We start from the raw sequence: 57,264 nt of genomic DNA, 5'->3' as shown, positions 1-57,264 counted from the left end.
ATTTCGAGCAACCTCAACCCCAGCCCCAGCAACATCAGGCCTCCGACTCCCGAAAAATCGCCCAGATAGATCGGACCCTGGAGAAAGGAGAGAAGACCGGCCAGGGAAACCAGAGAACCCTGTACAACATATACCGCTCCGGCCGAGAGTAGTACGCCTCTGCCCATAGCAGCCGCGAGCATTATCGAAGAGATACCGTCCATCAACGACTTTATGAAGATGAGTTCATTTTCACCGCTCAAACCGGCTTTCAAAGAACCTATCACAGTCATGGGACCGGCAACGAAGAGCACGGAAGCAGTTATGAAGCCTTTCACGAAATTCTCATCGTCACTTTTCTTTCCCGTGAGTTTTCCAATCTTTTCCTCTATATCCAGAGCCTGGCCGATGGCTCCTCCGACTATGAGGCTTCCGAGGACCACCAATACGCTGCTGGTATCGAGAAACATCTCTATTCCCAGTGCCATGGTCAGCAACCCGATCACGTTGAAGAAAACCTTCCTGTAGCTTTCTTTGACAAGCTTTCCACCGAAGATTCCCAGGAGCGAACCAGCGATAACGGCCAGAGTGTTGACGATCACAGAGATGTTTAGCAATTCATTTCACCCCTCCAATAGGATAAAAGCTCCTCGTCACCGGGAAAGCGACCAAAATTGCGATAGTAATCGACCATCAACTTCCCTTTGAGTTCTAGATCTTCGGCACGGACCTTTTCAAGAATATACCCGTCTATTGTAACGAAATATTTCAACCTTCCCCTGTCTAGAGTCGCAACGTGGGTTGCAAGATCGAGAAAATCCATTAAATTGTGTGTTGCGATAAAGATTATTCTGCCGGCGGCACGCTCGGACACGACGATTTTTCGTACGTTTTCAATTCCAGGCTCGTCTAGCCCGGCGGCCGGTTCATCGAGAAGGAGGAGCTTCTTCGAAAGGCCGAGCATCGCCGCAAGTCCTACTCGCCGTTGTTCACCACCGGAAAGGCTGAGCGGAGAACGCGATGAATACTTCTCGTGATCTAGTCCGCAACTGCTCATGATATCTCTGTACCGGTCTTCAACGTCAGGATAGCAGCTCTCTTTGAAGGCGAAAATAATCTCCTCCCTGACGGTGGCATTGAAGAGTGACTCTTCGGGAGACTGGAAAACCATCGTTGCACGTCTTTCCACACTCTCGTCGTCGAGGGTTACTTCACCTGATTGCGCTTTCAGAAGACCGCAAAGAAGCTTCAGGAGAGTCGTTTTTCCCGAGCCGCTCGATCCTGTAAGAAGAACAAGCGAACCTTCATTTGCTTCGAAGGAGATATCCGATATGACCTCTACCAGCTCGGACCTTCTCGAGGGATAGGCAAAGGAAAGGTTTTTGATTTTCAACATGAGAGCTCCAGTTCGAATGGCACCGGCATGCCGGCCAGCGTGAAGATCTCACGATTCTTTTTAAGCAGCTCCCAGTTTCCGTAGAAGACCATCGAACCGTTTCCAAGTACGAGAAAGCGGTCAAAGACCGAGAGATCGGAGAACCTGTTGGTACTCAGCACTATTGAAGTACCTCTCTCCGTCAAAGTGTGCAGGATATCGAGCATATTCTTTATCTCGAGCCTGTCCAGCATCGAGAAAGGCTCGTCGATAAGCAAGAGGTCCGGTGAGATAACGGTAGCGGCCGCCAGAGCAACACGCTGGCGCTCTCCACCGGAGAGCGAAAGTATATCCCTCTTTCTCAACTCCACTATAGAGTATCTTTGAAGAGAGGTTTCGATCTTCGAAGAGATTATTTCTCCGTTATCTTCGCAACCGCTGAGCGAGAACAAAAGGTTTTCTTCTACGGTTGTACCGAAGAGCGATAGGCCCGGGTCCTGGAAAACCATCCCGATTCTGCCATCGACGCGGATCTCGCCCGAGACTTCCTCTAATATCCCGGCTATGGATCTGAGAAGAGATGTCTTCCCCGAACCGTTGAGGCCTATGATAGCGAGTGACTCACCCTGATGAAGAACAAGAGATACGTTTGAAATCACCCGATTACCACGGAAGGAGATGGATACTCCCCTCAGAGAGAGAATTTCACGCTTTTCTGGAGAGATAGACACGGATACCACCGGACTTCACCAGAGCGGTACAGTTGCCGAAGACTTGCCTCATTATCCCCTCGATGCGCGATCCGCCTTTGTTATGAAAGGCGACTACCTGCAGACTTCCACCCAGCGCGAGATATGTCGGTGCCTCCAGAACGATCTTCTCCCAAACCGATTTTCCGGCTGCCATGGGTGGATTGGAAAGGATTACATCGAATTCCATGTCTTTCCATGGTTCGTAAAGATCACCCTTTCTCACATCGGCCTGAACGTTGTTATCTCTGGCGTTGATCTTGCTGAAGGTGACCGCTCTGGTGTTTACGTCGCTCATGAAGAGAGATATATCCGGGTATTCGCGCTTCAAGGTAATTCCGACCATCCCGAAACCGCTACCTATATCCAGCACGCGGTCCTGGGCGGAAACAACGCAGTTTTCGACCAGTATCGTCGATGCCCGATCGACTTTGCCATAGGCAAACACGCCTTCGGGGCTCTTGAAGATGTACTGATGACCGTTTTTGAGATCGAACTTCACTGTCTTGATCGTTCTCGGCGGTTGTTTTTGATCAGTGTAATAGTGCTCAAAGCCTTCTTTCATCCCAGTCTTCCGAGTTTCCTTCCGCCGATAACGTGAAAGTGAAGATGCTCCACTTCCTGACCGGCATCGCTTCCTTGATTGACGATCACCCTGTAACCCGTCTCCTTGACACCTTTTTCGTCGGCGACGATATCTATAATATCGAGCAGATTCTTGAGCGCTTGACCGGAAAAGCCAGACAGCTCTTTGATACTTTTTATGTGCCTCTTCGGAACCACTAGAACATGGCAGGAAGCTACGGGATTTATATCGTCGAAGGCTACGAAATCTTCGTTTACGGAAACGAGGGCGCTCTTTATATGACCGCCAGCGATCTTACAGAACACACATTCCATAATCCACACTCCCTATCTATCTATGTAATGGGTTTTCATCATCTCTACCATCAGCCGGGCAGGTTTTCCGCAGAAAAGCGGAAAGTTCCTGTCGAAATCACTCTGTGTGTTTTCGTCGGCCATATCGAGAATGGTCTTTATCACAACGTAACTCTGGTTGTTCTCGTTAGCCATCTTGGCGAAGGCTGCCGAATCCATATCCAGAGCCAGTGCTCTGTGGGAGCTCGCTATCTTATCTCTCTCTTCGACGCTGTAAACTACGCCGTCGCCCGAGACGATCTTGCCGAACCTCCAGTCCTTGAAATAAATCTTCAAAAACCTCATAACCAGATTATCCGGTGCCTTTATGACCATTTTTCCGTGGCTAAGAGGGAAGACGGTGTCGTACTCTTCAAACTCCGTGCCTATCACCAGGTCGCCCGGCTTTAGAGACTGATCAAGAGCGGCCGCTCCGGAGAGAAGCATGACCAGCCTGGGTCGAAAATGGTCTATCAGCTTTTGGGTCATGAAGGCGGTTTCCACCTTTCCCACGAAGCCGCTGCAGGCAACGACTTCGTTGTTACCTATGACACCCCTGCTATAACTCCTTCCAAGAATCTCTCCTGATTCGATAATAAGCATCTGGTCTATAATAGGTTTCACTTCTGGTGCAAAGATACCCAGAGCGAGAATCATCGGATCACCCCCACAAGAGATTATAACAAAAAAGGGGACCCGGGGTCCCCTCTCTTATTCTTCCTCTTCTGTGTCGTCCGCCTGGGCGAGCATCTCTTCGACTATTTTGTTCCAGGCGACACTCACCTTCTCGAATTCTTCGTCTTCTACCGAATAAAGCACCGGATCGTCATCCTCACTGTACTCCGCTCTGAAAACAACGTATTCCGATTCGTTCTCATCCTCTATGGGTTCCCCATCTTCGCCTTCGAAGAACTCCTGGGTTATCCAGTAGAACTTGCCATCGTTTTCCAATTCGTAAATTATCTCGAAATGGTGTTCAATACCATCTTCATCAGTTACGGAGAATCTTTCGGGCTCAATTTCGTGGTTGCAGTCGCAGTCTCCGTCGCAGCAGTCTTCACAGTTGTGCAGTTCCAGTTCATCTCTTTCTTCCATCGTAAACCTCCATTATTTGCGATTCGGTTGATACTAACACAGTAAGTGGAAAGTCGCAACAAGCAAAGCGTAGTAGAATTGCTTAAGAAAACTTCGTCGAAGAGAGGTCGCAAAATGCTAGAGATTGAACGAAAGTTCCTTTACAGTGGAAGTATGAACGATTCAACTTTCGAGAAGGCGGAAGTCTGTCTCCTCATTATACAGTGGTATCTGAGTCCGCCCGACACCAGGAGACTCCGGCTTGCCGTTTCTCCCGAGAGCTCCAGAATGATCGAAACCGTGAAGACCGGGTTCGGAATGGTCAGAGAGGAGAGCGAACGGGAAATCTCCATAGAGATCCTTCATGAAATGGCCTATCGGTTGAAGTGCGAGAAGGCAGTGGTGAAAGCGAGGTACGTTTACCCGCGAAAGAGTTTCGAAGGGGTGATAGACAGATACTTCGTTCCCGATATAGGCTTTGTCGTCGAGATAGAGACATCTCAGATTCAAAACGTCATACCCGACCCCTGGGTGTTCTGGGACCTACCGGCCGGATATTTCATGGAAGTAACCGAAAATCCGATTTACACGGCTCGCTCACTGGCTGTCAAAATAAGCGACACAACCGGACTTCTTCCATCCAGCATCCCACTCGTTGAACCCTTCCAGAGACAGGAATTTGAACGATCTCTCTCTATCGTTTACGGCTGAACTTCCGAAGTTCTCGCCTCCGCTACCTTTTCAAAAGTCCCTTATCTATCTCTGGAGCGCTTGTGAGTAGCTCAATATAGCTTTTTTGGCTCTTAATGGTTCTGAGGGAGAGCTCCATAACAAAAACCCCGTGTACCGAGACCTGCCTGTCATGCCTGTCGGTGTAACCACTTCCGTCGTGTATCACGTAGAAGCGGCCGTCGCATCGCCCCAAATAGATCATAGTGTGTCCGGGCATATAAAGGGGATTTCCCGGTCTCAAAGAGGCTAGCTGCATTTCTCTGTCTTCCGCACTCCCAGTAAACTCGATTCGGGGAGAGGGTATCAACTTTTCCTGAATTCCGGAATCTCTGGGCAGTTCCAGGCCGAAACATTTATATATATCCTGGATGAACCGCGAGCAGTCGCGCCTGTTATAGGAGCCGCCCCATCCATATCTTTCGCCGAGCATCTTGAAGGCCTGTTTGAGTACGTTCTTGGTAGTCAATTTCATGAAACCCCTGCTAACGTCCTCACTCGCCCGGATGAGCCCGGTTCTAAATTCCAGAGTTCCCTTGCGATTACGAAATGGGATCTTCACCGCGTAACAGCCGTAAGGGCCCTGGGAATGGGGGTTTTCGACATCTTTAGGCTTCTCCAGGGGTAATCTGTCACCCATTTGAAGGAAGAGGTCCCATGTATCGGGAAGAAACGGGTCGGGTTCTATCTCTACCCTGCTCCCGCAGGCAAGCAAAAACTCTTCCCCGCTGCAGTAATAGATTACGTCGCTCCTGTTCTTGGCCACAGCAACGTGATCACCCTTGATCCAGCCTCTGTAGGTCCGTGTTTGTACGAAGAGCCAGGATTTATCGCGACTTCTGGCCAGAGCAACGAATGGACTGCCCAGGCTCACCGAAGTCAATTGCAGATCATCGTTGTCCAGAAACCCCTCGACCAGGATCAGGTCTGTCGGCATAGCCCTCAAATGTGTCCTGCGTGTTGTGAGGCCCATTTGAAGAACCATATCCTGATTCATAAGATTGGTAGCGTTTTCCAGAATATCGTCACGTATCTCCGCGGGTACCTCTTCCCCTTCGGGTGAAACCAGCGTTCTTGTGAAAAAGCCTTCCGGAATCGTCTCTCCTATCATGGCCCTTATCGAATCCAGCTCAACCCTGGTGGGAAACTCCTCCAGGTTACGATAGAACCTCTCCAGACCAGTTCTTTCGGCGTTAGTCAGCAGCTCTTCGTTGAAAGCGCTCAGCTCGGATTCTTTTAGCCATCGCTTACCCTGGCCCGTTATTCTCCGAGTCCAGAATTTGGGAGAAAGCATTTCGATCGAAGTGCCTTCCGGAACCATGAAATACTGTTTATGCATAAACATCACTCCCGGTTCATGTCTATTTGATCGCTCCCACGGTAATTCCTTTCAAGAAGTATTTCTGGAACGCGAGAAATACGATTATCATGGGAATGGCTGAATATGTGGCGCTGGCCATGAGATAAGAATACTGCATTGGCACCTGTTCCTGCAACAGCGAAAGACCAGCTTGCAGGGTTCTCATCTGTGTGGTGTTGGTTACGATCAAAGGCCATAGAAAACTGTTCCACTGGCCCATGAAAGTGAATATGCCAAGCACGGCCATCGCGGGTTTCGATATTGGCACGATTATCTCGATGAAAGTCCTGAATTCGCCGGCACCGTCGATTCTTGCCGCTTCGATTATCTCCGTTGGAACGGAAACCATGAACTGCCTCATCAGAAAGACTCCGAATGGAGCCGCGATCGCAGGCAGAATTAGAGCCTGGTAAGTATCTACCATCCCCATCTTGGATATGAGAATGTACAGAGGGACAAGCGTCACCTGAGTCGGTATCATCATAGAAGCGATATAGATGGAAAATAGCGCTTTGCTGCCTGGGAAACGCTTCTTCGCGAGAGAGTATCCAGCCATGGCGCAAACGAAGATCTGCGCTATTGTGACGGTACCGGCCACTATGAAGCTGTTCAAGGTCCATCTGAAGATAATGCTCCTCTCGAAGAGATCTTTGAAGTTCTGAAGCGTCGGGTTTTTGGGTATCACATCCGGAGGAAACTTCATTGTGAGCGACGGCCGTGTGAAAGCCGTTGCCACCATCCAGTAAAGTGGAATGAAGGCCAGCGAGGCGAGTATGGCCAGTATCAACAGCGAGATTGCCTTTTTTATATTCGTTTTAGTTTTCGCTTTCACGGACAATCACCTCAATACTCCACATTTGAACCCAGCCACTTGAACTGTATGACTCCCAGAACGACGAGTATCACGAACATCACCATAGACATCGCCGAGGCCAGTCCAAGGTTGTAATTCTCGAAAGCCGTTTCATAGATGAGGTACGCAATAGTTGTAGTTGAAAACTCGGGGCCCCCACTGGTCATGATGTAGATGTTGGAGAACGTCTGGAAGTTCGCAATGGTACCCATAACCAGCGCATAGAGGATTGTCGGCTTGAGTAGGGGAACCGTTATCTTTCTGAAAATTGCCCAGGAGCTCGCCCCTTCAAGCGTCGCGGCTTCGAAATAGTACTCGGGAATCGAGGCCATAGCCGCAGAAAGCAGCACTATGGTCGACCCGCCTCCCATAATCACCTGCATGATTATCAAAGAGGGCATGGCCGTGAGTGACCTGCCCAGCCATATGACAGGATCCAGCCCTAACAGAGTCATGAGATAGTTGAGAAGACCAAAGTTGGGATTAAACACCCAGAGCCAGATCATCGAAATTATGACGGAGGAGGTCACGTGGGGCAAATAAAAAGCCGCTTTGAAGAAAGTTCGTATCGATTTGCGGAATGGATAAATCAAAACGGTCACCAGCAAAGCTTTTCCCAACCACAAAGGCACTACTCCGAATGTATAAACGAAGGTGTTTTTTAAGGTCTTCAAAAAAAGCCAGTCGCTCAAGATTCTTTTATAATTGTCAAACCAAATGAATGTTTGTGAGAAAACATTGTGTCGGAACATACTTAGGTACATGCCCCAGCCCACGGGCACCAGAAAGAAAACCGCAAACAGAGCAAAATGTGGTAGAACGAAGAAATATCCCGATCGATTCTTCCATATTTCTTTTAGCACGTTCTTCTTCTTAAGCGATTTAGTCGGAATCTGCTTCAAAACTCATCACCCCATCAAACAGGAACAGCCCCAGACCCGACGGGGGCGGAGGCTGTTCCTTTGACTGATTGCTTTGGATTAATAGTAGTAAGCCAGAGCCCTGTTCGCTTCGGTAACGAAACCGTCGAGGGCTTCCTTCGGGGTTTTGGTCAATCCAAATGCACCCTGCATAGCACTTGTGAAGAATTTGGATATCTCCGACCACGGAAAACTCTGCGATCCAAAGAACTCCATGCCGGTTTCATCCATTATTCTCGCAAAGGTCTGCGTTTGATCGTTGAGGTATTCATCGCTCTTGAATAGTTGGGCATTTACCGACTTTCTTGCCGTCAGATACAAAAGGCTCTCGAGAAGCGCCGTGTTCTCTCTGTTGGTGAGGAACTTGGCAAATTCCATTACTTTTTCCTTCTTCACCGGGTCTTTTTGTTTGAAGACCACGAAGCCACTCGCAGAAGCGTAAGATGCCCCTTTCTTTCCTTCTACGTGAGGGAAGGGAGCAATGACCGGATAGAACTGTTCGGCAAGCTGGCCGGATAATACATATCTGGTGATCCTTCCGATTTCGTATGGACCTCCGAAACCGATACTGGTTCTGTGAGAGTGGAAGTTACCTATCACGTCGTAAACACCCATCGCTTCAACGCCCTTTGGAACCACGCCATGAACTTCAACCAGATCCACCAGGAACTTCAGGCCGTCGATCGCTTCCTGGGAGTTAAATACGACTTTCGTCTCGTCTTCTTTTATAAGTTCCGCGCCGAAGGCGTAGATGAAGCTCATAAGATTGTGGGTATCCTGGGCACCGAAGCTTATCGCGTAATGGTCGGTCTTGCCGTCACCGTCGGAATCCCATGTGAGCTTCTTGGCGATCTCGACGAACTCCTCCATAGTCCAGCCTTCCTCGACTATCTTCTTCCAGTCGATTCCCGCCTTCTCAAAATCGGGAGTGTACAGAAGCATCGATGTGCCCATTCCATTTGTGCCGAGATTCCACGGCCAGATGTAGTGCTTCCCGTCAACATATCCGCTTTCCAGTGCTAGCTCGTAGAAATCTTCGATGTCTTCCTGGCTGAGATAGTCGTCAATCGGCTCGAGAAGGCCTGCCCCTACCCACCTGTTATCCCAGACGGGTCCTTTGAAGATATCCGGCTGCGTTCCCGTCGCTATTGCGGCGGCCATCTTCTGCGCGTACTCGGTATTGCCTACAACGACGTACTTGATCTCCACATCCGGATTGAGCCTCATAAACTCCTCCGCGGCCCACTTCGGGAAGTCCTCTTCGGTTGCTGCCTTGTCGGCGGGGAATCCTGGGGGCGTTATTCTCCAGGGATTGATCCACCACGTTATGGTGGTTTTCGCCATCGCGCCGATAGGAATAACCAGCATCAACAAAACAAATAGAATTACAGTGAGTCTTTTCATTCTCTACACCCCTTTCGATTTTTACTCAAAGGAACTCTTTGAGCCTTTCTTCCAGAGCGGAAGGTTCTGTAAAATGAAATGATATAATACCCAGATTTCTCGCTGCCAGAACATTTTTCAATGTATCGTCGACGAAAAATGCCTCCTCCGGCGGGCAGTTTTCGGCACAAAGGATATGACGGTAAAACTCCGGATCGGGTTTGGCCAGTCCCATCAAGTGCGAGGCGTACACTTCGTCAAACAAGCCGTAATCGTTTCGGCTTTTATGAATCCTGTAGTGCGGATCTATGGTGTTTGTTCCGGCTATTACTCTGTACCTGGTCTTCAGCTTCTCGATCGTCTTTACCGTGCCTTCAATTGGCACGGGATTGAAGAAGATCGACCAGATATTGGCCGGTACTTCTTTGCCTGTCTTTTCAGAGAGGTGTATGGCAAAAGCCTCCTCGGTCATCTTTCCCATTTGAAGGGCCTGGATGCTTTCATGGCCTGCCAATTCGATGAACCTATCCTGAGGAATGTCCAGATAATCGCATATGCGGGGAACTACGCTGGTATTTTCGGCAACAACGCCGCCAACATCGAAGATGAAAAGTCTCAAATCAGCCTCCACAAATAATGTATTTACAAAAGTACATTAACTACGACGGGACAGGGAAATTAAACCCGAAAATCCCATCCGAAACAACCCGCGAAATTAGGATATCAAAGTGTACTTTAATATGATACCTTTTGGCCATATCTAAAATCAAGAGAAATCGAAAGGGATTTTTGGCCAGTAATCGTTGATATTCAGCAATCGATAAGTATAATCTACTCAGGAGAGTCTGGAAGGCATCTCATTTGTTGTAACCGAAAAAAAGGGCTCTCCATATCGATGTTGACGAAGAAACTGATTAAGGTGGTGAATGTAGTTGAATCCTCTGATATACAACCTGGGAAGGTGCAACCTCTTTGCCGGTATTCCTGTGGGTCAGCTGGAAGAGATATTTTCTAAGGTAAAACATAGAATCTGCAAATTCCTGCCAGGGGAACTCATACAGGAACAGGGAAGTAGCTGCGAGGAAATGCTGGTGCTCCTTCTGGGTGAAGTTAAGGCACAGATGCAGGACTTCTCGGGCAAAATCGTTCAGATTGAGAGGATCAAGGCTCCCTCGATTCTGGCATCAGGTTTCATCTTCGCCAGCTACAGTAGGTTGCCGGTCGATATAGTTGCCATCGATCACGTCACGATACTCTACATGGATAGAACTGGAATCATCTCCATATGCGGAAACAACGAGAGATTCCTGGTCAATCTCCTCGGTGATATGGGCGACAGGCTTACCACTCTGGCCGAGAAAGTATGGTTGCTATCGCTGAATACGATCAGCCAAAAACTGGCCCATTTTCTTTTGAAGAAAGCCTCGGAGAACGGCCCGGAGTTCGAACTTAAGATAACAAGAGAAGAGCTGGCAGACGCCTTCAGTGTTGCTAGGCCCTCCCTGTCAAGGGTTTTCGGGGAATTCACCTCCGGAGGAATCATCAGCCAGGACGGGAAAAAGATAAAGATACTCGATGAGAACACGCTGAAAAGAATTATGGGAGAACCGGCAGATCTTTGAAGAACCGATTTCTTCCGGTCTCTTCGTCTAGGGGCTTTATCATCGCCTGCCACTGGTTGGATTCACGAGAGAATCTATTTCAAAAGAATCTTGAATGGGGAGTGATCTTTTGATTGTAGTGACGGCCGCAATCGCGCAGAGAAACGGTATGGTTCTGATAGCCAGGAGGCTCGATAAGGGAAAATTACCCGGAAAATGGGAGTTTCCCGGTGGTAAAACTGAAACTGGCGAGGGTCTGGAACAATGTTTGAAACGCGAAATAAAAGAAGAACTCGGGGTCGAGATTAACATTCAGGGTCACTTCGGCACCTCAATTTACGAGTACCCGTTTGGAAAGATCAGGCTGGAAGCCTTCAGTGTTGAATTTATCTCTGAGGAGTTCGAACTGAAGGATCATTCTGAAGTTCGCTGGATCTGTGTGCATGAACTTGACGTTTACGATTTCTCCCCCGCCGACCTGCCCTTTGTAGAAAGCTTGAAAGACTCTCAGAGATAAACATATCAACGGAAGTGCGTGTTCGTCATTTTCATTGGCCTCCCGCAAGAAAAAAAGCCGCCTTGCGGCGGCTCAATAATCGGGATTTTCTAGGGGGGTTCCAACGTGCCTGTCCATCCATCGAGAATCTGGGGGGTGATGACTGACCTTGCACGTTGGTGACTAGGGTTCTTTGCGCTGTCTCCTGTCTTTTCAGTGACCGTTTTCCTCTTGGGGTAGCAAGGGTTCTTACTGTCTTCTCGTTCTTCTTGATATAATTCTACCTAATTAACTCGGCTTTGTCAATATACGTGAGATCTTTTATCGGAATTTAATGTAAAGAGTTTGTTGCTAAGAGAGCAGAAAAGATGATAATCGCTTTTAATCAAGGTTATAGATCTTCCATTGATAAACTCATTACTCACAAGTCTGTATTATATATCTTTTCTCGTACCTATAATCCACCGGTGACTTACACTATGAAGCGATACTGGCTTTGTTGAGATATCCAGGCAAAAGAATCCAGTTCAGCGGAGTAATCGCCACTTTTCAATACCATACAATTCTCAAAGTCAAAAACCATTAAATACACTGCTCTCCAATATTTCTAAATGGGACAAAAATGTGATAGATTGGGCATATCCCCACTTCTTTGTGAAAAAGGAGTAGATATGAAGAGAACCGTTGTTTCTGCCGTACAGTTCGCGATTGAACCGATGAACGTTGAAGAGAACCTTTCGAGAGCCCGTCGCTGGATAACGAAGTGTAAAGAGTTCTCTGGAGCAGATCTTGTGGTGCTCCCCGAGAGCTTCACCACCGGTTTCACTCCTATCGGCGGTGTCGAGGACCTGTGGAAGGTAGTTTCGACTATTCCCGGCCCGCTGACCGACATAGCCGTTCAATGGGCCAGAGAACTGGATATGTATATATGCTTTCCAACATACGAGAGAGGGGAGGTCTTCCCGGTGATCTACAACAGCGCCGCACTGGTCGGCCCCGAAGGTCTGTTGGGTGTCTATCGAAAGACTCATCCCTTTCCATCGGAACGACTGGAGGCAGGCGGATGGACCACTCCTGGCAGTGAGTCCTTCTCGGTTGAGACTCCGATAGGCAACATAGGTGTGGTAATCTGTTACGACGGTGATTTCCCCGAACTGGCGAGAGTTACAGCCTTGAAGGGAGCGGAGATGATATGCAGGCCTTCCGCTTTTCTGCGAACATTCGATCAGTGGGAGCTCACCAACAGAGCACGCGCCTACGATAATCACGTTTACTGGATAGGCACCAATTCAGTCGGAAGAGATGCCAGCGGGGCTTATTTCTTCGGCTGCTCGATGATCGTTCATCCATCAGGCATGAAGCTCTCTCAGGCCGGAGGCTGCGACGAGTTCACCTATGCCGAACTGGATCCAGATCCCATAAAAAAGATCATTCCCGGCTCGAACAGAGACCAGACTTTCGACCATATTCAGGATAGGAACACAGAGGCTTACACCGGAATTCTCGAAGAGGGTAAATCAGTCTTCGAACCGGCCAGACGCATTCCATTCAGGAGGAGATGAAATTGCCAAAGCCACTCGAAGGATTGTTCGTACTCGATTTAACAAGAGTCCTCGCAGGACCTTTTTGCACAATGCTGCTCTGCGATATGGGGGCAACCGTGGTGAAGGTCGAACGGCCCGACGGCGGTGACGATTCCCGCTCTTTCAGTCCCATGATAGGGGATGAAAGCGCTTATTTCATGAGTATCAACAGGGGAAAGAAGAGTATAACGTTGAACCTGAAATCTCCCGAGGGAAAGGGGCTCTTCGAGCGACTCGTAGGAAAGGCCGATGTGCTGGTGGAGAATTTCAAACCGGGCGTGATGAAGAAGCTCGGTTTCCCCTACGAAAGACTCATGGAACTCAACCCCTCGCTTATCTACACGGCATCATCAGGTTTCGGCCATTCCGGACCGATGAGCCAGAGAACGGCTTATGATCTGATAATACAGGGATTGAGCGGAATGATGAGCATAACGGGTCCCGATAGAGACCACCCTACGAAGACCGGGAGCTCTATTGCCGATATCTTTTGCGGAACCTTCGCCTGTATCGGTATTCTGGCGGCGCTCCACAACAGATATAATACCGGCGAAGGACAGATGGTAGATGTCGCGATGCTGGATAGCATGGTGGCCGTTCTCGAGAACGCGATCGCCAGATTCTCGGCGACGGGAAAGATACCCGAACCGATCGGCAACAGCCATCCGTCGATCGCACCCTTCGCTTCGTTCGCGACGCTCGATGGTCAGATAAACATCGCCGTCGGAAACGACAGTATATGGCATAAGTTCTGTACGGCGATAGAGCGGCCGGAGTTGTGCGAAGATCCTAAGTTCTCCACCAATCCAGAGCGCGTGAGAAATATAACGGAACTCACACAGATAATCTCTGTCACCCTTGCAGAGAAAACCACCAGAGATTGGCTCGATATCTTCCAGGAACTCGACATACCGTCCGGTCGTATAAACAACATCGCCGATCTCTTCAACGATCCACAGGTACTTGCGCGCGAAATGATCGTGGACGTTCCCCAGAAGGGATTCAACGTTAAGATGCCGGGCGTGCCCATAAAGTTCTCGGCAACGCCAGCGGGAATCGGTGGACCGGCCCCATCGCTCGGAGAACACAATGGAGAGATATATATGAAACTACTTGGTTTGAGTTTCGAAGAGTTAGAGGAGTTTAAAAACAGAGGAGTCATATGATCACTCTGTACCCTTTCGAACGAAGCTCCGACTGGCCGAAGACGATGATAGTAATGAAGGTCCACAGCGTTTATTCGAAGGCTATCAATTTTGAGGGAGAAAATAACAGGAGGTATTCTCTGATCACCGGGGAACCGGATTATCTACCCAGAGCGGCACTCATAGAAGCCCTCCCCTTTTTAAAAGCCGGTGAAACTGTTAAGATCTCTCCGGAGCTTTCCAGCGTTGGGTTCGATCCTTCGATCGATCCTGGATCAGAGTCTGTCAATCCCCTCTGGCAACCTCTCTGGCGGGAGTGGAAGCGTTTTTTACTTGACGACCGGCTCGATTGCCTGCTGGACCACCTTGAGAATCCCGAAGAGATGCTAGGTCTCGGCCCGGGAACGACACCTGCCGGCGACGATTTCATCACCGGCCTCGTAACGGCATTCAGATGGTCGGGGGTAGAGGTGAACGAACGGTTGGTAAAGGCGCTGGAAAAAAACGGAACGACCTGGTTTTCCGCTCAGATGATAAGAGATGCTTTGAATGGATATATCTGGAAGAGAGGCAAAAAACTCTGCCAGGCTCTAACTGGCAGTTCAGCGTCTGAACTTTTATCGGCGGCCGGAAGGATTCTCCAGTGGGGACATCTTTCGGGCAGGGCCTGGCTCGCGGGTTTCTCTACTGGACTCGAAGGGATTTCGTGAGCGAGAGTAGATAGTTGAGAGAAATGGAGGTCGATCTCTTGAAGAGGCTAGAGGTTGTTAAGGGCGAATATTACGACAGTGTGACTCTCATGCTTGTGGCGAAGGAGCTAAAGAAGATTGAAGGCGTTGCCGAGGCCACGTTGAACATGGCAACTGAGGCTAATTTGCATATAATGAAGACTGCAGGATTCGAGGTGGATGGTGTGAATGCCTCGCCAGACGATCTGATAATCGGAATCGACTGCCCCGGGGAGCTGTTCGACGGACTGATGGAAACGGCCAGATCCTATCTCTCCTCGCCCCCGTGGAAGGGTGGTGAGGAGCCGAGCGAATACACGCCCAGGACGCTTGAAGGAGCGTTGTCTGTGCTTCCGGAGGCCGATATCGCGCTGATCTCTCTGCCGGGAAGGTACGCCGCGGCGGAGGCGATGAAGGCCCTCGAAAGAGGTTTGAACGTAATGCTCTATTCCGACAACGTTTCACTGGAAGAGGAGATAGAGCTTAAGAGGTACGCCTCCCGGAATGGACTGATAGTGATGGGTCCTGACTGCGGAACGGTGGTCATAAACGGCGAAGGGCTGGGCTTTTCAAACGCCTGCCCGGTAGGCCCCGTCGGCATAGTTTCTGCATCCGGCACGGGATTGCAAGAAGTGATGGTCCAGCTCGCCAGGCGCGGAGCAGGTGTGAAGCACGGTCTTGGAACGGGTGGCAGAGATGTTAAGTTGGCCGTGGGTGGCATCTCTTCGCTAACTGCTATAGAAGCGCTTGCGAACGATCCCGAGATCTCCGTCGTGGTCGTTATAGGTAAACCACCCTCGACCGAAGTGAGAGAAAAGCTTGTCCAGGCCCTGAGAAGCTGCGGGAAACAGTCGGTTACATGTTTCATGGGAGAGTCGCCCCGCAAGGATGAGCCACAGCTGAAGTACACTACCGGTCTTGAGGAGTGTGCGACCGTCGTGGTGGCGCTCCTAGACGGCAAAGACGCGGGAAAGGCCAGAGAGGATCTGATGAATGAGTATTTGAAAATCGAAGCCCTTGGACGGAAGAGCGAAACTTCCGGCCGGTTCCTGCGTGGTCTCTTCACGGGTGGTACGCTCTGTTACGAGGCCGAGAGCATTGCCCGGAGATATCTAGAATCGATTTACGGAAACAACCCGCTGAAGATTGGAATGAAGTTGCCCGACAGTCTTAAACCAATTCAAAACAGTTTCATAGACTACGGCGAAGATGAATTCACTCAGGGTAAACTCCACCCTATGATCGATCCTTCCTTCAGGACCGGACAGCTAAAGATGCAGTCGGAGGATCCCTCGGTCGCGGTCGTTCTCTTCGATGTCGTTCTCGGATACGGCAGCGCGCCGGACCCGTCGTCCGAAGTGGTCGGTGCGATAAAGGGTCTCGAGAGGAAGAGAGGACCGCTTTACGTCGCCTACGTGTGTGGAACGTCCGGCGATCCCCAGTGTCTGGAGAGACAGATCGCCATTCTGAAGGAGGCCGGCGTTCGAGTCTTCGAGAGCAACGCGAGAGCGTCGATTTTCGCTGCTGCGGCCACGGTCGGGAGGGAACGGAGATGAGTATGAAAAAACTTCTGAAAGACGGTCCGAAAGTTATAAACATGGGTATGGAGCAGTTCTACATCGATCTGAAAGCCCGGGAAGTACCTGCCGTCAGGGTCGATTGGAAGCCCCCGTTGGCCGACAGGGAACTGCTCGGGAAATTGAAGAAGCTGAGAGGTGGTAACTTTGTTTGACATCGAAAAGGCCAACCAGACGGCTTTTGAAAGGCTCCAAAAGGCCGAACCGCATATAGTGGATCTCGGTATAGCCTGCGAGGTTATCCCCGGAATGGAGAAGAACACGATACTCCACGCAGGACCCCCCATAGATCTGGAAAGGATGTCGGGGCCAATGATGGGCGCCGTAACGGGCGCCGTCATCTACGAAGGCTGGGCCGACACACCCCATAAGGCCATAGAATACTTGAAGGAAAAAAACTTGGCGTTCGATCCCTGCCATCACCACAGCGCCGTCGGGCCGATGGCGGGAATAATATCGCCCGGAATGCCCGTATGGATTGTAGAGGACGGCTCAAGCGGCAAAAGGAGCTACGCTACACTCAACGAAGGACTGGGAAAAGTCCTCAGAATGGGCGCCTTTGACCAAGAGGTCATCGAAAGGCTTCACTGGATGAGAGAGGTCCTATTCCCCGTGCTCAAGGCGGGCGTGGAGCGTTACGTTGAGGAGAACGGAGGTATCAATCTCAAAAGCCTTATCTCCCAGGCCCTTCACATGGGTGACGAACTGCACAACAGGAACCGGGCCGCGACCTCCCTGTTCATCCGCTCCCTCGTGCCTTATCTTGTGGAATCCTCCACCGACAACACCTCTCTGGCGAAGGTGATCCGGTTCATGGCCGGCAACGATCACTTCTTTCTCAACCCCGGCATGGCCGCGGCGAAGGTTTCGCTGGACGGCGTCGGTTCTGTCGAGGGCTCTACGATGGTGACCGTTATGGCGCGAAACGGAACGGATTTCGGGATCCAGATCGCCGGTCTGGAAAGGCGGTGGTTCACCTGCCAGGCCGCGCTGCCGGACGTTTTGCTTTTCCCGGGATTCACCAGGGCCGACGTGAACAGGGATATAGGTGACAGTGCGATAATGGAAACCTACGGAGTCGGAGGTTTCGCACTGGCCGCGGCGCCCGCTATCGTCCAGTTCGTCGGCGGTACGCCTCAGGATGCCATCAACTACACAAGAGAGATGTACGAGATCTGTCTGGGTGAAAACAGGAACTTCACGATTCCCTCGCTCAATTTCAGAGGAACCCCGACGGGTATAGATCTCATAAAAGTTGTGGAGACCGGCATCACACCTATTCTCGATACCGGAGCCGCCCATCGCGAGGCTGGCAGGGGACAGGTCGGTGCCGGCATAGTTAGAATGCCTTCCGAGGCATTCGTATCGGCTGCAACCGCTTTCACCGACAGATATTTATAAAGGAGGGAAACCGCTCATGGAATTGAAAAACTGGGACAAAATCAGAATCTACGAACTCTCGCAACCTATCAGCCACCTGACACCGCCTTGGCCTACCTACGAGCCTTTGCAGATAAAGTTCTTCAAGAGGCTCGCGCCGAACGGTGCCAACGGCCAGCTCCTCACGCACTCCAACCATGTAGGAACACACCTGGATGGATCGCTCCACTTCTGTACTCACGGTCGGGATATTGCGAGCATACCGCTCAACGAACTAGTTGCTCCCGGAGTCGTCGTCGATCTCTCAGATATAGCGGAGGATTACGGGATATACACCTCCAAAGATATCGAGGACCGCGTCGAGGTGAGGGAAGGGGACATACTGATCATCAACACGGGATACCACAGATATGCCTTCGATCAACCGGAAGCCGACGAAGTGCGCTATATGATAAAACATCCCGGGCCAACTAGAGAGTTCGCCGATTGGTGCAGGAAGAAGAAGTTGAAGTGGATCGGCGTCGATTGCGGTTCGGCCGATCATCCGATGAACACAAAGATTAGAGACTGGATGCCCGTTCAGGCGAAGGAGTGTGACGCACATTTCCGTAAGAAATACGGCAAGACTCTCGAAGAGATCTTCCCGCCGGACGACTACCAGTTGATGCACGTGCTTCTCTTCCCCTACGACATAATACACGCCGAAAACGTCGGCGGAGAAATCGACCAGATACTCAACAGGAGAATGATAATCGGTTGCTTCCCCTGGAGATTCGTGGGCGGAGAGTCCTGCATAAGCAGAATAGTAGCTTTCGACGAACAGGAATAGAATCCAATTGAAAGCGTGGCGATGAAGATGCGCGACTTCGTTCTGGAACGGCCGCAATCCATACCCGAGGCTCTGGATATCCTGAAAAAAGCCGGAGGAAGGGCTATGGTGAAGAGCGGCGGAACGGATCTGATTGTCTGGCTCCACAGGTCACTTGTGAATCCAGATTGTGTAATCGATCTCACGAAGATAGAACAACTCAAAGGGATAGGGCTGTCGAACGGACGTATAGAGATAAAGGCTCTGGCAACACTGAACGAGGTGGCTTCCAACCCGGCCGTCGGAGAGAAGTTGCCGGCACTGTTCCAGGCCTGCATGGCCCATTCCGATCCTCTGATCAGAAACAGGGCCACAGTTGTCGGCAATGTGTGTTCGGCCGTTCCTTCGGGAGACGTCATAGCTCCCCTGCTATGCTACGGGGCGATGGTTGAGATCACCGGTCCCTCTGGCGACAGAACGCTCAGAATCGGCGACTTCATAACCGGTCCCAAGAAGACGGCTCTCGCAGCCGATGAAATAGTGACGGCGATCAAAATCGCTTTGCCTGAGGGGAAGTCGGCCGGATGTTACATCAAGATAAGCCGTCGCGAAGCCCTGGACATTGCACAGGCGGCCGTTTGTTGCACGGCTTTTGAGAGCGTCACTAGAGAGTTCAGAATCTCATTCTGCGCCGTCTCCCCACGTCCTGTCAGAGCGACTGAGGCCGAAAGACTACTCAACGGCGCGACGAAGATGGACGACGGTATCGTCGAAGCGGCGGCAAAGCTGGCTATCGAAGCCGTCGATCCAATTACTGACGTGAGGGCCAGCAGAGAGTACCGTCTGGCGATGATAGAAGAGCTCACGCGCAGAGCTATAAAAAGCTGTGTAGAGAAGTTGGAAGCGGGAGGACCATCATGAGAGATAGAAAGATACAGCTCAATCTGAACGGCCGGTCCGTTTCCCTCGTGGCCGGTGACAACACCACTCTTCTCCACGCCCTGCGAGAGTACGGCCTCACGAGCCTCAAGAGAGGTTGTGAAGAGGGAGAATGTGGCGCCTGCACAGTGATCATGAACGGCCTGCCGGAGAAATCCTGTCTCATCCTGGTTGCCGAAGCCGAAGGAGCCGATATCCTCACCGTCGAAGGATTGATAAAAGATGGGAGGCTTCATCCCATACAGCAGTCCTTCATCGACGAAGGGGCGATACAGTGCGGTTACTGCACTCCGGGAATGGTTATGACAACCTACGCTTTACTGCTGAAGAACCCCTCTCCAGACGAAGAAGAGATAAAAGAGGCGCTTTCGGGCAACCTATGCAGGTGCACCGGTTATCTCTCGATAGTCAGGGCCGTAAAGAAGAGCGCCCGAATCATGGCAGGTCTAAGCGAAGGGAGCGAGTGAGATGAAGAATATAAAAACCAATACCGGTGTTGGAAAGTGGTTGCCAAGAAAGTTCGATCTCGAAAAGGCGGCAGGTACTCTTCAGTTTGCCGATGATCTAAGGTTCGGACCGGAGCTCCTTCATGCTGCCGTCGTTCGCTCGTCTATTCCGCACGGCGAGATACTGTCGATCGATACAGCTCAGGCCCTTGAGGTGCCTGGGGTAGTGAAAGTTTTAGTTGGCGAGGATTTCCCTCACCATTTCGGTCTTTATCTCAAGGATCGAACGCCGATGGCCATCGGCAGAACTAGATACTGCGGAGAACCCGTGGCACTTGTGGTGGCCGAAGATGAAAACACGGCACGGGAGGCAGTGAAACGTGTCAGGGTCAATTACAAAAAGCTAGAAGCGATCTTCGATCCTGTGAAGGCCGCCACGACCAACACTGTTCTCGTTCATCCGGAGCTTCACAAATATGAGCACGTAGATTTCATAACGCCTCAACCCAACACGAACATAGGGAACTGGTTCAGAATAAGAAAGGGCGACGCAGAGAAAGCCTTCGGGGAGGCCGACCATATCTTCGAAGAGACCGTCACCTGTCCGCAGATAGCCCACGGCTTCCTCGAAACGCTGTGCTCGATCTGCAAGCAAGACCCTGCATCCGGCGAGATAACGATCTGGACATCTGCTCAATCGGCCTTCACCGTCAGGGATATAATCGCGAAAGGCATCGGCTATCCTCTCCATAAAATTAGAGTCGTAGCACCTCCCATAGGCGGAGGTTTCGGCGGAAAGGCCGGAATGACGATCGAGGCGCTCTGTCTGGCGGCCGCCATGGATAAGAATATAGCGGGAAGACCGGTCAAACTCTTTATACCAAGAGAAGAAGTGCTGCTCACATCCTGGGTTCGTCAGGGCTTCGTGGCTAAAATCGAGCTCGCGGTGAACAACGACGGTCTGATACAGGCAATCCGCAATACCTTCTGGTTCGACACGGGCATCTCGGCCGAGTATGGCGCCAACCCTGTCAGGAGCGCCGGCTATACGTCTATGGGAGCTTACAACATACCGAACGTCTGGTCCGACTGTTACGCAGTTTACACCAACAAACCCTTCGGGGGCGCTTACAGGGGGTTCGGCCTGCCCGAACTCATGAGCGCGCTAGAGGTCGTGATAGACATCGCCGCCGACAAGTTGCACATCGATCCGGTGGAGTTCAGAAAGAAAAACCTTCTAAGGAAAGGCCAGACCACATGCACCGGTATGCCTATGCACGATCATGCACTCGATAAAATCATCGACCGGGTTGCCGCGAGTCTCAAGATTTCGCAGAAGGAACCACCCCTCAGGAAAGGCTGGAAAAGGGGCAAAGGAATAGCCCTCGCGATAAAGGCCCCGGCTATTCCCGCTGACGCTTCCTCTTCGGCTATAGTGAAACTGAATGGCGACGGAACGGTCGAAGTCCTCGCGGCTACGATGGATATGGGGCAGGGGACTTACAGCGCTTACGCGCAGATCGTCTCGGAAGAACTCGGCGTACCGTACGACTGGATAAAAGTTTACTACCCAGACACTCAGAGCCACCCTTATGACTGGCAAACGGTTGCCAGCCGCTCCTGCTGGTCCATGGGAATGGCAGTGAAACGTGCAGCCTGCGACGTGAGGGAAAAACTCATAGCATTGTTTTCGGAGTACTGGCAGGTTTCGTGTGACAGTATAAGTATTGAATACGGAGTCATAAAATGTAGAAAACTCGGAAAGAACGAAAGAATCGACGAAAGAGTGCAGAATGGCTTCAAAATGCCAGACGGCGTTTTGAAGGGTGGTCCAATTATAGGTACTGGATCATTTACGCCTCCAGATATAATCTACCCCGACATCGATACCGGACAATCGGCCAAGAGCGTGGTCCACTTCACTCTTGGAGCTATCGGGGTGGATATGGAAGTCGATCCCGGAACCGGAAAGATCGTAATAAACAGAGCGGTCGCCGGTTACGATGTGGGAAAGGCGATAACGCCGATCAACGTGCGCGGTCAGATAGAGGGCGGAACTGTGCAGGGCCTTTCGGCCTGCCTTATGGAGGCCATGGCCTACGATGAAAATGGCAAACTGCTGACTCCCGATTTCACCGATTACAAAATAGCGACTTTTAAAGATGCACCTGCCGAGATAGAGGCCTTCTGGGAAGAGACACCCGAAGAGATTTCTCCATACGGTAACCGTGGAGTCGGGGAGCATTCGATGATCGCACCGGCTCCCGCTACAAACAACGCCCTTTTCAACGCTACCGGTATGAGAATACACAGCTACCCGCTGAGCAGGGAAAGGGTTTTCAAAGCCCTCCATGCGAAGGAAAGGGGAGAGACAGACTTCTGGGAGTGGCCTTACGCACTCGACCTGGCTTTCAGAAAGGCAAAAAAAGAGTGGTGAGCGACAGGCCTTCTCAGTAACAGCCCAACGCCCAACGGTCGGCCACAATAGAGGATTTTCGATACGGACCTGCTATCATCTATTCGGAGGTGCACCCGTGAAATATGAAGTTGGCAGGTTCACAGAAAATCTCAAAGAAGTAGCTTCGAAGGTCGATAAATACGAAATCGATCTCGAAGAGGCTGTAAAGGCTTTGAGAAGATTTGGATTCGTAGAGGACGATTACTCCGCCCTTGAGTATCTCACAGGTGAGATGACTAATTCTTCCAGATTATTCGAGCTTGGAAGATCCCGCAACGCTTATATAAGAGTTCTTGCATACATTCGTCTGGGCGGGATGCTCCCTCCGGATGGACTTTCCAAATTCATCAAAAGCCTTGAGTTAGAAAGGCTTGCAATAACGGCCCTCATGCGTGGAATGGCGAGAAATGGCAGAACACTTCCGGTCGAAACCCTCTACTTCCTTTTCGGAATGGACCTCGAGATTGATGAGCTGCTACTGGAAACCGTGGAGCTCAAAGATCGTGAGACCAATTCCGCCTTTTTGCTCGAATCGTCCATGCTGAGAGGAAATAGTCTAAAGTTCACGGGAGATATGGAAGAGGAGCTAATGAAGGGGGGAAAGAGAGGGGCTCTGGCACTGGATTATCTCGATTTTCACAACGTAAACTGGTTGGAATATCTGAACCGCTCCAACCTTTCCGATCCCACTATCTCGATGAAAGCCATACTCAAAGCGGTCAGGCGGGGAATCGTTCCAGAGTTCCTTTCGAAATGCCGGTTCAATTGGGCGGACAACCTTTACCGTTCTCTAGAAAAACTGAGAGGCGTTCACACTGCCGGTGGATCACTGATCCAGTTTTCTTTTCACGGTGATCCTTTCAAATCAGGCCAGGGCTCCAGTGGCGGAATCGGGACTTTTCTCAGAACTCTCGGGAACGAACTTGCCGATATTTTGGATAGCGTAGTTACCGTTGTACCCCTCGAAGAAACGGAGCTGGATGATAATTTACAGCTCTATAGGGTCGAAAAAGACGGCCACTTATTCCTCTACTTTCCGTTTTATGGTTATCAGAAGCTGAAAGCCGCTCATTTCATCGGTTCTCAATGGTCGCTGGCTTCGACGATAGATGACATTCTTTCAATAGCTGGAATCTCTCCGGCGTATTTCCATACGAGGTTTTCTGATTACGCTTCGCTATCCATGATGAAACTTGCAAGAATCAAAGGAATAAAGACCCACTTCACGCTGACTGTCGACCCTCAGAGAAGGTTCTCCGGTAACGGGGGGACTCTGCTTGAGACTGGAATCGAAAAGATTATGGAGGATACTTCTCGGGTCCAGATCTCCTGGAGAATGCTAAGAGAGAGTGATAGTTTGATAGGAATAGGAGCAAGGCAGAGCGAACGTCAGCTGATTTCTTACTACCCATCTTTGATAAAAGAAGATCTACGCTCTAAGTTGAACATGGTACCGGAAGGAATATCCTTGAGAGATGAATGTCCTGCCGAAATACGCCATAGATATACCGGATACAATTCGCTGTTCGAGGTGGAAAGAAAGTACCACATCGAGCGCGACAGAAAAACTCTGCCCGTTATTCTCACGGTGGGGAGACTGGATCCGCTCAAAGGACAGTTTAAACTCCTTAAGGCCTGGGGAGAATCCCCGCTCTTCAACAGATACAACCTCGTCATCGTAGGAGGCAGTGTAGAGGACCCCGATGAAGTAGAAGCCGGAGAGCTGAGAAAGATAGAGGAGTACATACGTAAGTACCCCCGGCTTTCGACGGGGTTCTGTCATCTCTCGGCCATGGGAAACGATTACATACGCTGTCTCGAAAAAGATATCGCGGTCTCGCAAGGTCCACGGCCACCAGTCTATGCAGCACCCTCTTTTAAAGAGGAGTTCGGCATAGCGATTCTTGAAGCCATGGCGGCTGGTTTTTTAGCGATAGCTCCACGCAGAGGTGGTGTGAAAGAGTATATAAAGCACGGTTTGAATGGATTCCTAATCGATACCACCTCCGTAGAGACCATCAAAAGGTACCTAGTCAAAATACTTCTTGACAGAGACCTATCGCCACGCAAAATGAAAATGCTTGCCGAAAACGGCAGCAGGACGGTGTATAGAAGGTATTCGATTTCTGTCGTCGCCGGAATGTTTGCCGATATCTACAAATCGCGCCGCTAATCGTCCGTATTCATGAGGCTAGAGGATAAAGATAGAGGTATGTTGAGATTTGGCATTGTTATGAAAGTAATAATTGCTAAAATCGTTCTATCCACTCCGGTGAAACAGACTACCGAAAAAACCCGTCACTTTTTGATTTTGTCATAACCCACCCTTTGTCACGGCCCCGAGTTTTTTGTCAGCACAGGTGAATGCAGGAACGGTTATTTTATCGCTGAAGGAGGGCTAGAGAATGAAGAAGGTTATCCCGCTGTTGGTAGCGTTGGTGTTGATCGTTTTTGGGGCTTGCGAGTATTTGAGCAAACCTGTCACTTACGTACTCACTGTATTGCACGAAGGCAACGGCTCGGTCGTCGTTACTCCGGAAAAGGACAAGTACAGATTCAACGAGACGGTTTCGCTTGAAGCCGTTCCCGACGAGGGGTGGAAATTCACTCAATGGACGGGGGATCATTCCGGAACCAGCAGACACGCCACCATAAAAATGAATCAGTCCAAGGAGATCGTGGCCCACTTTGAAAAGCAAAAGGTCGTCGTCGCGGTGAACATAGTCCCGCTCGAAGGCGGAACTGTAACGGGGGAGGGGACCTACGATTACGACGAGCTCGTTACGCTGACCGCCCTGCCCAACCCTCCCTTCAACCTCGGAGGCTGGTACAGGAACGACGCTCTGGTGGCGTCCACTCCGGTCTTTTCCTTCAACACGAAAGATTACTTCCAGACTCAGGAAGCTTACGATCTGGATTTCAAGGTGGAATTCGATCCCAAGACTCTCGAAGTGACCGTGGCAGCGACGCCGACGGACGCGGGTATCACGACCGGTGGAGGCACTTATCTCTACGGAGATGAAGTGACGATAGGCGTGACTCCCACCGACGGCCTGAGCTACGAAGGCTGGTTTGTGGGCGAGCAGCTTCTTACGGGTGAACCCTGGTACACTTTCAGCAACGAGGAGATCGCCCAGTACGCTTTCTCCGGTCCTCAGGCGGGGTTCACGGCTATGGCCCGGTTCGGTCCGCCGACTTACCAGGTTACTCTTTCGGCCTCTCCGACGGAAGGAGGAAAGGTTTCAGGCTGCGGAAAGTACAAAAAGGGAGACATAGTGACGATAGTTGCTATAGCGAACGAGCCTTACACTTTTACCGGCTGGTACACGGTTGAAGAATACGGCACTTATCTCTTCAGTCCGGCGTGGGAATACTCGTTCCCGGCCATGAACATCGCGCTGGTGGCTTTTTTCGTGAAATGAGCAGCTTTGCCGATCTTTCGATCCTTCGGCCAGCGTCTTTGTGATCTGTAAAAAGGGCGGGAAGTTCCCGCCCTTCCCTTTATTTATGGCGCTTTTTCGGCTTTTTCGACCTGGTTTTCTGTTCGTGACTGGTTTTTTTAACGGGCTTTTTCTCTTTTTCAACTATGTTGAAATCTATCTCCATGGTCGTTTTATCGGCCCTGACCGCCTGAACTTTCAGGTCGTCGCCGATCCTGAAGATCCTCTTGTTCTTTCTCCCGACCAGTATGTTCTGGTTTTCTATGAAGTCGTAATAGTCGTCCAGAGTGGATATGTGCACCAGGCCGGATATCATCTTTTCGGTTATTTCCACGAAGATTCCGAACTTCGTGAGACCGGTTATAACGCCCTGGAAAACTTCGCCTATGTGGTTGGAGATATATTCGACCTTCTTCATGTCCAGCAGGTCCCACTCGGCCTCGTTGGCGACTCGCTCCCTTTTGGAAGCCCATGAGGCTATGGAGGGGAGATTTTCCTCGTACTCTCTCTGTTCGTCGGTGAGTTCGCCGTTTCCACGGGAGGAGAAGACCTTCAGCAGTCTATGGACGACCAGGTCGGGATACCTCCTTATAGGCGAGGTGAAATGTGTGTAAGCCTGTGAGGCCAGACCAAAGTGGCCGATATTGTTTTCGGAGTAGACGGCGCGTTTCATACCCCTCACCAGCACTCTCTCAATCGAGGCGTGGAGCGGATGATCTTTTGTCTTCTCCAGTATCTGCTGCAACGCTTTAGGTTGTACGTTGCGCGGAAGTTTAACGTTCATGCCAAGGGCTTCGAGGTAGTTCTTCAGCTGCATCATCGACTCGGCGTCGGGTTCCTCGTGGATTCTATAGACGAAGGGGAGGCCGCGGTCGTTGAAGAGTTCGGCCACCGTTTCGTTGGCCAGTATCATGAACTCCTCTATGATCCATTCGGAAACTCCCCGTGACTGGGGTATAATGTCGAGCACCCGGCCTGTGTCGCTGAAGACGATCTTGACCTCGCGCGATGATATATCCATAACCGAGCCGCGCTTTTTGCGGTTCTCCCGGATCTTGCCGGCCAGTTCGTGCGAGAGCAGGAGACTCCCGCTCACCGGTTCGAGTTTTTCAAGCGTCTCTCTGGAGGCCGTGCCCTCGAGAAACTCGTTCACCTCAGTGTACGTGAGCCGTCTTTTAGAACGGATAACGCCGCGCTCAACCTTCGAGGAAAGCAGTTTCCCGCGCGGGTCGAGCTCCATGATAAGAGAAAGCGTCAGTCTGTCTTCGTCTGGTTTTAGCGAGCAGATGTTGTTCGAGAGCTCGAAGGGCAGCATCGGAATTACCGTGTCCAGCAGATAGACGGAAGTTCCCCGCGAGAAGGCCTCTCTGTCTATCGCCGAGCCTTCAAAGACATAATGCGAGACGTCGGCTATGTGTACTCCGAGCAGGTAGTTCCCGTTTTCCAGACGGACCAGTGAGATGGCGTCGTCGAAGTCCTTGGCGTCTTCGCCGTCGATCGTGTACACGATCTCGCTCCTGAAATCCTTCCGGCCTTTCAGATCTCTTTCCGGAATCGTCGAGGAGATCTTCTTCGCCTGTGCGCTCACTTCCTGCGGGAACTCATCGGGTTCGGGAAGGTCGTGCCGGTATATCACCGTCATGAGATCGACCTCCGGAGCGCTAGAGTCGCCTAGAACCCTCTCGACCGACCCTTCGGGATTTCTGCCCGGCGTGGGGTATTTGGTGATTTTGATTATCACTTTGTCGTCGAGTTTGGCACCGTTGAACTCCTCGGGGGGAATGTAAAAGTCGTTCTTTAACTTCACATCGTCCGGTACCACGAAGGCGAAGATCCCCCTGGTCTTGAAAGTTCCCACAACCCTGGTTTTATTTCGCTTGAGGACCTTGATTACCCTTCCCCTGTGGATGTCTTTGTAGTCGCCCGTAACTTCTACCATCACGGTATCTCCGTGAATCGCGAAGCCTGCCTCTTCGGGCGGAATGAAGATCTCCTCTCCTCCAGGTTCGATAACGAAGGCGCCAAGACCGCGCCTGGTAAATTCTATGATGCCGGTCAGATTGTTGCTTCCAGGAACGATGTATCTGCCCCTGGAATCGCGCACGATTTCACCCGTACCGGTCATCTCCTCGAGCAGGGTTTTCAGTTCGCTCTTCGATGTTTTGTCGCTTGCTCCCAGTTGCAAAGCCAGGCTCTTCAGCGTCCCGGGAGTGTATTCGGGTGAGTTGAAGTGTGTTCGCAGTGATTTCAAAGTTAGCTTCATTAGCCTCTTTCCTTTCGTTTTTACCTGAATTTCGTACCCATTTATGTTATAATTATACAGTGTCTTTCGTTATATATATTCAAACAGGAGGTTCGCAATGCGAATTGGAATTTTGACCGGTGGCGGGGACTGCCCTGGCCTGAACGCGGTTATCAGAGGAATAGTGAAATCTGCACCCGAAAACGTAGAAATCATAGGAATCATGCATGGATGGAAGGGGCTTGTTCAGGGAGAGTACATGAAACTGACCGGAGACGATGTGGAGGGCATACACATCCTCGGCGGAACTATTCTGGGCACATCGAGAATCAATCCCTTCAGGTCGGAGGAAATGAGAACCAAACTCGAAGAAAATATTAAGAAGCTGGGGCTGGACGTCATAATCGGCATCGGTGGCGACGATACGCTCAGTGTCACGGCCAAGCTGGCCTCCATGGGCTACAGGACGGTCGGCGTACCCAAAACGATAGACAACGACGTTTCCAACACCGACTACACCTTCGGCTACCATACGGCCGTCAACGTCGGGGCCGATGCGATCGACAGACTGCATTCAACCGCCAAATCCCACGGAAGGGTCATATTCGTCGAGCTTATGGGACGCGAAGCCGGCTGGATAACTCTCGAAGCGGGACTGGCCGCTGGAGCTCACCTGATCCTGATCCCCGAATATCCCATGACTATCGAAGAAATAATAGGATATATCAACAGGAGGATGAAGGATAAGGGTTACATGATAATCGCCACGGCCGAGGGTTTCAAACCCACAGAGCTGGAGAATGTCGTAGGCGACAAAAACCATATAGATGCCTTCGGCCACATAAAGCTCGGCGGAATAGCCCACTATATGGCCGAAGTGGTAGGAGAGAGGACTGGATACGATACACGATCGATGGCTTTGGGATACCTTCTCAGAGGCGGAACACCGACGGCCTTCGACAGGTTACTCGGTACCAGATACGGCGTTCACGCCATGGAGCTGGTTCTCAAGGGCGATTTCGGTAGAATGGTAGCCCTGAGGGGAAACGAAATAGTGTCGATACCTCTGGAATATGGAATAGCCACCAAGAAACTCGTTCCTTACGAATATTACAAACTGGCGCAAATATTCTTTGGTTGAGGAGCATATATGGAAAACTCTGAACCGGTAAGGCTCGCCAGATACGCGATTGAAGAGCGCATCAGGAATGGACGAGTTCCCTCCATACCCGAATGGGTTTCCCGGGAACTCAGAACGATGATGGCCGGGTGCTTCGTATCGATTCACAAGAGTGACGGAGCCCTGAGGGGCTGCATAGGTACGCTCTCGCCCGTAACAGGTAACCTGGCGAGCGAGATACTCCAGAACGCTGTGTCCTCGGCGACCCGGGACCCTAGATTCCCGCCAATCGAGCCAGAAGAGCTCGACGAACTCGTGATAACCGTTGACGTACTGGGAGAGGCCGAAGCGACAACCACCGAAGAACTCGATCCAAAGCGATACGGAGTAATCGTTCAGCACGGCTGGAAGAAGGGCGTGCTTCTTCCCGATCTGGAGGGGGTAGATACAGTCGACGAACAACTCAGAATCGCTCTCATGAAGGCGGGAATAAGCAAGGGCGAGAGTTACCGAATATATCGATTCACCGTAAAAAGGTATCACTAGATAACCTGAGAGGTGATTTTTGTGAAACCGGCCGTATATTTCGACGAGTACGACGAAGGGAGTACTCTCCAGTGTCTATTGTGCCCCCGTCATTGCGTGATAAAGCAGGGCGAAGTAGGCTTCTGCAAAACGAGGAGAAACGTTGACGGAATGCTGTACTCCCTGAACTACGGGCAGTTGACCTCGATCGCCGTAGACCCGATAGAAAAGAAGCCGCTCTTTCACTTCTTTCCGGGAGAGACGATACTCTCCGTCGGTTCCTGGGGCTGCAATTTGAACTGTGAATTCTGCCAGAACTGGGAGATCTCCAAGGACAGACCGAAGGTACTCAAGCACGTCATGCCCCAGCAGCTGATCCAGATAGCCACCGAAAGAAAATCCAAAGGGATCGCCTTCACCTACAACGAACCCATAGTCTCTTTCGAATTCATTCTCGACACATCGCGCGCCGCATCCAAAGAGGGGATATACAGTGTGCTCGTCACCAACGGCGTTATAGAGAGAGAACCCATGGAGCTTCTGGCCCAGTCGATGAGGGCGATGAATATAGATATAAAAGGCTGGAACGATGATTTCTACAAAAAGGAAATCGGAACCGACAAAGCAAACGTACTTCGGTCCATCGAGATCGCACTCAAGTCCGGTGTGCACATGGAACTCACGACCCTGATCATACCCGGGAAGAACGACAGTCCCGAAGAGATGGAAGAAGAGGCTTTGTGGATAAAGAACCTGTCGCCGGACATACCGCTCCACATAAACAGATACTTTCCCAATTACCACTACACAGCCCCGGCAACTGAGGTCGAATCGCTTCTAGAGCTGGCTTCGAAGGCGAAGGAACACCTGAACTACGTTTACGTGGGCAACGTCGCACTCGAAGGCTACAACGATACGTTGTGTCCTAACTGCGGAAACCTGCTCGTAGAGAGAAGGGACTACAACGTTGTCGTGAGTGGAGTGGATGAAAAAGGCAGGTGCACCAGTTGTCAAAGAGAAATATCGCTAGTTTTCTGAAAGGCAGAGTCCTCTTTTACGGAATCCTTCTGGTCGCGGCCGCCGCGATCTTGACCTACCTCTTCCTCAGGGAAAAGCCGGTAGAGTACTACGACAGGACCGAGTACTACCTGGGAACCTACGTAACGGTGAGAGTCGGCTCGAAAACACTCTCACCGCTGGTGCTGGCCGATGCGGCCATGAAAGAAATAAAGAGGATCGACGAAAAGTTCGGCGGCAGAGGCTCGGGGACGATCGCTCAACTGAACGCGACCGGCCAGGCCAACGATCTCGACAATGAGACGATGTTTCTCATCAAGTCGGCGCTGAAAGTGGCCGAAAACACCGGTGGCGCCTTCGATCCAACGCTCTTCACGCTGACCGCCCTATGGGGCTTCGACTATGCCGACTCCGAAAATAGAGTTCCTCTCGACAGCGAAATAGTTTCGGCACTCGCGAAAACCGGTTACCGAAGAGTGGAGCTTGACGAAAATAACATGGCCGTCAGGCTGCCTGAAGGGCTAACCCTTGATCTGGGCGGGATCGCCAAGGGTTACGCCGTGGATCTGGCGATCGCCAGAATAAAATCGCTCGATCCCCAGGCCACAGGCTTCATAGACGCCGGTGGCGATATCGGCGTTATCGGGCCCAAATACGGCAACAGGCCCTGGATAGTCGGAATACGCGATCCCAGGGGAAATAGCGTACAGGACGTGGTAGAGTACATATACCTCTACGACGGCGCCGTGGCCACCTCGGGCGACTACGAAAGGTTTTTCGTTGTCGATGGCATAAGGTACCACCACATACTCGACCCGAAAACTGGCAGCCCTTCGAGGAGCGGAGCGATAAGCGCCACGGTAATAAACAAAAGCGCGATGCTCGCCGACGCCTACGCGACAGCGGCCTTCGTGATGGGTAAAGACCCGGGAATAACCTTCCTTCCCAGGTACGGTACGCTCGTCTTTCTGGTGATGGAGGATCGAAGCACCTTCAAATCGCCGGGATTCGAGGTCTATCAGCAGAAATGAAGTTTCTCGGCAAGTTCGACTGGCTCATAATTGTCATACTGATCCTGGCGGCGATCATACTCTTCATCCCGCATGGACAATCGGCCCCGATAGCGGAGATCTACCACGACGGGAGACTGGTGATGACGGTCGATCTTCGCGTGGATTCACATTTCAGCCTGGAGGGCATGGAAATCGCCGTGAGTGGCGGCAGAATCTCGGTCGTCGATTCCGACTGCCCAGACAGGATCTGCGTGAACCAGGGAGCCATCGACAGGCCGGGAATTCCGATCGTCTGCGTTCCCAACAGGGTAGTGATAAAGATTCCGGCAGGCGATACGCAGTTCGACGCGATAACTCAGTGAAGAGAAAGGACAGAGGCAGGCCAGTACGCGGCGCGACTGGATAATCTGAACGGTGGACGGGCTATGACATATCGCGATTCAGACGCTCAAACCGCAAAGAGAATAACGACGCTTTCCATGCTGGTAGCCATGGGCTCGGTGATGTACCTTCTCGAAAGTTTAATACCCTTTCCGCTGCCTGTCCCTGGCGGAAGATGGGGCTTCTCGAACCTCGTGCTTCTGCTGGCCGTCAACGGCCTCTCCCTGCGCGATACCCTGTATCTGGCCATAGGAAAGACACTCGTAGGAGGACTTCTCACCGGTCGTCTGGGTACGCCGGGCTTCATCATGGGAATATCTGGAATAGTCGCCTCGGCGCTCCTGATGTGGCTCCTCTCCAGAAGCCGGTTATTCGGCATGGCAGGTATCAGCCTTGCCGGCGCCGCCGTTAGCAACCTCGTGCAGCTATTCGTCGCCGCCTGGCTTATAGTGAGGAGCGGGGAGATACTCTTCCTCTATCCCTACATGCTTCTGCTCGGTTCGATCTCGGCCCTCATAAACGCCTACATAGTACACGAAGTGATAAGAAGGATAGGTGATACCATATGGTTCGACTGATACTGGCCTCCTCTTCGCCGCGCCGCAAAGAACTGCTGCTACTCCTCAGAGTCGCCTTCGAGACCGTCCCACCCGTCGGAGTGAAGGAAGAACTCTCCGCGTCCTTCGACCCGGACGAACTCGCGGACCTCTCCTTCAGAAAGGCGCGGAACGTTTACGAAAGACATCCCGACGCGGTGGTCATAGGGGCCGACACTGTCGTAGTGCTCGAGAACGCCGTCCTCGGAAAACCATCATCGAAGGATGAGGCTTTCGAAATGCTGGTGCGGCTCTCGGAAAAGATGCATTACGTCTTCACGGCCGTATCGGTGCTCGAGCGTCGATGGAATTTCAGTTTCATAGAGCGAACCGCAGTCAAATTCCGCAAGATACCGCCCGCGCTGATCGGGGAATACGTCCAGACGGGCATCCCACTCGACAAGGCCGGGGCATATGGAATACAGGACTACGGCGCTCTTTTCACCGAAATCATAAACGGGGATTATTACAACGTAATGGGGTTGCCCATCGGTAGATTGTGGCAGGAACTAAATACCAGAGGGGTGATCTAGTTGGAAGACACGGTACTGATGCCCAGGGAGAAACTTCTCGAGCTCGGGGCGGAAAGACTCACGAACGAAGAACTCGTAGCCATCCTTTTGAGAACGGGGGTAAAGGGGAAGGGTGTGATGGAATTCAGCAAAGAACTCCTGAACCGGTACGGATCGCTCACGGCGCTGCTCTGCGCCGACGTGAGGGAAGTGATGAACGTCAAGGGAATGGGCTTGGCCAAGGCGGTTCTCTTCAAGGCCTCCCTGGAGCTTGGACACAGGGTTTTCAAAGAGATGTCCAAAAAGACCCGGATGAAACTCGACGAACCGGAAAGCGTTTATTATCTCTGCCACGATATGACACTGCTGGACAGAGAAACGGTGAGGGTGATCTCGCTCGACACCAAGTTGAATTATTGTGGTCTCAACACCGTCAGCGTGGGAATACTCGATTCCTCGCTCCTGCACCCGCGCGAAGTCTTCAAACCGGCCATCAGCAGAACGGCGGCTGCGATCATTCTCGTGCACAACCATCCGTCGGGAGATCCCAGTCCCAGCAAAGAAGATGGTAATATAACAAATAGAATTAAAGAAGCCGGCGAAACCTTGGGTATAAAGCTCCTGGATCATATAATTGTAGGGAAAGGCAGTTTTTTCAGTTTTACGGCGGGAAGGGTATTTTACACGGAGGTGGGCGATGATTTCCAGAGAAAGGGCTTATAGTCTGGTAGAGGAGCATTTGAAATCGAAAAACCTGGTCAAACACGTGATAGCCACCGAGGCGGTGATGCGTGCGCTGGCCGTCAGGCTCGGTCAGGATCCGGATAGCTGGGGCATGGCCGGTCTGCTCCACGATCTCGACTACGAATTCACCAAAGAACGCTTCGAAGAACACGCTTTGAAGACCGTCGAGATGCTCGCCGACGAGGACGTCTCGACCGAGATAAAGGACGCAATCCTCGCCCACTGCGAGAGAAAAGAAAGGCAAGCGCTTATCGAGAAGGCCATCTACGCGGCCGATCCCGTAACCGGCTTCATAGTCGCCGCCGTCCTCATACGGAAAGGAGCCAGACTGGCCGATATCGACGTGGAGTTCCTGCTCAACAGATTCAAAGAGAAGTCTTTCGCCAGGGGAGCCAGCAGGGAACAAATGGCCAGCTGTGAAGAACTCGGCCTGTCGCTCGAGGAGTTTCTTGACGTATCTCTCGGCGCGATGCAAAATATTTCCGCAGAACTGGGGTTGTAATTGTAGGGTATGGAAATGGCATAATAGATTGAAAGGGAGTGTTTCCAGTGATCGAGAAGATCATAGAATCGGAAATAACAAGATACAGGGAAAACTATGTACCGACCGTGAGAGAGGTGGCCGAAGAAATCGAACTGGCCGGGTACATAGACCACACTCTCCTGAAGGCCGACGCTACACCGGAGATGATCGTCAGGCTCTGCGATGAGGCCAGAGAGTTCAATTTCTGGAGTGTCTGTGTCAATACCGGATATCTCTCGCTCGTCAGTAAGGCGCTCGAAGGTTCGCCCGTGAAGAAGACGGTCGTTGTAGGCTTTCCTCTGGGACAGATGGCTACGATGACCAAGGGCGCCGAGACGGTGTGGGCTCTGGAAAACGGGGCCGATGAGTTCGATATGGTGATCAACGTCGGGTTACTGAAGGCGAGAGAGTATCAGAAGGTTTATGAAGATATATCGGAAGTGGTAGAATCGGCAGAAGGCAAAATCGTCAAAGTCATTCTCGAAAACTGTCTTTTGACGGAAGAAGAAAAAGTGGCCGCCTGCGCTATTTCGAGGGAGGCCGGTGCCGCTTTTGTCAAAACATCGACTGGCTTTTCCACCGGCGGGGCGACGATCGAGGACGTTTCGCTGATGAAATTCGTCGTCGGTGACCGTTGCAGGGTCAAGGCTTCCGGCGGAGTCAGAACCAGAGAGGACACCATAGCCATGATCAGGGCCGGAGCCGATAGAATAGGCACCAGTTCGGGCATAAAAATAGTGACTGGCGGGATCGCCAGAGATAAAGGGGGATATTGAGATGGATTTTTGCGCTCTTTCAGTAAAGGATTTTCTTAAGAAGGTGGCGGAAAAGAGTCCGACACCGGGTGGCGGAGCGGTCGGAGCTGTGGTGGCGGCGCTGGCGGCGTCTCTGGGCTCTATGGTGGCCAACCTCACGATAGGCAAAAAAGGATACGAAGATGTGGAAGGCCATATGGAATCGGCACTGGAGATCTGTGAAGCCGAGTCCGTTTATCTTTGCGAACTGGTGAACAAGGACATTCAGGCATTCGATCAGGTAATGTCCGCATACAAGCTTCCCAAAGCCACCGACGAAGAAAAAAACGCGAGGGAAATGAAGATACAGCAAGCCCTGAAGACCGCAATAGAGGTGCCTTTTGATCTGGCCAGAAGATGCAAGAATATCATAGTCAGCATAGAAAGGCTGGCCAAGTGGGGCAACCTCAACGTTCTATCGGACGCCGAGAGCGCCGCGTACCTGCTAATGGCGGTTTACAAGATTGCCTACGCCAATGTAATGATAAACATGAAGTCCCTGAAGGATGCGGAGTACGGCGCCTGGATCTCCGACGAGATGGCCCAGCTAGACAGGCAGATGACCGCAACCTATGACAGGATAATGGACGTACTCGGAAAACGTAATGGTTGAACTGAAATTAATAAAGAAAAGCAACGAATGCAAGGCCCGGCTTGGAAGACTGTGTACCGATCACGGTGAGATAGACACCCCCGTCTTCATGCCGGTGGGAACGAACGGAACCGTCAAGGGACTCTGGCAGAGCCAGCTGGAGTCCCTCCAGGCGGGCATTATACTGGGAAATGCCTTTCACCTGTATCTTAGACCGGGTCTGAATGTTTTGAGAGAGTTCGGCGGGCTTCACCGGTTCATGTCCTGGCCCCACTCGATCCTGACCGACAGCGGCGGCTTCCAGGTTTTTTCTCTGAGCGACAAGAAGATACTGGAAGAGGGAGTGAAGTTTCGCTCACCGCTCGACGGCAGCCAGATATTCATGACTCCCGAACTCTCGATGGAAATCCAGCAGGCGATAGGCTCGGACATCGCGATGGCCTTCGACGAGTGCGTCGAGCCGGGTGCTTCGAGAGAATACGTCGAAGACTCCGTGGGAAGAACCACGCGCTGGGCACGCCGCTGTATAGAGGCACACAGGGAAAGCGGGCAGGCACTTTTCGGTATCGTTCAGGGCGGTTTCTTCGAAGATCTGAGGGAGAGGAGCGCCGCCGAGATCACGTCGATGGATTTCGACGGGTTCGCGCTCGGCGGGCTGAGTGTGGGAGAGGAGTTCCCTATCACTACCAGGATACTCTCACATTCGGTCGATCTCCTTCCCTCCGATAGAGCCAGGTATCTCATGGGGATCGGCTCGCCGGACATAATTCTGGCCGCCGTGGAAAACGGCATTGATATGTTTGATTGCGTACTTCCGACGAGGATGGGAAGGCACGGCACGGCGCTGACCTGGACAGGAAGGGTCAACCTCAAGGCCGCGAGGAACAGGTTCGACAGGTCTCCGGTCGATGAAGAGTGTTCCTGCGCCGTTTGTTCGACTTACAGCAGGGCTTACATACATCATCTCCTCTCCAGAGACGAGATGCTTGGCAAGATCCTGTTGAGTTATCACAACATAAGTTTTCTGATGGAGTTCGTCAGAGAGCTGCGAGAAGCGATAGCCGAAGAAAGATATATGGATTTCAAAACCGAGTGCTTCAGGAATGGATTGATCGGGAGTGATAGTCTCGAAAGTTTTTCCAGCGAGCGGATGGGGTGATGTGATGAAGAGGTCTCTTGTCTTTTTCTTTGTGCTTTTCGGTGTTATTTCTCTGGCCCTGAATACTTTCAATCTCCAGACCGGCGGAAACGGCGTCATATCCACGGGGTTCAACTCCGGCTATGGCAGTCCTTCCGATCTGTACGGGATAGTGAACTCGGCCTTTTCCACAAACTTTATGGAGATTACCAGGAGCGCTTCGCCACTTGTCAACGAGCGGCATCTCTACGTGCAGCTCTTCGAAGATTCCGACGACAACATGGCCGGCGCCCTGCAGTACTACATGGATATAGGTCCCGGTTCCAGTCTTCGTTCTCTGAGCTACACGATTTCCGGCAATCTGGGCGCTCTGACCACCTACGGTGCCGACTTGAAAGTCAATATGCACGTGGCGACCGCAACGACTTACGATTTCGCGCTGAAGGGCGGTATATCCGGAAAGGCCTTCAAACTGCTGGATTACGTGGCGGCCTTCGAAAGCACCATCTGGTCGAGTGGCTTGAATAAAAACATCGTAGATTTGCTGGTCGGCGTCAGGTTCGTTCCCGATCCCTTCGTCATAGGTCTGGAACTGGGAACGAGAAACGGCATGGAGATCAGGTATTTCGGTCTGTCTACCCAGTACACCTACAACAAAATGTTCTCGGTGAGGGGCGGCGTCTCAATGAACATAGACCTAGAGAACAACATGGACTTCATAATCGGCGGCGGTATCGACGTCATGATCGGCAACATGCTTATAACTGGCGGAATAGGGACCAATCTGAACAGGAAGATCCCTTCCATAGCCTTCGAGAAGACCTGGAACGTAGCCATAATGGGCAAATGGTGATGTAGCCTTCAAGCAGGTTTCGGTTTTCCGCCCGCGGGCAAAACCAGCCTTGCCACGACTCCCGGTTTCTGGAAGCGTATTTCGAAGCCATAGATTCGCCCGGCGAGGATCCGGGTTTTGATATAAGGATACGGCTAGACGCATCCGACCTTGCCGTCAAGGGTTGTTGTACAGTGTTTTCCCCGCCTCCAGCGAATGAATCAACCAGACATTACCTCCGATCGTGCAATTATCTCCAATAACTGTATCTCCACCGAGCACCGTCGCCCCGGCATAAATCACGACGTGATTGCCGATTTCCGGGTGACGTTTGATTCCCTTGATGGGATTGCCGTTTTCATCCAGTTCGAAGCTCTTCGCTCCAAGTGTCACACCCTGATAGATCTTTACATGATCTCCTATCGTACAGGTTTCTCCAATGACAACACCTGTGCCGTGATCAATGAAAAAGTAGCTGCCTATGGACGCTCCCGGATGAATATCGATACCTGTTTTCTGATGAGCGTATTCGGTCATTACCCGGGGAATTAGAGGGATACCGAGTAGATAGAGTATATGCGCCAGCCGGTAGATGTTGATCGCTTCGAAGGCAGGATAAGCCACCATTATCTCTTCAAGAGACTGGGCCGCAGGGTCCCCCTCGTACGCTGCCTGCACGTCTTTCATAAGGGTTTCCGCCACGGCGGGCAGTTCGCTCACAAAATCCACTGCGATGCGTTCCAGCTTTTCGATGGATATCGCTGGTTGCGCTTGAGAGATCACCTCTCTCAGCAGATCCACGGCCATCGACAGAGATTCGTACTCCGACCCGGGTGGGCCGGCAGCGATTTCAGGGAAAATCGCGTCTCGAATCAGGTCGATCAGCCGTATAGTCTTCTGCCTCATACTGCCCAGCGAACGGAGTCCTCTGGACAGGTGAAGACTGTTAAACCGTTTGGATACCTCTTCAACGCACTCAATTAATTTATCGGGTTCATGATCAGTCATTTTCATAATCCATAAACATAGGCGTAGATAAATATCTGCCACCGGAATCCGGGAATAAGGCAACGATAGTCCTTCCCTCGCTTTCATGACGTTTTGCGATCTCGATAGCCGCAAATGCAGCTGCGCCGGAAGAAATACCTGCCAGGATGCCTTCCCTTCTTGCAAGGGCCTTTCCTGTGGCGAAAGCATCTTCGTCCGTGACCGCGATGATCTCGTCGTAGATCTTTGTGTTCAAAACATCAGGAATAAAGCCCGCTCCAATTCCCTGGATATTGTGAGACCCGGCAATGCCTTTGGAGAGGACCGCCGAGGTTGCAGGCTCCACACCCACAACTTTGATTGCGGGGTTCAGTCCCTTCAGATACTCGCCGGTACCTGTGATCGTTCCACCCGTACCGATGCCGGCAACGAAGCAATCGATTTCACCGTCGGTATCGGCCCAGATTTCGGGGCCAGTGGTTTTTCGATGTACCTCGGGGTTTGCCGGATTGACGAATTGACCGGGTATAAAGCTATTCGGGAGATCCTTCGCCAGTTCTTTCGCTTTGGCGATGGCTCCCTTCATACCCTCCGCACCGTCGGTCAATATCAGTTCTGCACCATAAGCCTTCATTAGCATGCGACGTTCAATCGACATAGTTTCGGGCAAAACGATGATTATGCGATATCCGCGTGCGGCGGCGACTGAAGCAAGGCCTATGCCCGTGTTGCCGGAGGTCGGTTCGATAATCACCGAGCCTTCTTTTAAAAGGCCCTTCTCTTCGGCATCATCTATCATCGCCTTTGCAATTCTATCCTTTACGGAACCGGCCGGGTTAAAACACTCCAGCTTTGCAAGTATTTTTGCTTTCAGCCTGTATTCCTTCTCGGTACGTACTAGTTCAAGTAACGGGGTCCTGCCTATCAACTGATCGATCGATGTGAAAATACTGGGCATGATCTAAACTCCTTACCATCTCATAAATCATAGAGTAAAAAACCGCCACCGGAACTTTCCAGTGGCGGCCAGGTTTTACGGTTCGACTATATTGAAGGTTTTATCCATTGCCACCATCGCTTGAGTCAATTTCATCGGAATAGCGCCGTCACCGTCGACTCTGATCATCAACTTCTGTTGCGCTTCGTTCCTGTTTATCAGGGCTAAGAGACCGATCTTCGGGCATGTCAGGGTCGCGTCCGCGAGCTCGCGTGTCTGACCTGCGTAATAGAGCAGCACACCGTGGAAAAGGTGTACGAAGTACCTCTCGTTTGTATCGGTTATAACCAGGTTGAAAGTGATGTCGATATCCTCCGCCGCATTCGAATCGATAAGTATTCCCATGTAATCTAGCATCATCTCAACGGTCGTATTGAGGAGAATATCAGTGCTTCCCTTAGCGAGTTTCGATTCGTCCTTCGAATTTCCCATGCGCAACTCGAGAGCCGCGGTAAGGTAAGCATTTCTCCACGTTCCCGATTCCGACTGGTAACCCAGTTGCTCGAGAGCGTCGGCACATAGATAACGCGCGGCCGTGTTCTGCGGGTCTGCGAAAACCAGGATATTGGTGATCTCGGCCACCCACTGGTATTCACCGGCCAGGAAATCGCTGTAGGCCATTTCCAGAACCCTGTCGGTATCGCCCAGATACTCGACGAACTTTCTGGCTCTTTCCGACGGATCGAGCGGATTCAGATGTACGGGGTTGGCGTCGTACCAGCCCATGTACTTCTGGTAAACGGCCTTAGAGTTGTGTGCGACGGTGCCGTAATACTGCCGCGTGTACCAGACCTTTTCGAAGTATTCCGGCAGACGTATCATACTGGAGATTTCGTCGGAAGTGTAACCGAGATTTATGTACATCAGCGTTTGATCGTGTATGAACTTGTAAACGGCGGCCGTGTCTTCCATATACCTTATGACTACATCATTTCCCCAGTGAGGCCAGTTGTGCGATTGAAAGGTCACTTCCGTTTCAGAGCCGTAAAGAGTGATCGCCTCCAGTATATACTTGGCCCAGGCGTTGCCGTCGCGCACCTGCGCTCCGCGCAGCGTGTAAAGGTTATGGAGCGTTCCGGTACAGTTTTCAGCCATCCAGAGGGCTTTGAACTGCGGAAAATACGTGTTCATCTCCGCGGGGGCTTCCGTTCCCGGAGTCATCTGGAATATCATCTCAACGCCGTCGACGACTATCTTCTCGCCGGTCTCCTTGATTTCGTGGGTGGGTAAGATGAAGGTCAACGTTCCCGTCGATTGCGCGAGTCCTATACCCATGGCCAGAGAATCCTTGACGCCTTTTTCCAGAAATACACCGTACTGGTAGGCGGCTCTTCTCGCCATGGCGGTTCCGGCGAAAAGGTTCTCGCTCACGGCGTGTTCGGTGAAACCTTCGGGAACGATTATGGGAACTTTACCCGAGGAGATCTGCTCTTCGATCGAGAGAGCTCTATCTGCAACCTCTTCTTCCCGTACGACTCCTCTTATTCCTCCGAAATGGTCTGCATGGGGATGACTCATTACTATGGCCATCACGGGACGCTTGCCGAGATTTTCTTCTACGAGTTTCATGGCCGCTTCGGTACATTCGAGACTCATCAAGGGATCAAAGATTATCCAGCCGCCGCTTTCCGTTTCGATCAACGTGAGATTTGTAAGATCGTAGCCGCGTACCTGGTAGATACCTTCACAGACTTCGAAAAGCCCGTAACAGTGGTTCAAAACAGTGTCTCTCCACAGACTGGGATTGGCCGTGTCCGGTATCGTCTCGAGTTCATCGACAAATTCATAGGCTTTCTGGCTCCAGACAACACGTCCGTTGCTGTCTTTCAATTCGAGGGTCTCCGGTGCCGCTATAAGCCCCCTGGTTGCAAATTCGTACTCGGTTTCGTCATCGAAATCGAGAAGCGAGTAGTAACTCCGGTTTATTTCTGCGGTTTTATCTGTAGCCTCTTTTTGCGAGTCGTTCAAATTCAACAGACCAGTTCCGGTGGAATTTGCAAACACAAACGTGACCAGCATTATCACAATCGATAGAAGCGTTCCGGATCTGTTTCTCATTCCCTGCACCTCCTGACTTTTAAAACACGGCTTGAGACTGTACGTGACTTCCTCTACATAGACAACACACCTTAAACTCTACAGCTAGCACACAGAGCAAGGCTCAACCTATTTGGGCACTATCACGGGAGAATTTTCCCCACTACCTGATACCGATCGTTATAACCGGCCTGTTATAAAGCGTAATTAACATGACGTTAACTTCAAACGACCACAATTTCCAGAGCCTTCTTTTGCAGAGATAGCCTTAATAGTAACCTGTCAAGATTGTAACTCCTGATAATAAACAACTTTGATGACTCATGATGATCTACATTCAGTTGAAATTGTAGCATTTATGAGAATGTTATTTGCACGAATATTTGGACAGTCTTACCGATTCTGCCTTTTAACTTCTCAACCTGTGCATTTCGATGATTGTGTTCTATTTTCTCCTTTTTGTGCCAAAATGCTCTGGAGATACTCATGCTTGATATGCTAAACTTAATCTCTAAAACGCAGATAAAGCGAAAACACGCTTTTCTATCGCTGAATCGCAGGTGTTGATGGAGGCATACGATGAGCTTGAGAGCGATGTTCGTGGTTGTTTCGTCTCTTATATACTTCATGTTCGGCTTCACGGGTCAGTCTATAAACAGCGCCCTTCCGGCCATAGCGATAGACCTGGAAATGACCCATTCCATGACCGGTCTTGTCCTTGCCCTCCCGTCGCTTCTCTATCAGGTCGCGGTCGTTGTCGCGGCCGTCCTTTCCCGGAAAACCGGCCCTTTCCTGACTATGACGGCCGGCCTGGCCCTGGTCGCATCTTCGGTGGCCTTCATGGCCCTCTCCGGGACTTACGTTATGTTCATGACCGGCAGGCTGCTTTTCGGACTCGGACTGGGAGCCACGGAGATAAGCGTTGCGCTGTGCGTCTCTCTTCTGGCGTACGAGAAGACCGGGGGCGTGCTAAACTTAGTCTATTCCTTCTTCGCGCTCGGAAGTATAGTCGCTCCGGCCGTCGTGTCGGTCTTTCTCACAGATACGCATAGATGGAACATCGCTCTTTTCATGGCCCTGGCCGCCTTCGCGTTCGTGCTGTCGCTTTCATGGTACATCGGCCGGAAAGCTTCGGGACTTTCAAAGAGAGACGGCGTAAAGCGGAAGTTCTCTCTCCCGGCAGATTCGCTTTTCTGGCTGGTCGTTCTGGGAGGTCTTCTGTACGTCGGATATGAGATGGGAGTGTTTTCGTGGCTTTCAAGCTACGTTTTCGAGGAGAAGGCCCTGGAACTGAGGATTTCTAGCTTTACCCCATCACTTCTCGCACTCGGTCTGTTTGTGGGCAGGCTGGTCACCGGCGCAGTTGTAGATAGAGCCGGTCTGGGGAGAACCCTTGTTATACTGGGCGCTTTCTCGCTGGCGGGCTTTTCAACTGTACTCCTTTCGGTGAACCCGCTCGTTCTGACGGCGGGAATTTTCGTCGCCGGCCTCGGTTTCTCCGGGACCTTTCCCACCCTCCAGGCCATACTGGTTTCGGGATACAGAGAGAGGCGCGAGACGGTCCTTGCAGTCTTCGCCGCTTCCGGCTCTCTTGGAGTGGTCATCACTAACATTTCCGTGGGAACCGTGAGCGAGAAGTACGGTCTGCCGAACGGCATGATGATTATGGCGGTCCAGATCTCGGCCGCTCTGGCGGTGTTTTCAATCATCGCATTCTCGCAGAGAACGGCACACAGAGAATAGACGATCGACCGGTGAAGAGTCTCTATGAAAGATCGTAACCGGTGCGTGGAGTGTTACCATTTAGAGGTAACCAAAAAAAGGGGGATGAAAGCATGGAAAACGTATATAAAAAGCTCCGTGTCTTCAACATGATAATGGCCTTCCTGCACCTGATCCAGGGAGTAGTCATGCTGATCCTGAGCAACGACTCAACCCTCACGATCACGAGGAATTACCTGGCCTTCGATCGTGAAATAATGAAGCTCGTTCCGGCAACCGAGAATCTTATGAACCTTCGGATGGGCCCCTTCATAGCCAGCTTTCTCTTCATGTCGTCCATAGCCCATTTTATAGTCTCGACTTTCGGTTTCAAGTGGTACGCGAAGAATCTCGAGCGGGGCATCAATTACGCTAGATGGTACGAGTATTCGATCAGTTCTTCGGTGATGATCGTAGCGCTGGCCATGTTTTCCGGGATGCTGGATATAGTGAGTCTCATGCTCCTCTTCACCGTGAACGGTCTTATGAATCTCTTCGGCCTCATGATGGAACTTCACAACCAGACCACAGGGAAGACCGACTGGACTTCCTTCATGTTCGGCTGTGTCGCCGGAGCCGTCTCGTGGGTGGCCGTTTTCACATACCTATTCACGTCCCTGGGCAAGGCGAACGTTCAGTTTCCGTCTTTCGTTTACGCGATTATCGTTACCTTTCTCGTCTTCTTCAACAGCTTCGCGATAAATATGTTCCTTCAGTACAAGAAGATCGGTCCGTGGAAGAATTATCTCTTCGGGGAGAACGTTTACATAATACTCAGTCTGGTTTCCAAGAGTCTTCTCGCCTGGCAGGTCTTCGCCGGCACGCTCCGGCCGGTATGATAAGGAAGCCGGCATGAGGGTCACGCTTCTGAACGGAGCCGCCCCGGACAGCGACGCATTCGACAGTTACCTCGAAAGGCTCGCGGGAAATTTGAGAGAATCGGGGAACACGGTAAGCGAATTCAAGCTTAGAGATCTCGTGATAGGCCAGTGCATCGGCTGCTGGGGCTGCTGGACGAAAACGCCCGGAGAGTGCGTCTTCTCCGACGATACCGCAAAGATAGCCAGGTCGGCGGTCGACTCCGATCTCTTTCTCTTCGCCTCTCCCCTCGTCCTGGGCTTCACCACTTCACTGCTGAAGAAGACCATAGACAGGATGCTTCCGCTGGTTCACCCTTACTTAGCCGTAAGGGCCGGAGAGATTCACCACAGAAAACGGTACCGAAAATATCCCCTTCTGGGATTGCTGATCGCCCGGGAGAGCGATACGGACGATATAGACATCTCTGTCGTGAAGGAGATCTACGAACGCGTGGCGATCGAACTGGCCACCAGGCTGGCCTTCTTCGGCTCTACAGAAAGGCCGGCGGAGGAGGTTGCGCATGAGATTGCTGGTCTTTAACGCATCGCCCAGGGGTGCCAGAAGCAACTCGCTGGCGATAATCAAACACTTTCTCGAAGGCTTCGAGTACTCTTCACGCGAAAAGCCGGACATAGAGACAGTGAACCTCATAAATGAACGCGACGATTACGCTGCCCTCCGGGAGAAGCTTCTGGTTGCCGACAGGGTAGTTTTCGCCTTCCCGCTTTACGTTGACAGTATGCCGGGCTTTCTTATGGAGTTCTTCGAAACTCTGATACTCTTGAAGGGAGCCCTTTCGGGCAAGGAGTTTCTATTCTCCATTCAGTGCGGCTTTCCCGAAACTCTCAACCTTCGCCCTCTCGAGAGATATCTCGTAAGGCTCACCGGTAAATTCGGCGCGGCCTATGCAGGTTGCATATGCCGGGGAGGAATGGAGGGGACCAGATACATGCCGGCAGACGCACCCATCTTCCGGAAATACCGGGAACTAGGGAGGATCTACGCCGAAACCGGCAAACTCGACCCCGGGATTCTCGGAGAGATCGCAAACCCAGAGAAATTGCCGCGCCCCGTGATGCTCATAGCCAGTGTGCTGGGCCGCATGGGACTCATGAACGGTTACTGGAAGAAACAGCTGAAAAAGAACGGCGCTTACGAAAAACGTCACGCGAGACCGTATGACCCGACTCATCTACCTCGATAAACAAGAGGGACTAATTTGAAAGAGCGGGAAGAGAGAGAAAGAGAAAGAGAGAGAAGGAGAGAGAGGAGAGACGTCTTCTCGTGAGCGGAGCGAACTCTCGATGTTCTTTCTCTCGTGTTTTTCTCTCTCTTTCTCTTCTCGTGAGCGGAGCGAACTCTCGATGCTCTTCCTCGACTCTCACAAACAACCCACAACGCACCACCCACCACGGCTCTTAAAGGTTTATTTCTCTATCAGTTCGACTCCGGCGCTCTTGAATTCATCCAGCGTCCTCTGAACGTCTCCTTCGTTGGCTTCAACACCCTTCGTCCCGTTTATTATTACCTTTATCTTGAAGCCGGCAGAAAGCGCATCGTGAACCGTGTATTTCAGGCAGTAGTCGAGAGCCAGTCCGCAGATGTCGAGCTCCTCAATGCCTAGAGCCTTTAGCAGCCCGGCCGTTCCCAGATCCCTTCCGTCGTTTTCTCTGAAGATCGAGTAGCTGTCCACTTCCGGATGGATCCCCTTTCTCACTATGTAGTCAAACCGGTTGCTTTCGATATCCGGATGAAACTCCGCTCCAGGGGTTCCCTGCAGGCAGTGGACCGGCCACAGAACGGGTCCGATGCCCTTTTTGTTGTCGAACGGCGTGAAAGGCTCTTTACCGTGGTTCGCCGCGAAACTCATGTGGTTGTAGGGATGCCAGTCCTGACCTGCAAGTATCGTATACACGGGGTCTCCCATGGCTCTATTTATCACTTCGTTTATCCGGCTGGCTCCCTTCACGGGGAGAGAACCGGTCTCGTAGAAGTCGTTTTGAACATCGACAACCAGCAGCGCTTTACGCATTTATATCACCTCGCTTCAGTGTTTTGCGGAACGCCCTGAGCAAAAGGAGAGATCCCTTGCACCGGGTAGAGTTTCTGTGGTTGCCCTTAGGGTTCAACGAAACCGGCCTGAATAATCTTCTATTCGCGTCGCGTCTTTATCTCCTCAATAGTCTCGAAAGCCTTCCTCCCGTGAATTGCAGTACCTGGCTTATGCTCACCAGAACTATCACGGCGTAAAGCACCACGTCCCACTGGAACCTGTAGTAACCGTAGTTTATGGCCAGCTGCCCCAGACCGCCGGCGCCGACGGCTCCTGCTATCGCGGTGTAAGTCACGAGATTGATCAGAAGCACGGTGATATTGCCTATTTGCTCTGGCAGCGTCTCGGGAATCAGAACTCTGAATATGAACTGCCATCTGTTGAGTCCCATGGAGTCGGAAGAATCAATAATCCCTCGTGGGACTCCGTTGAAGGAGTTCTCCGAAAGCCTAGCCATGAAGGGAATCGCGGCTATCGTGAGATTGAAGATAGCGGCGTTGGGCCCTATGATAGTACCCATGACGTTTTTCGTGACGGGAATCAGCAGCAGAACCAGAATTATGAAGGGAATCGAGCGGAAAACGTTGACTAACAGATCGAACACTATGTAGAGCCTTCGCCACTTCTTGGATCTCGAGAGCAGGAAGAGGGCCACTCCGAGGGGTATTCCAAAGAGCGTCGCAAGAAAACCGGAGACCAGAATCATATATAGCGTCTCAAACGTGGCTTTCAGTATCTCGCCGGACATCATTGAACCTCCTCGAGCGAATAGACCGACTCCCTGAGGCGCTGGATGAACAGGTCCTGCTGTTCACCGTCTATACCGATTATCATCGCACCGAACGGTCCATGCTTCAATTCTTCGATTTTGCCGTACAGTATGTTGACCGAGACGTCCAGTTCCCTGGCAACTTTCCACATTACCGCTTCGTGCGTCTTCTTACCCCAGAAGAGGACCCGTATTATCTTGCCTCTGTGTTCTATCGCTTTTCTATCCAGTTCGAGCGGCGTGCCGAAATCCCTGACTTCGTTTTTTTCGACTTTAACGAAAAATTCGTGGGCCGGTCCGAAGAACTTCAGTTTCCCGTTTTCGAGGTAGGCCACTTTATCGCAGGTTCTCTTTATCACATCCATGTCGTGGGTAACTACGACAAAGGTGATTCTATGTTTTTGGTTGAGTTCGACGACCAGATCCAGCAACCGGCCGGTCGTCTTCGGATCGAGGGCCGAGGTCGGTTCGTCCAGAAGTATCATCTTAGGATCCATGACGAGCGCCCTGGCTATGGCGGCCCTCTGCTGCTCTCCTCCGGAAAGTTGAGACGGGTATGCCTGTATCCTTTGATCTAGGCCGAGCTCGCCGGAGATCTTTTCGACCTTCTCTTTCACTTCCCTGCTCCCCAGTCCCTGTATCTTGAGGGGAAAGGCGATGTTCTGAGATACCGTTCGGTTTCTGAAGAGATTGAAGCTCTGGAAAACGACGCCGATCTTTTTGCGCATCTTTCTTATCTCTTCATCTTTCAAATTGACTATGTTCTTTCCATCGAAGAATATCTCGCCGCTATCGACAGGCTGGAGAAGGTTGAGCGTCCGGAGCAGGGAGGTTTTCCCCGCCCCGGAAAGCCCGACTATGCCGACGATCTGGCCTTCTTCCACCGAAAAGCTCACATCGTCCAGGATCTTTCTTCTCCCGGCTCTATCTTCGAAGGAAAGGTTCAGGTTTTTGACTGCCAGGATCAAAGCGACCGCTCCTCTCAGAATACCGGTACTACCGCTCCGCCGTACTTCTCGTTGATGAAGTTTCTCACTTTCTCCGTGGTCAGCACGCTCACGAGCGCCTTGACCCAGTCCTTGTCTTTGTCGGCCTCGCGGATCGTTATGATGTTGGCGTACGGAGATTCGCCGCCTTCGATGAATTCTGCGTCTTTGGTGGCGTTGAGGTTAATCGTCAGGGCGTAGTTCGTGTTGATCACGGCGCCGACCACGGTTTTGTCGTCGGTGTAAACCCTTGGAATGAAACCGGCTTCGATTTCGACGAAACTGAGTTTTCTCGGATTGGTCTCGATGTCACGCACGGTCGATTCCAGCTTCGTGGGATCTTTCAGTTGAATAAAGCCGTTGTTGTGGAGAAGTATCAGCGCGCGCCCCTCGTTGGTGGGGTCGTTCGGAATGGCGATCTTGTCGCCCGCCTCCAGGCTCTCCAGAGGTTTCTTCAGGAAGAAGCCCATCGGCTCAACGTGAATCGCTTTAACGGATATCAGTCCCTTGATTCCCCTCTGGGTAGTGAAGGAGACCAGGTACGGCACGTGCTGGAAGTAATTGGCGCTCAGCTCCCCCGTAGAGAGCGCTATGTTCGGAAGCACGTAGTCGTTGAACACGACTATCTCGAGCTCGTACCCGAGGGCCGCCAGATCCCCTTTCACTATCTCCAGTATCTCCGCGTGTGGAACGGGAGTCGCCCCGACTTTGATCTTTTCCGCCCCGAAGGCCAAAACTAAACCCAGTAGAACCAATACCAGCAGCAGTTTCTTCATACAAATCCCTCCCGATATAAAAAAAGGGCGTCTCTTTTGAGACGCCCCGTTTCTATTTTTCCAGGTACAGCTAAGCACCCGAAGAAACAAGGGCGTTGCCGTACATCATCATAGATATTCTCTTCTTCCCGCCGACTGCTCTAAAATCCATAGGTTTCCCCCAACAGTTCGTTTGAGAAATTATAACTCACGGCTGCTTTCAACAATGCAAACGTACTGTAAACAATCCCTCAAGTGATTTTCATTTCGATATTGAAGATCCTCTCCCATGTCTCTTTTAAGCTCTTCAAAACCGGTTTGTTCCGCTCGGATATGACCGAAAGCCCAGTTTCACTGGCTTTGTCGGCCAGCGTTATCTCCACCGACGACCCCGCACCGCTCACGAGGACGAGACCGGACTCGGTTCTGCAAAAACCCTTCACTCTCAAGACCAAGCCGAGGATCTCTCCCACGAAGTTCTTCAATTGCTCGATGGTCACCTCACCTTCCCATTCTATAAGGAGGGATTTCGGACGGTTATCCGGGTGGTTCTCCGATTCCGTCCCGGTCTTTTTCCTTTTGAAAAGGGGAATAGCCTTGCCGGTCATTCCGTACCTGGCTTGGTATTGAGGCATGTTTCCTATCATGGATATTTCCTGTTTTATTCTCTCCAGTTCCGCACCCGTTGCCTTATCTACTTTGTTGATTATCACTACGTCGGACGAGGCGACCTGTTTTTCGACGACCGAGAAGATGTCGCTGAGGGCCAGGAACCTCGGGGCATCGACCACACAGTAAGCAGATATATACTCCACCTTTCCGGCGATCGGAAGGAGCCTCTCGATACCGGACGGGTCGGACATGCCCGAAGTCTCAACGAAGATGATCTCCGGTCCCTTTTTGATCATGGACTTCAGAGCTTCCACGAATTCGTTCTCCCTGCAGCTGCAGAAGATCGAGCCTCCCGAGATCTCTTCCTTGAAGATTCCCTCTTCCAGGAGCGATCCATCGATGGCCACCTTCCCGAAGTCGTTTACTATGACGCCCTTATGGACATCACGGTACTGCGACATCAGGACCTTAAGAAAAGTCGTCTTTCCCGATCCAAGAAAACCCGTTACAAGAACCAGCTCAGGAACTGAGGAGTTTTTCGATTTCACTGAAGAATTCCCTCCTGTCAGGAATAATCGATGAGTACTTCAACCGCCCGTTGATATAAATGGAAGGGAGGTTCTTCACTCCCATCTTTTTTATTCTATGGATATTTTCGCGAACCGTGAATTTGTATTCCACAACATCGACTCTGTCTTTGAACTCCTCGAGGGCGAGTCTCGCCACGCTCATCATGTAGGTGCAGGCCGCGCAGGTGGCCGAATCCAGTGTAAAAACCTCGATCAGCGGCTTTTCGAGATGTTCGTAATCGGGAAGGTCGATCTCGATCCCTTCCTCCGTGGTTTCGTAGTTTTCGAGAATCGCTTTCACCCTTTCGACGTCCCTTACGGCCTGCTGTATGGCGATGCCGTTTTCGACAGGCACATCGTAGGGCATGTCGCATCCGGGAGCCACTATGTAGTTTCTCGTTCCCAGTCTCTCCAGAAGCTCTATCACGTACTTCATGTTATCCTTCTGGTTTCCGTACAGCATCGTGGTCGTGAGGGGTATGTTGCCGCCGATAACCACTCCGTAGCTGTCGGTGATTTCCTTCGCGCTCACCAGGTCGATGTTCTCATCGACGAATAAGGAATCCGGGCCGGTCTGGCACATCGCTTCGATGTTCTTGGTGGCGTCTCCGCAGACGAAGAAGGAACTCTTCGCCCCGTTTTGCCTCACCGAGGCGAAAAGCCCGGAAAATGGTCCGCTCAGGTATCTCTTGAAATGGCGCGGAGAGATCTGCGAAACCATGGGATCGACGAAGGCGATTACGTCCATCCCGGCCTCGATGTACATCCCGGCCATGCGGTTGCAAACGTCGCTGGTGTATGAGAGCAGGTCCTGAGCGTACTGCGGCTCTTCGATGATGTCCATGAAGAAGTCGGTTCCGCGTAGATGCGAGGCTAGAGTCAAAGGACCACAGACGAGCCCGAACAGCGCGGTGTGACGGCCCACCTTCCTCTTCATCTCTCTCATGGCCTCCAGTACCAGAGGAATCCTCCCCGAACTTTCATCCGGGAGAAGGCCGTGTATTTCCCGGTCCTTCTTCAAAGGGTGGCCGCTGACCGAGGGGGGATTGACGTCGCTCCAGACCAGATCGCAACCCAGAGCTTCGGCTTCCAGCTGGAGGTCGAAAACGACCGGCTGGCCGTCAGGTCTGTAGAGTCTGTTGACTTCAAGCAGAGATTGAACCAGCTTCTCGCCGTCGGTAAGTACCTCTCTGGCGGTGTAACCTTTGAGTTTGCCGGCATGAACGCCCGCGAAGGGTACCCAGGGCGCGCGGGGTAAGGTTTTGTTCTCGAGCGACTCCAACAGCAGCTCTTTACCGGTCTCTTCTCTCGCGATAAACTCCATTGTAAACCTCCCGGAAAAAAACCTTTCTATTATTCTAACAAAAAAGGGAGCTCCCTGAAGGGCCTCCCTCTTTATGAAACTCTTAAGATTCAGCTCAATTTCTCGCCTTCAACACTCAAAACGAGATACAGTTTTCCGGATTTGTCTTCCCTGTAGCTGGCCTTCAAAAGTCTGCAACTGGTTGAACCGGGCCCTTTACAGGCGATAAACGTGAACGAGAGATCTTTCGCCCTGCACTTTATAAGCTCCATTTTCAGAGTCCTCAAAAGACTGGCGAGCCTCTTCTCTTCTTTCTGGCCGTATAGCCTCGAGTCTTCGTCGGTCTGAACCACTTCATCCCAGAGCTTCTCGGTGAGGATTACGGGAAGCTTTATACCGTTGTCCCTGGCGATAGGTGAAGCATCGACCATACCCATATCCAGTCGGGTGAAAAGCTGAGAGCGATCTGGCACCTCTCTGCTGCTCATACAGCACCTCCAGTTAGTTGTCACTTTAAACATAACATTCATACTGTCTCGAGTCAAAAGCCGACAACGAACCACAGGTATGTTCAGGGTCGTTTAGGTGACTTTATCTGCAATAGTCTCCGGGAAACTCCCCCGGGTGAGTCATTCTCCTATTATTTTTATAAGCACCCTTTTCTTTCTCTTGCCATCCAGCTCGTAGTAGAATATCCTCTCCCAGGGACCGAAATCCAGCTCCCCTTCGGTTATGGCCACCACGACCTCTCTGCCCATGACGGTTCTTTTCAGGTGGGCGTCGGCGTTGTCTTCGAACCTGTTGTGGGCGTACTGCGAATATGGCTTTTCTGGCGCGAGCCCTTCGAGCCATTTTTCGAAATCCTGGTGCAGTCCCGGTTCGTCATCGTTTATGAAGACGCTCGCCGTTATGTGCATGGCGTTCACCAGCACGAGGCCCTCTTTCACACCGCTCTCTCTCACAGCCAGTTCTACCTGAGGGGTGATGTTGACGATCTTTCTCCTGGTTTCCGTGTTGAAATACAGTTCCTTCCTGTATGACTTCGTTGCACTCACCTCCATTCAAAACCCGCACTCCAAAATTCGTTCAGAACACGAAGGGTATCAATCTCCAGGTTCTTCGCGAGTAGAGCAGATACTCCTTCCCGAAGATCTGTCGCAGGTTTTTCTCCTCGACGAATATTCTATATATTATGCCCGCAGTCGGTAGCGCGAAAGCCAGTACCGAGCTGAGGGGATAGTTGAAAACGAGCGCAAGGCCCAGAAAGCCCACTATCTCGGCGGCGTAGGCCGGATGCCTTATCACTTTGAAAAGGCCCGTCGTATGCAGCCGCTGTCCGGGAAGTGCGCCGACATCGATAGCGAAGGCCCCGCCGAGCTCGCGAACGACCATGGTCCTGACCACAACGGCGAAGATCATCATTCCGACGCCCATAAACCTGTACCAGAGGAAGGGTTGAAGAAAGACTTCCTTGGATTTTCCATCGACGATTACGGCGCCGAACATCCCGACGAGAACGAAAGCCAGCATGACGAACTTGGAGCGCTTTTCCTGAAGTTTTTCGCTGACCTTTCTGTTGTGGAAGAGAAAGAGATATATATCGAACCCTACCCATACCGAGAGGACCGAGAAGAAAAAGGTCTGACCGGACATCGCCACCTCCTGGAATCCATAACATATGAAGATTCTATCATCAGTCCCATGAACGATACCATCGACCGACGATCGTGTGAAATCTCTCTATTCGCGCGAAGAGTTATAGTAATATTGTCTTGAAGGTGGTGATTGGTTGAGAATACTACACTGTTCGGATATCCATCTCGGCAGGAGACCGATAGGCTCTCCGGGCAGCCCTTACTCGGTGGCCCGGTACGAGGATTATTTCAAAGCCTTCGAAAACATCGTCGATTACGCTCTGTCGGGAGCGGTCGATCTCTTTCTGGTGAGCGGGGATCTCTTCGACAGGAAGGATATCAACCCCGATACGCTGGCCAGAACCCAGCAGATGCTGGGCAGGCTCAAAGAAGCTTCGATAGATGTGATCGCGATCGAGGGCAACCACGATAAATGTTTCAACGCCGGCGAATCCTGGCTGCTCTTTCTGGAGAAGACAGGCTATTTGAAGCTTCTAGCACCCTTTCACGACGGAAGGCGCTACTCCTTTCCATGCGTTGAAACCGGAGGGGTCAGGCTCTTCGGCCTGGGTTATCCCGGCTTTCTCGTGGATGAACTGCTATCGGAACTGGCCGAAAGGCTGGAGGGCAGAAACAACGTGGTTCTAGTCCATTCGGCGCCGGGAAAGAACGACTTCATACCCGGTCTGGCCACGCCGGAGAAGATCGAGGCGCTCGGGGAAAAGACGCTGTACGTTGCCGGAGGCCATCTCCACGCGAGGGCCAGCTTCCCTTCAGGTGAGCCCTTCTTCCACGTGCCCGGTTCGCCCGAATACTGGGATGTCTGGGAGAGCGGCGAGAAGGGCTTCAACGTATTCGACACGCTTACGGGAGAGGTGGAGTTTCACGCCTCCTCGCGGAGGGAGAGACAGGAGTTCGCCTGCGACGTTGACGAAGGGCCGGCCGTGGATCGACTGAACGGTTTCGTCGAAGGGCTGGACATACATGCAGGTTCGCTCGTCCTGCTCACGGTAAGCGTACCGGGCGATTGTGCGCTGTACCCCGAGAAGATCGAAAGAAGACTGGAGGAGATGGGGGCCCTCAAATCCTTCCTTCGCGTCAAGAGAAGGGATGTTCCCGTCTCGCTCGAAGGGTTCCGCTCGATGGGCGCAAGGGAGATCGAACGCGAGGTGCTGATGAACTCCAGAGAATGGAGAGAGCTGGGTGCGAAGGGTGACTCGCTGGTCAGGTTAATCGATTCGCTGAAACAGTCTCAGCAAGAAGGGCGGTACGAACAGTTCAAAGAGACTCTGGACATCTTCCTGGAGGGATTGGCGGGTGAGAGTTCATGAAGCTGCACAGCGTGGAACTGGAGAACTTCAGAAACCACGAAAACTCCCTTTACGAATTCGACAGGGGCGTCAACCTCATACTCGGCAAAAACGGTTCTGGCAAATCCTCGATCATAGAGGCGATCGGGCTTGCGCTTTTCGGCGGAGGTCTCAGAGACCGGCAGGAAGACGCGGTAATGTGGGAAAGAAACAGGGCCAGGGTCGTGGTGACCTTTCTCGCCGACGACGGGAACCAGTACCGGGCCGAAAAGGTATTCGGCAGCACCTCGAACCACGAGCTGCGGCAGGGCGAACTGCTCGTGGCCAGGGGTAGAGATTCCGTGATAGAAAAAGTGAAGACCATCTGCAACCTCCAGGGCGATATCGCGAAAACCTTCGAAAACGTCATCGTCGCCTTTCAAAATAGAATCGCGGAGCAGTTCCTCGGAAGCCCAGCCCCGCGAAGAGAGTATTTCAACCGCGTCTTTCAGGTTGATCTGTACAGACGTATCGCGACCGATTACATGAAAGAGTATCTCTCCGGCCTGAAGTCGGAGATAGCTCTCATGGACGGAGAGATTTCGCTCACGGGAAAGGTCGTGGAAAAGAAATCCGAACTCGAGAAAAGACAGGAAGCCAAACTCGCGGAGCTGGCGAACGACCTGAAAAAACTGGAAGAGGTAGAAAGTAAACTTACGGGCAAAAAAACCGAGCTTGAAACCCTTAGATCGAAAGAAAGGGAGATAAATTCGCTTGGAGAGAAACTCTCGATACTGCTGAAAGACCTCGTCGAAGAGGCCAGAAGGCTTAAAGAAAGCCACAGACAGCTCAATACATCCTTGCGGGCCCGCGAGATAACCGCCAGATCCTTCAAGGGCCACGAGAAATACAACGAACTCCTGGCCAGGGAGAAGGAACTGGATGGGCGAAAGAATGAACTGGAAGTCATCTCGAGGAAAGTGGTCGAAATCGGCAGAAAGCTCGCGAAGAAAACCACCGAACAGGCCAGATTGCAGGAGAGAACCGCCGCGACGGAGAGGCGCAAAGGCGAGATCTCAGAGTCGCTGAAAACTCTGAGAGAGAGGAGAATGGAACAGTACGGCGATCTCGAGGAAAAGCGGCGACTGCTCAGAGAAAGGGAGTTGTTCCTGCAGGCCTGGAACGACAGAAAGAGCGCTGCGAAAGTGCTCAGGGAGGAATACGAAAAGGCCGGGCGCGGGCGCATCGAACTCGAAGCGATGATAAAACGCCAGAGCGATGGTCTGACGGCCCAACCCGATCCACAGGAGCGGCTCGAAGCACTGGATGCGCAGGAGAAGTCGCTCCAGGAAAACATCGCCCGGCTCGAATCGCTGCTAGCAGCAAAGGCCGGCGTCTCGGCCAGGCTGAAGGCTCTGGAAGAATCTATCGCTTCTCTGTCAAGGGGCCTCTGCCCCTTGCTCAACGAAAGTTGCAAGAACATATTGGAGAGAGAAAATTACGCGGAGAGTCTGGAGAGAATGGTTCAAGAACTGGAAGACAGAGCCGACAAGATCGATCGAGGGATCGAAGAGCTTGAAGGGAGCCGTCAATCGCTCGAAGAACTGAAGAAAGACAGGGCCAGGCTGGAGCGAGACTGTGAGCTGAAAGCACAGGCTGCCGGAGAACTGCAGGCCCTTCGAGAGAAGCTGGAGAGATCGCTGGAGCGACTCGAAAAATCCAGAAGGCAGATAGAAACGGTCCTGAAGGGAAGCGGAACTCCCGAAGAGATGTTTGAAGCTCTGGAAGACGGGACGAGAGAGGCCATCACGGCCGTCGAGAAGGCCAGAAGCGAAGTCCGCCTGTCCGAAAAGGGCCTGGCCGACATCGACGGGGAACTCGAGAACAAACTGGCTCTGGAAGTGGAATCGGATAGAGAGTTGAAGAAACTGGCCTCAGCCGGGGGAGAACTTGTCCTGGAGCTTCAAGAGATGCAAAGAGAGAGCGACGGTTTCGAGAGCTTGCTGTGCGTCCTTCCGGACTTAACCCTCGCCCTCGAAGAGACGAGAAGAGAGATGAACTCTCATAAAAGCGATTACGACCAATACAACAGAAACTCCGTCCTGGCCGGCTATCTCGAAGAATACACCGGGAACTTCCGCCAGTCTCTGGAGCTCTGCAGGGAGAAATCGAAGAGGATAGGGCTGTCGAGACACGAATTCGGCGAACTGCGCAGGGGCTTCGACCGGTCGAAATTGAAGGAAGTCGCAGAGGAGTTCGAAGGGATACAGGAGGCCCAAAGGTCCGGACGGGACGAAGTGACCTCTATAAAGAAAGACCTAGATTACATAGAAACGGAGCTCGACAGGATACGCGAACACGAGAAACGCTTGAAAGAATTGAAAGAGAGAAAGGCCTTGATCGAGAGAAAGGTTTCGCTCGCGGAAAAGATGAGAGAGAACCTGAACCTCACGGGCGAGAAGATAACCGCCGGCTTCAGGGACAGTATAGAGAAGAAGGCCACGGCAGATTACAGGAAGATCTCCGGAATTGAGGAGTCGATCATCTGGAACGAAGATTACGAAGTTTTCCTGAAATCTCCCGGCGAGGCGGGCGCGAGTCTGAGAAGCTTTTCGAACTTATCCGGCGGCGAACAGGTGCTGGTCTCTCTCTGCCTGAGGGCGGCCATGACCAATGTTTTG

Annotated in this window: 59 protein-coding genes (1 of these 59 only partly in view); 34 read left to right on the top strand and 25 right to left on the bottom strand. The window is 51.7% G+C overall.

All coding sequences use genetic code 11. The features are described 5' to 3' along the window. The 7 genes in view from PKX57_RS02560 to PKX57_RS02530 are tightly spaced (at most 54 nt apart) and all read right to left on the bottom strand, a layout consistent with a single transcriptional unit that may run on beyond the window. A protein-coding gene (locus PKX57_RS02560; protein ID WP_213920282.1) for a DUF554 family protein crosses the window boundary here: on the bottom strand, window positions 1–596 show its 5' portion. Its footprint begins 82 nt before the window's first position; only the first 596 of its 678 coding nucleotides appear in the window; it begins with the start codon at window positions 594–596; its stop codon lies beyond the left edge, outside the window. Then, window positions 590–1,372, bottom strand: a complete 783-nt coding sequence (locus tag PKX57_RS02555; RefSeq protein WP_213920281.1) for an ATP-binding cassette domain-containing protein — start codon at window positions 1,370–1,372, stop codon at window positions 590–592. The genes PKX57_RS02560 and PKX57_RS02555 overlap by 7 nt, the downstream gene beginning before the upstream one ends. Then, window positions 1,369–2,013, bottom strand: coding sequence for an ATP-binding cassette domain-containing protein (locus PKX57_RS02550; RefSeq protein ID WP_213920280.1), 645 nt, complete (start codon window positions 2,011–2,013; stop codon window positions 1,369–1,371). Before PKX57_RS02550 ends, PKX57_RS02555 begins: the two co-directional genes overlap by 4 nt. A gap of 46 nt (window positions 2,014–2,059) precedes the next feature. Next, the gene (locus PKX57_RS02545) at window positions 2,060–2,668 is read right to left on the bottom strand and encodes a methyltransferase (protein ID WP_213920279.1); all 609 of its coding nucleotides are present in this window, start codon (window positions 2,666–2,668) and stop codon (window positions 2,060–2,062) included. Next, window positions 2,665–3,003: an HIT domain-containing protein gene (locus PKX57_RS02540; protein WP_213920278.1), complete on the bottom strand. Its 339-nt coding sequence runs from the start codon at window positions 3,001–3,003 to the stop codon at window positions 2,665–2,667. The genes PKX57_RS02545 and PKX57_RS02540 overlap by 4 nt, the downstream gene beginning before the upstream one ends. A 12-nt stretch (window positions 3,004–3,015) precedes the next feature. Beyond that, window positions 3,016–3,678, bottom strand: a complete 663-nt coding sequence (locus tag PKX57_RS02535) for a phosphorylase family protein (RefSeq protein ID WP_213920277.1) — start codon at window positions 3,676–3,678, stop codon at window positions 3,016–3,018. Between the two features lie 54 nt (window positions 3,679–3,732). Continuing rightward, window positions 3,733–4,116 carry a DUF1292 domain-containing protein gene (locus PKX57_RS02530; RefSeq protein WP_213920276.1) on the bottom strand — a complete coding sequence of 128 codons (384 nt, stop codon included), beginning with the start codon at window positions 4,114–4,116 and terminating at the stop codon, window positions 3,733–3,735. A 114-nt stretch (window positions 4,117–4,230) separates the two neighbouring features. Between PKX57_RS02530 and PKX57_RS02525 the strand changes: the two genes are divergently transcribed. Next, window positions 4,231–4,806, top strand: coding sequence for a hypothetical protein (locus PKX57_RS02525; RefSeq protein WP_213920275.1), 576 nt, complete (start codon window positions 4,231–4,233; stop codon window positions 4,804–4,806). A gap of 22 nt (window positions 4,807–4,828) precedes the next feature. Here the strand turns inward: PKX57_RS02525 and PKX57_RS02520 are convergent, their stop codons facing one another. The 5 genes from PKX57_RS02520 to PKX57_RS02500 all read right to left on the bottom strand — a co-directional run bounded on the left by PKX57_RS02520 (window position 4,829) and on the right by PKX57_RS02500 (window position 9,959). After that, entirely contained in the window at window positions 4,829–6,163 is a 1,335-nt protein-coding gene (locus PKX57_RS02520; RefSeq protein ID WP_470745098.1) for an NlpC/P60 family protein, read from the bottom strand. Window positions 6,164–6,185: 22 nt separating this feature from the next. Continuing rightward, complete coding sequence (locus tag PKX57_RS02515; RefSeq protein ID WP_470745099.1) at window positions 6,186–7,016, bottom strand: carbohydrate ABC transporter permease; 831 nt, start codon at window positions 7,014–7,016, stop codon at window positions 6,186–6,188. Between the two features lie 11 nt (window positions 7,017–7,027). Next, window positions 7,028–7,663, bottom strand: coding sequence for a carbohydrate ABC transporter permease (locus PKX57_RS02510; protein WP_470745100.1), 636 nt, complete (start codon window positions 7,661–7,663; stop codon window positions 7,028–7,030). 354 nt (window positions 7,664–8,017) lie between these two features. After that, a complete protein-coding gene (locus PKX57_RS02505) occupies window positions 8,018–9,361 on the bottom strand; it encodes an extracellular solute-binding protein (RefSeq protein ID WP_213920271.1) in 1,344 nt (447 codons plus the stop codon). A 25-nt stretch (window positions 9,362–9,386) separates the two neighbouring features. Continuing rightward, the gene (locus PKX57_RS02500) at window positions 9,387–9,959 is read right to left on the bottom strand and encodes an HAD family hydrolase (protein WP_470745101.1); all 573 of its coding nucleotides are present in this window, start codon (window positions 9,957–9,959) and stop codon (window positions 9,387–9,389) included. A 313-nt stretch (window positions 9,960–10,272) separates the two neighbouring features. Here PKX57_RS02500 and PKX57_RS02495 point away from each other — a divergent pair, with 313 nt between their 5' ends. The 14 genes from PKX57_RS02495 (at window position 10,273) to PKX57_RS02430 (ending at window position 25,923) form a co-directional block, all read left to right on the top strand. Next, window positions 10,273–10,962, top strand: coding sequence for a helix-turn-helix domain-containing protein (locus PKX57_RS02495; RefSeq protein ID WP_213920269.1), 690 nt, complete (start codon window positions 10,273–10,275; stop codon window positions 10,960–10,962). Between the two features lie 94 nt (window positions 10,963–11,056). Next, window positions 11,057–11,458, top strand: a complete 402-nt coding sequence (locus tag PKX57_RS02490) for a (deoxy)nucleoside triphosphate pyrophosphohydrolase (protein ID WP_470745102.1) — start codon at window positions 11,057–11,059, stop codon at window positions 11,456–11,458. A gap of 650 nt (window positions 11,459–12,108) precedes the next feature. Beyond that, window positions 12,109–12,999: a nitrilase-related carbon-nitrogen hydrolase gene (locus tag PKX57_RS02485; RefSeq protein WP_213920267.1), complete on the top strand. Its 891-nt coding sequence runs from the start codon at window positions 12,109–12,111 to the stop codon at window positions 12,997–12,999. Further along, on the top strand, window positions 12,996–14,186 hold the full coding sequence (locus tag PKX57_RS02480) for a CoA transferase (RefSeq protein WP_213920266.1): 1,191 nt from the start codon (window positions 12,996–12,998) through the stop codon (window positions 14,184–14,186). Before PKX57_RS02485 ends, PKX57_RS02480 begins: the two co-directional genes overlap by 4 nt. Beyond that, window positions 14,183–14,875, top strand: a complete 693-nt coding sequence (locus PKX57_RS02475) for an oxamate carbamoyltransferase subunit AllH family protein (RefSeq protein WP_213920265.1) — start codon at window positions 14,183–14,185, stop codon at window positions 14,873–14,875. The genes PKX57_RS02480 and PKX57_RS02475 overlap by 4 nt, the downstream gene beginning before the upstream one ends. A gap of 38 nt (window positions 14,876–14,913) precedes the next feature. Next, a complete protein-coding gene (fdrA, locus tag PKX57_RS02470; RefSeq protein ID WP_472415949.1) occupies window positions 14,914–16,449 on the top strand; it encodes an acyl-CoA synthetase FdrA in 1,536 nt (511 codons plus the stop codon). Then, entirely contained in the window at window positions 16,446–16,625 is a 180-nt protein-coding gene (locus PKX57_RS02465; protein ID WP_213920263.1) for a hypothetical protein, read from the top strand. Before fdrA ends, PKX57_RS02465 begins: the two co-directional genes overlap by 4 nt. Then, window positions 16,609–17,871: an oxamate carbamoyltransferase subunit AllG family protein gene (locus tag PKX57_RS02460; RefSeq protein ID WP_213920262.1), complete on the top strand. Its 1,263-nt coding sequence runs from the start codon at window positions 16,609–16,611 to the stop codon at window positions 17,869–17,871. Before PKX57_RS02465 ends, PKX57_RS02460 begins: the two co-directional genes overlap by 17 nt. A 16-nt stretch (window positions 17,872–17,887) precedes the next feature. Beyond that, on the top strand, window positions 17,888–18,679 hold the full coding sequence (locus tag PKX57_RS02455; protein ID WP_213920261.1) for a cyclase family protein: 792 nt from the start codon (window positions 17,888–17,890) through the stop codon (window positions 18,677–18,679). 21 nt (window positions 18,680–18,700) lie between these two features. After that, on the top strand, window positions 18,701–19,579 hold the full coding sequence (locus tag PKX57_RS02450; protein WP_472414626.1) for an FAD binding domain-containing protein: 879 nt from the start codon (window positions 18,701–18,703) through the stop codon (window positions 19,577–19,579). After that, the gene (locus PKX57_RS02445; RefSeq protein ID WP_213920260.1) at window positions 19,576–20,064 is read left to right on the top strand and encodes a 2Fe-2S iron-sulfur cluster-binding protein; all 489 of its coding nucleotides are present in this window, start codon (window positions 19,576–19,578) and stop codon (window positions 20,062–20,064) included. Before PKX57_RS02450 ends, PKX57_RS02445 begins: the two co-directional genes overlap by 4 nt. Window position 20,065: 1 nt before the next feature. Then, window positions 20,066–22,480 carry a molybdopterin cofactor-binding domain-containing protein gene (locus PKX57_RS02440; protein WP_214048153.1) on the top strand — a complete coding sequence of 805 codons (2,415 nt, stop codon included), beginning with the start codon at window positions 20,066–20,068 and terminating at the stop codon, window positions 22,478–22,480. A gap of 97 nt (window positions 22,481–22,577) precedes the next feature. Next, window positions 22,578–24,674, top strand: coding sequence for a glycosyltransferase (locus tag PKX57_RS02435; RefSeq protein ID WP_213920258.1), 2,097 nt, complete (start codon window positions 22,578–22,580; stop codon window positions 24,672–24,674). A 232-nt stretch (window positions 24,675–24,906) separates the two neighbouring features. Then, window positions 24,907–25,923: an InlB B-repeat-containing protein gene (locus tag PKX57_RS02430; protein ID WP_214048602.1), complete on the top strand. Its 1,017-nt coding sequence runs from the start codon at window positions 24,907–24,909 to the stop codon at window positions 25,921–25,923. A 79-nt stretch (window positions 25,924–26,002) separates the two neighbouring features. Here PKX57_RS02430 and rnr read toward each other — a convergent pair whose 3' ends face one another. Next, entirely contained in the window at window positions 26,003–28,204 is a 2,202-nt protein-coding gene (gene rnr / locus PKX57_RS02425) for a ribonuclease R (protein ID WP_214048152.1), read from the bottom strand. 97 nt (window positions 28,205–28,301) lie between these two features. Here rnr and PKX57_RS02420 point away from each other — a divergent pair, with 97 nt between their 5' ends. From PKX57_RS02420 to PKX57_RS02360, 13 genes are all read left to right on the top strand, one after another. Then, window positions 28,302–29,324 carry a 6-phosphofructokinase gene (locus PKX57_RS02420; RefSeq protein WP_472411597.1) on the top strand — a complete coding sequence of 341 codons (1,023 nt, stop codon included), beginning with the start codon at window positions 28,302–28,304 and terminating at the stop codon, window positions 29,322–29,324. 9 nt (window positions 29,325–29,333) lie between these two features. Then, window positions 29,334–29,849: an AmmeMemoRadiSam system protein A gene (gene amrA / locus PKX57_RS02415; protein ID WP_169700541.1), complete on the top strand. Its 516-nt coding sequence runs from the start codon at window positions 29,334–29,336 to the stop codon at window positions 29,847–29,849. A 21-nt stretch (window positions 29,850–29,870) separates the two neighbouring features. Then, window positions 29,871–30,866, top strand: coding sequence for an AmmeMemoRadiSam system radical SAM enzyme (gene amrS / locus PKX57_RS02410; RefSeq protein ID WP_213920046.1), 996 nt, complete (start codon window positions 29,871–29,873; stop codon window positions 30,864–30,866). Beyond that, complete coding sequence (locus tag PKX57_RS02405) at window positions 30,836–31,876, top strand: FAD:protein FMN transferase (RefSeq protein ID WP_213920045.1); 1,041 nt, start codon at window positions 30,836–30,838, stop codon at window positions 31,874–31,876. Before amrS ends, PKX57_RS02405 begins: the two co-directional genes overlap by 31 nt. Then, window positions 31,873–32,220 (top strand): NusG domain II-containing protein, encoded by a 348-nt coding sequence (locus PKX57_RS02400; protein WP_213920044.1) that lies wholly within the window; start codon window positions 31,873–31,875, stop codon window positions 32,218–32,220. Before PKX57_RS02405 ends, PKX57_RS02400 begins: the two co-directional genes overlap by 4 nt. A gap of 63 nt (window positions 32,221–32,283) precedes the next feature. Then, a complete protein-coding gene (locus PKX57_RS02395) occupies window positions 32,284–32,817 on the top strand; it encodes a Gx transporter family protein (RefSeq protein ID WP_472415945.1) in 534 nt (177 codons plus the stop codon). Further along, entirely contained in the window at window positions 32,805–33,368 is a 564-nt protein-coding gene (locus PKX57_RS02390; protein ID WP_213920042.1) for a Maf family nucleotide pyrophosphatase, read from the top strand. Before PKX57_RS02395 ends, PKX57_RS02390 begins: the two co-directional genes overlap by 13 nt. 18 nt (window positions 33,369–33,386) lie before the next feature. Next, the gene (radC, locus tag PKX57_RS02385; RefSeq protein WP_213920049.1) at window positions 33,387–34,070 is read left to right on the top strand and encodes a RadC family protein; all 684 of its coding nucleotides are present in this window, start codon (window positions 33,387–33,389) and stop codon (window positions 34,068–34,070) included. Further along, window positions 34,045–34,593, top strand: a complete 549-nt coding sequence (locus PKX57_RS02380; protein ID WP_213920041.1) for an HDIG domain-containing metalloprotein — start codon at window positions 34,045–34,047, stop codon at window positions 34,591–34,593. Before radC ends, PKX57_RS02380 begins: the two co-directional genes overlap by 26 nt. Window positions 34,594–34,721: 128 nt before the next feature. Continuing rightward, complete coding sequence (gene deoC / locus PKX57_RS02375; RefSeq protein WP_470745145.1) at window positions 34,722–35,390, top strand: deoxyribose-phosphate aldolase; 669 nt, start codon at window positions 34,722–34,724, stop codon at window positions 35,388–35,390. A gap of 1 nt (window position 35,391) precedes the next feature. After that, on the top strand, window positions 35,392–36,021 hold the full coding sequence (locus PKX57_RS02370; RefSeq protein WP_213920039.1) for a cyclodeaminase/cyclohydrolase family protein: 630 nt from the start codon (window positions 35,392–35,394) through the stop codon (window positions 36,019–36,021). Further along, a complete protein-coding gene (gene tgt / locus PKX57_RS02365) occupies window positions 36,014–37,159 on the top strand; it encodes a tRNA guanosine(34) transglycosylase Tgt (RefSeq protein WP_213920038.1) in 1,146 nt (381 codons plus the stop codon). Before PKX57_RS02370 ends, tgt begins: the two co-directional genes overlap by 8 nt. A gap of 4 nt (window positions 37,160–37,163) precedes the next feature. Continuing rightward, window positions 37,164–37,991, top strand: coding sequence for a hypothetical protein (locus PKX57_RS02360; protein ID WP_472415943.1), 828 nt, complete (start codon window positions 37,164–37,166; stop codon window positions 37,989–37,991). A 156-nt stretch (window positions 37,992–38,147) separates the two neighbouring features. Here the strand turns inward: PKX57_RS02360 and PKX57_RS02355 are convergent, their stop codons facing one another. The 3 genes from PKX57_RS02355 to PKX57_RS02345 form a co-directional block, all read right to left on the bottom strand. Further along, window positions 38,148–38,876: a serine O-acetyltransferase gene (locus tag PKX57_RS02355; RefSeq protein WP_472415941.1), complete on the bottom strand. Its 729-nt coding sequence runs from the start codon at window positions 38,874–38,876 to the stop codon at window positions 38,148–38,150. A gap of 94 nt (window positions 38,877–38,970) precedes the next feature. Next, window positions 38,971–39,915 (bottom strand): cysteine synthase A, encoded by a 945-nt coding sequence (gene cysK / locus PKX57_RS02350; protein ID WP_213922284.1) that lies wholly within the window; start codon window positions 39,913–39,915, stop codon window positions 38,971–38,973. A gap of 75 nt (window positions 39,916–39,990) precedes the next feature. Beyond that, a complete protein-coding gene (locus PKX57_RS02345; protein WP_213922283.1) occupies window positions 39,991–42,012 on the bottom strand; it encodes an alkyl sulfatase dimerization domain-containing protein in 2,022 nt (673 codons plus the stop codon). 558 nt (window positions 42,013–42,570) lie between these two features. On the opposite strand from PKX57_RS02345, the gene PKX57_RS02340 reads away from it, so the two are divergent. The 4 genes from PKX57_RS02340 (at window position 42,571) to PKX57_RS02325 (ending at window position 45,817) form a co-directional block, all read left to right on the top strand. Then, entirely contained in the window at window positions 42,571–43,734 is a 1,164-nt protein-coding gene (locus PKX57_RS02340) for an MFS transporter (protein ID WP_472415939.1), read from the top strand. A gap of 92 nt (window positions 43,735–43,826) precedes the next feature. After that, window positions 43,827–44,591 (top strand): heliorhodopsin HeR, encoded by a 765-nt coding sequence (gene heR, locus PKX57_RS02335; RefSeq protein ID WP_213922281.1) that lies wholly within the window; start codon window positions 43,827–43,829, stop codon window positions 44,589–44,591. 13 nt (window positions 44,592–44,604) lie between these two features. After that, on the top strand, window positions 44,605–45,153 hold the full coding sequence (locus PKX57_RS02330; RefSeq protein ID WP_214048605.1) for an NAD(P)H-dependent oxidoreductase: 549 nt from the start codon (window positions 44,605–44,607) through the stop codon (window positions 45,151–45,153). Further along, window positions 45,134–45,817, top strand: coding sequence for an NAD(P)H-dependent oxidoreductase (locus PKX57_RS02325; RefSeq protein WP_213922279.1), 684 nt, complete (start codon window positions 45,134–45,136; stop codon window positions 45,815–45,817). The genes PKX57_RS02330 and PKX57_RS02325 overlap by 20 nt, the downstream gene beginning before the upstream one ends. A gap of 222 nt (window positions 45,818–46,039) precedes the next feature. Here PKX57_RS02325 and pncA read toward each other — a convergent pair whose 3' ends face one another. The 9 genes from pncA to PKX57_RS02280 form a co-directional block, all read right to left on the bottom strand. Then, window positions 46,040–46,645, bottom strand: coding sequence for a bifunctional nicotinamidase/pyrazinamidase (pncA, locus tag PKX57_RS02320; protein WP_470745107.1), 606 nt, complete (start codon window positions 46,643–46,645; stop codon window positions 46,040–46,042). 136 nt (window positions 46,646–46,781) lie between these two features. After that, on the bottom strand, window positions 46,782–47,414 hold the full coding sequence (locus tag PKX57_RS02315) for an ABC transporter permease subunit (RefSeq protein WP_213920867.1): 633 nt from the start codon (window positions 47,412–47,414) through the stop codon (window positions 46,782–46,784). Further along, on the bottom strand, window positions 47,414–48,403 hold the full coding sequence (locus PKX57_RS02310) for an ATP-binding cassette domain-containing protein (RefSeq protein WP_213920866.1): 990 nt from the start codon (window positions 48,401–48,403) through the stop codon (window positions 47,414–47,416). Before PKX57_RS02310 ends, PKX57_RS02315 begins: the two co-directional genes overlap by 1 nt. 14 nt (window positions 48,404–48,417) lie before the next feature. Beyond that, window positions 48,418–49,197, bottom strand: coding sequence for a MetQ/NlpA family ABC transporter substrate-binding protein (locus tag PKX57_RS02305; RefSeq protein WP_472415936.1), 780 nt, complete (start codon window positions 49,195–49,197; stop codon window positions 48,418–48,420). A gap of 230 nt (window positions 49,198–49,427) precedes the next feature. After that, complete coding sequence (locus PKX57_RS02300) at window positions 49,428–50,336, bottom strand: GTP-binding protein (RefSeq protein ID WP_213920864.1); 909 nt, start codon at window positions 50,334–50,336, stop codon at window positions 49,428–49,430. After that, on the bottom strand, window positions 50,308–51,681 hold the full coding sequence (locus PKX57_RS02295) for a uroporphyrinogen decarboxylase family protein (RefSeq protein ID WP_213920863.1): 1,374 nt from the start codon (window positions 51,679–51,681) through the stop codon (window positions 50,308–50,310). Before PKX57_RS02295 ends, PKX57_RS02300 begins: the two co-directional genes overlap by 29 nt. An 89-nt stretch (window positions 51,682–51,770) precedes the next feature. Beyond that, a complete protein-coding gene (locus PKX57_RS02290) occupies window positions 51,771–52,148 on the bottom strand; it encodes a hypothetical protein (protein ID WP_213920862.1) in 378 nt (125 codons plus the stop codon). Between the two features lie 141 nt (window positions 52,149–52,289). Continuing rightward, complete coding sequence (locus tag PKX57_RS02285) at window positions 52,290–52,721, bottom strand: secondary thiamine-phosphate synthase enzyme YjbQ (RefSeq protein ID WP_472415934.1); 432 nt, start codon at window positions 52,719–52,721, stop codon at window positions 52,290–52,292. 25 nt (window positions 52,722–52,746) lie between these two features. Continuing rightward, window positions 52,747–53,313: a methyltransferase gene (locus tag PKX57_RS02280; RefSeq protein ID WP_213920860.1), complete on the bottom strand. Its 567-nt coding sequence runs from the start codon at window positions 53,311–53,313 to the stop codon at window positions 52,747–52,749. Window positions 53,314–53,449: 136 nt separating this feature from the next. Between PKX57_RS02280 and PKX57_RS02275 the strand changes: the two genes are divergently transcribed. Together PKX57_RS02275 and PKX57_RS02270 are read left to right on the top strand one after the other, a co-directional pair. Continuing rightward, window positions 53,450–54,625, top strand: a complete 1,176-nt coding sequence (locus PKX57_RS02275) for a metallophosphoesterase family protein (RefSeq protein ID WP_472415932.1) — start codon at window positions 53,450–53,452, stop codon at window positions 54,623–54,625. Continuing rightward, window positions 54,622–57,264, top strand: a 2,643-nt coding sequence (locus PKX57_RS02270; protein ID WP_472415930.1) for an AAA family ATPase, incomplete at its 3' end; no start/stop codon positions are given. The genes PKX57_RS02275 and PKX57_RS02270, both read left to right, overlap by 4 nt.

Source organism: Mesotoga sp., from assembly GCF_035363035.1.
Taxonomy (GTDB): Bacteria; Thermotogota; Thermotogae; order Petrotogales; family Kosmotogaceae; genus Mesotoga.
The sequence above is the reverse complement of the archived record's forward strand: the minus strand, read 5'-3'. Positions and strand labels throughout refer to the sequence as shown.

What these genes read in the sequence shown, in the direction of transcription:
- PKX57_RS02545 (WP_213920279.1), bottom strand. Translation starts at nt 2,668, where the DNA reads ATGAAAGAAGGCTTTGAGCACTATTACACTGATCAAAAACAACCGCCG.
- PKX57_RS02540 (WP_213920278.1), bottom strand. Translation starts at nt 3,003, where the DNA reads ATGGAATGTGTGTTCTGTAAGATCGCTGGCGGTCATATAAAGAGCGCC.
- PKX57_RS02535 (WP_213920277.1), bottom strand. Translation starts at nt 3,678, where the DNA reads ATGATTCTCGCTCTGGGTATCTTTGCACCAGAAGTGAAACCTATTATA.
- PKX57_RS02530 (WP_213920276.1), bottom strand. Translation starts at nt 4,116, where the DNA reads ATGGAAGAAAGAGATGAACTGGAACTGCACAACTGTGAAGACTGCTGC.
- PKX57_RS02525 (WP_213920275.1), top strand. Translation starts at nt 4,231, where the DNA reads ATGCTAGAGATTGAACGAAAGTTCCTTTACAGTGGAAGTATGAACGAT.
- PKX57_RS02520 (WP_470745098.1), bottom strand. Translation starts at nt 6,163, where the DNA reads ATGCATAAACAGTATTTCATGGTTCCGGAAGGCACTTCGATCGAAATG.
- PKX57_RS02505 (WP_213920271.1), bottom strand. Translation starts at nt 9,361, where the DNA reads ATGAAAAGACTCACTGTAATTCTATTTGTTTTGTTGATGCTGGTTATT.
- PKX57_RS02490 (WP_470745102.1), top strand. Translation starts at nt 11,057, where the DNA reads ATGGGGAGTGATCTTTTGATTGTAGTGACGGCCGCAATCGCGCAGAGA.
- PKX57_RS02485 (WP_213920267.1), top strand. Translation starts at nt 12,109, where the DNA reads ATGAAGAGAACCGTTGTTTCTGCCGTACAGTTCGCGATTGAACCGATG.
- PKX57_RS02480 (WP_213920266.1), top strand. Translation starts at nt 12,996, where the DNA reads ATGAAATTGCCAAAGCCACTCGAAGGATTGTTCGTACTCGATTTAACA.
- PKX57_RS02475 (WP_213920265.1), top strand. Translation starts at nt 14,183, where the DNA reads ATGATCACTCTGTACCCTTTCGAACGAAGCTCCGACTGGCCGAAGACG.
- PKX57_RS02465 (WP_213920263.1), top strand. Translation starts at nt 16,446, where the DNA reads ATGAGTATGAAAAAACTTCTGAAAGACGGTCCGAAAGTTATAAACATG.
- PKX57_RS02455 (WP_213920261.1), top strand. Translation starts at nt 17,888, where the DNA reads ATGGAATTGAAAAACTGGGACAAAATCAGAATCTACGAACTCTCGCAA.
- PKX57_RS02450 (WP_472414626.1), top strand. Translation starts at nt 18,701, where the DNA reads ATGAAGATGCGCGACTTCGTTCTGGAACGGCCGCAATCCATACCCGAG.
- PKX57_RS02445 (WP_213920260.1), top strand. Translation starts at nt 19,576, where the DNA reads ATGAGAGATAGAAAGATACAGCTCAATCTGAACGGCCGGTCCGTTTCC.
- PKX57_RS02440 (WP_214048153.1), top strand. Translation starts at nt 20,066, where the DNA reads ATGAAGAATATAAAAACCAATACCGGTGTTGGAAAGTGGTTGCCAAGA.
- PKX57_RS02430 (WP_214048602.1), top strand. Translation starts at nt 24,907, where the DNA reads ATGAAGAAGGTTATCCCGCTGTTGGTAGCGTTGGTGTTGATCGTTTTT.
- rnr (WP_214048152.1), bottom strand. Translation starts at nt 28,204, where the DNA reads ATGAAGCTAACTTTGAAATCACTGCGAACACACTTCAACTCACCCGAA.
- PKX57_RS02420 (WP_472411597.1), top strand. Translation starts at nt 28,302, where the DNA reads ATGCGAATTGGAATTTTGACCGGTGGCGGGGACTGCCCTGGCCTGAAC.
- amrA (WP_169700541.1), top strand. Translation starts at nt 29,334, where the DNA reads ATGGAAAACTCTGAACCGGTAAGGCTCGCCAGATACGCGATTGAAGAG.
- PKX57_RS02400 (WP_213920044.1), top strand. Translation starts at nt 31,873, where the DNA reads ATGAAGTTTCTCGGCAAGTTCGACTGGCTCATAATTGTCATACTGATC.
- PKX57_RS02395 (WP_472415945.1), top strand. Translation starts at nt 32,284, where the DNA reads ATGACATATCGCGATTCAGACGCTCAAACCGCAAAGAGAATAACGACG.
- PKX57_RS02390 (WP_213920042.1), top strand. Translation starts at nt 32,805, where the DNA reads ATGGTTCGACTGATACTGGCCTCCTCTTCGCCGCGCCGCAAAGAACTG.
- radC (WP_213920049.1), top strand. Translation starts at nt 33,387, where the DNA reads ATGCCCAGGGAGAAACTTCTCGAGCTCGGGGCGGAAAGACTCACGAAC.
- PKX57_RS02380 (WP_213920041.1), top strand. Translation starts at nt 34,045, where the DNA reads ATGATTTCCAGAGAAAGGGCTTATAGTCTGGTAGAGGAGCATTTGAAA.
- PKX57_RS02370 (WP_213920039.1), top strand. Translation starts at nt 35,392, where the DNA reads ATGGATTTTTGCGCTCTTTCAGTAAAGGATTTTCTTAAGAAGGTGGCG.
- tgt (WP_213920038.1), top strand. Translation starts at nt 36,014, where the DNA reads ATGGTTGAACTGAAATTAATAAAGAAAAGCAACGAATGCAAGGCCCGG.
- PKX57_RS02360 (WP_472415943.1), top strand. Translation starts at nt 37,164, where the DNA reads ATGAAGAGGTCTCTTGTCTTTTTCTTTGTGCTTTTCGGTGTTATTTCT.
- PKX57_RS02355 (WP_472415941.1), bottom strand. Translation starts at nt 38,876, where the DNA reads ATGAGGCAGAAGACTATACGGCTGATCGACCTGATTCGAGACGCGATT.
- cysK (WP_213922284.1), bottom strand. Translation starts at nt 39,915, where the DNA reads ATGCCCAGTATTTTCACATCGATCGATCAGTTGATAGGCAGGACCCCG.
- PKX57_RS02345 (WP_213922283.1), bottom strand. Translation starts at nt 42,012, where the DNA reads ATGAGAAACAGATCCGGAACGCTTCTATCGATTGTGATAATGCTGGTC.
- PKX57_RS02340 (WP_472415939.1), top strand. Translation starts at nt 42,571, where the DNA reads ATGAGCTTGAGAGCGATGTTCGTGGTTGTTTCGTCTCTTATATACTTC.
- heR (WP_213922281.1), top strand. Translation starts at nt 43,827, where the DNA reads ATGGAAAACGTATATAAAAAGCTCCGTGTCTTCAACATGATAATGGCC.
- PKX57_RS02330 (WP_214048605.1), top strand. Translation starts at nt 44,605, where the DNA reads ATGAGGGTCACGCTTCTGAACGGAGCCGCCCCGGACAGCGACGCATTC.
- PKX57_RS02325 (WP_213922279.1), top strand. Translation starts at nt 45,134, where the DNA reads ATGAGATTGCTGGTCTTTAACGCATCGCCCAGGGGTGCCAGAAGCAAC.
- pncA (WP_470745107.1), bottom strand. Translation starts at nt 46,645, where the DNA reads ATGCGTAAAGCGCTGCTGGTTGTCGATGTTCAAAACGACTTCTACGAG.
- PKX57_RS02315 (WP_213920867.1), bottom strand. Translation starts at nt 47,414, where the DNA reads ATGTCCGGCGAGATACTGAAAGCCACGTTTGAGACGCTATATATGATT.
- PKX57_RS02305 (WP_472415936.1), bottom strand. Translation starts at nt 49,197, where the DNA reads ATGAAGAAACTGCTGCTGGTATTGGTTCTACTGGGTTTAGTTTTGGCC.
- PKX57_RS02295 (WP_213920863.1), bottom strand. Translation starts at nt 51,681, where the DNA reads ATGGAGTTTATCGCGAGAGAAGAGACCGGTAAAGAGCTGCTGTTGGAG.
- PKX57_RS02290 (WP_213920862.1), bottom strand. Translation starts at nt 52,148, where the DNA reads ATGAGCAGCAGAGAGGTGCCAGATCGCTCTCAGCTTTTCACCCGACTG.
- PKX57_RS02285 (WP_472415934.1), bottom strand. Translation starts at nt 52,721, where the DNA reads ATGGAGGTGAGTGCAACGAAGTCATACAGGAAGGAACTGTATTTCAAC.
- PKX57_RS02280 (WP_213920860.1), bottom strand. Translation starts at nt 53,313, where the DNA reads ATGTCCGGTCAGACCTTTTTCTTCTCGGTCCTCTCGGTATGGGTAGGG.